55 protein-coding genes, 1 pseudogene and 1 other annotated feature (1 of these 57 running past the window's edge) are annotated in these 57,671 nt (G+C 27.6%); of the genes and pseudogenes, 12 read left to right on the top strand and 44 right to left on the bottom strand.

Translation table 11 applies throughout. The features are described from left to right. On the top strand, positions 1 to 109 hold the 3' portion of the coding sequence (gene dapD, locus CNEONATNEC86_RS08840) for a 2,3,4,5-tetrahydropyridine-2,6-dicarboxylate N-acetyltransferase (RefSeq protein ID WP_058294875.1). 602 nt of this gene lie to the left of the window's left edge; 109 of the gene's 711 nt are visible here — the last part of the coding sequence; its start codon lies beyond the left edge, outside the window; it ends in the stop codon at positions 107 to 109. A gap of 116 nt (positions 110 to 225) precedes the next feature. On the opposite strand, the gene CNEONATNEC86_RS08835 is transcribed toward dapD, so the two are convergent. Next, positions 226 to 876: a single-stranded DNA-binding protein gene (locus CNEONATNEC86_RS08835; protein ID WP_058294874.1), complete on the bottom strand. Its 651-nt coding sequence runs from the start codon at positions 874 to 876 to the stop codon at positions 226 to 228. A gap of 127 nt (positions 877 to 1,003) precedes the next feature. Continuing rightward, entirely contained in the window at positions 1,004 to 1,762 is a 759-nt protein-coding gene (locus CNEONATNEC86_RS08830; RefSeq protein ID WP_159135844.1) for a polysaccharide deacetylase family protein, read from the bottom strand. A 297-nt stretch (positions 1,763 to 2,059) separates the two neighbouring features. Between CNEONATNEC86_RS08830 and CNEONATNEC86_RS08825 the strand changes: the two genes are divergently transcribed. Further along, positions 2,060 to 2,584: a DUF4364 family protein gene (locus tag CNEONATNEC86_RS08825; protein WP_058294872.1), complete on the top strand. Its 525-nt coding sequence runs from the start codon at positions 2,060 to 2,062 to the stop codon at positions 2,582 to 2,584. Here the strand turns inward: CNEONATNEC86_RS08825 and CNEONATNEC86_RS08820 are convergent. Beyond that, complete coding sequence (locus tag CNEONATNEC86_RS08820; RefSeq protein ID WP_058294871.1) at positions 2,581 to 3,465, bottom strand: YncE family protein; 885 nt, start codon at positions 3,463 to 3,465, stop codon at positions 2,581 to 2,583. The genes CNEONATNEC86_RS08825 and CNEONATNEC86_RS08820 overlap by 4 nt on opposite strands. A gap of 153 nt (positions 3,466 to 3,618) precedes the next feature. Between CNEONATNEC86_RS08820 and CNEONATNEC86_RS08815 the strand changes: the two genes are divergently transcribed. Next, a complete protein-coding gene (locus CNEONATNEC86_RS08815) occupies positions 3,619 to 3,870 on the top strand; it encodes a TIGR03905 family TSCPD domain-containing protein (RefSeq protein ID WP_058294870.1) in 252 nt (83 codons plus the stop codon). Between the two features lie 56 nt (positions 3,871 to 3,926). Here CNEONATNEC86_RS08815 and CNEONATNEC86_RS08810 read toward each other — a convergent pair whose 3' ends face one another. The 9 genes and pseudogenes from CNEONATNEC86_RS08810 to CNEONATNEC86_RS21820 all read right to left on the bottom strand — a co-directional run bounded on the left by CNEONATNEC86_RS08810 (position 3,927) and on the right by CNEONATNEC86_RS21820 (position 15,397). Then, complete coding sequence (locus CNEONATNEC86_RS08810) at positions 3,927 to 4,922, bottom strand: HIRAN domain-containing protein (RefSeq protein WP_159135843.1); 996 nt, start codon at positions 4,920 to 4,922, stop codon at positions 3,927 to 3,929. A 37-nt stretch (positions 4,923 to 4,959) separates the two neighbouring features. Then, a complete protein-coding gene (locus tag CNEONATNEC86_RS08805) occupies positions 4,960 to 5,868 on the bottom strand; it encodes a hypothetical protein (protein WP_159135842.1) in 909 nt (302 codons plus the stop codon). A 71-nt stretch (positions 5,869 to 5,939) separates the two neighbouring features. Further along, complete coding sequence (locus CNEONATNEC86_RS08800; protein ID WP_125148428.1) at positions 5,940 to 7,244, bottom strand: bifunctional folylpolyglutamate synthase/dihydrofolate synthase; 1,305 nt, start codon at positions 7,242 to 7,244, stop codon at positions 5,940 to 5,942. A gap of 90 nt (positions 7,245 to 7,334) precedes the next feature. After that, positions 7,335 to 8,180, bottom strand: coding sequence for a TerC/Alx family metal homeostasis membrane protein (locus CNEONATNEC86_RS08795; protein ID WP_125148429.1), 846 nt, complete (start codon positions 8,178 to 8,180; stop codon positions 7,335 to 7,337). 158 nt (positions 8,181 to 8,338) lie between these two features. After that, positions 8,339 to 10,981: a valine--tRNA ligase gene (locus tag CNEONATNEC86_RS08790; protein ID WP_159135841.1), complete on the bottom strand. Its 2,643-nt coding sequence runs from the start codon at positions 10,979 to 10,981 to the stop codon at positions 8,339 to 8,341. A 139-nt stretch (positions 10,982 to 11,120) separates the two neighbouring features. Beyond that, positions 11,121 to 11,348 (bottom strand) — a binding site (T-box leader). A gap of 130 nt (positions 11,349 to 11,478) precedes the next feature. Then, positions 11,479 to 11,876: pseudogene (locus CNEONATNEC86_RS08785) on the bottom strand (VOC family protein). Between the two features lie 128 nt (positions 11,877 to 12,004). Beyond that, complete coding sequence (locus CNEONATNEC86_RS08780) at positions 12,005 to 13,195, bottom strand: MalY/PatB family protein (protein WP_159135840.1); 1,191 nt, start codon at positions 13,193 to 13,195, stop codon at positions 12,005 to 12,007. 117 nt (positions 13,196 to 13,312) lie between these two features. Continuing rightward, complete coding sequence (locus tag CNEONATNEC86_RS08775) at positions 13,313 to 14,188, bottom strand: S66 family peptidase (RefSeq protein ID WP_125148432.1); 876 nt, start codon at positions 14,186 to 14,188, stop codon at positions 13,313 to 13,315. Between the two features lie 528 nt (positions 14,189 to 14,716). Beyond that, positions 14,717 to 15,397 carry a hypothetical protein gene (locus tag CNEONATNEC86_RS21820; protein ID WP_125148433.1) on the bottom strand — a complete coding sequence of 227 codons (681 nt, stop codon included), beginning with the start codon at positions 15,395 to 15,397 and terminating at the stop codon, positions 14,717 to 14,719. A gap of 191 nt (positions 15,398 to 15,588) precedes the next feature. Between CNEONATNEC86_RS21820 and CNEONATNEC86_RS08765 the strand changes: the two genes are divergently transcribed. Continuing rightward, positions 15,589 to 15,996, top strand: a complete 408-nt coding sequence (locus CNEONATNEC86_RS08765; RefSeq protein WP_159116077.1) for a secondary thiamine-phosphate synthase enzyme YjbQ — start codon at positions 15,589 to 15,591, stop codon at positions 15,994 to 15,996. Positions 15,997 to 16,246: 250 nt separating this feature from the next. Here CNEONATNEC86_RS08765 and CNEONATNEC86_RS08760 read toward each other — a convergent pair whose 3' ends face one another. Both CNEONATNEC86_RS08760 and CNEONATNEC86_RS08755 read right to left on the bottom strand, forming a co-directional pair. Further along, entirely contained in the window at positions 16,247 to 16,450 is a 204-nt protein-coding gene (locus tag CNEONATNEC86_RS08760; RefSeq protein ID WP_058294860.1) for a heavy-metal-associated domain-containing protein, read from the bottom strand. A gap of 17 nt (positions 16,451 to 16,467) precedes the next feature. Beyond that, positions 16,468 to 17,106, bottom strand: a complete 639-nt coding sequence (locus CNEONATNEC86_RS08755) for a phage integrase SAM-like domain-containing protein (RefSeq protein WP_058294859.1) — start codon at positions 17,104 to 17,106, stop codon at positions 16,468 to 16,470. Between the two features lie 219 nt (positions 17,107 to 17,325). Here CNEONATNEC86_RS08755 and CNEONATNEC86_RS08750 point away from each other — a divergent pair, with 219 nt between their 5' ends. Beyond that, positions 17,326 to 17,997, top strand: a complete 672-nt coding sequence (locus CNEONATNEC86_RS08750) for a GTP pyrophosphokinase (protein ID WP_058294858.1) — start codon at positions 17,326 to 17,328, stop codon at positions 17,995 to 17,997. A 65-nt stretch (positions 17,998 to 18,062) separates the two neighbouring features. Here the strand turns inward: CNEONATNEC86_RS08750 and CNEONATNEC86_RS08745 are convergent, their stop codons facing one another. Continuing rightward, positions 18,063 to 18,659 (bottom strand): SH3 domain-containing protein, encoded by a 597-nt coding sequence (locus CNEONATNEC86_RS08745; RefSeq protein ID WP_058296891.1) that lies wholly within the window; start codon positions 18,657 to 18,659, stop codon positions 18,063 to 18,065. 460 nt (positions 18,660 to 19,119) lie between these two features. Next, positions 19,120 to 19,620: a 3D domain-containing protein gene (locus CNEONATNEC86_RS08740; protein WP_097919261.1), complete on the bottom strand. Its 501-nt coding sequence runs from the start codon at positions 19,618 to 19,620 to the stop codon at positions 19,120 to 19,122. A 112-nt stretch (positions 19,621 to 19,732) separates the two neighbouring features. On the opposite strand from CNEONATNEC86_RS08740, the gene lepB reads away from it, so the two are divergent. After that, the gene (lepB, locus tag CNEONATNEC86_RS08735; RefSeq protein WP_058294857.1) at positions 19,733 to 20,257 is read left to right on the top strand and encodes a signal peptidase I; all 525 of its coding nucleotides are present in this window, start codon (positions 19,733 to 19,735) and stop codon (positions 20,255 to 20,257) included. Between the two features lie 82 nt (positions 20,258 to 20,339). Here lepB and CNEONATNEC86_RS08730 read toward each other — a convergent pair whose 3' ends face one another. The 5 genes from CNEONATNEC86_RS08730 to CNEONATNEC86_RS08710 form a co-directional block, all read right to left on the bottom strand. Beyond that, complete coding sequence (locus CNEONATNEC86_RS08730; RefSeq protein WP_058294856.1) at positions 20,340 to 22,055, bottom strand: ribonuclease J; 1,716 nt, start codon at positions 22,053 to 22,055, stop codon at positions 20,340 to 20,342. A gap of 255 nt (positions 22,056 to 22,310) precedes the next feature. After that, positions 22,311 to 22,535, bottom strand: a complete 225-nt coding sequence (locus tag CNEONATNEC86_RS08725) for a hypothetical protein (protein ID WP_058294855.1) — start codon at positions 22,533 to 22,535, stop codon at positions 22,311 to 22,313. A 36-nt stretch (positions 22,536 to 22,571) separates the two neighbouring features. Further along, on the bottom strand, positions 22,572 to 23,408 hold the full coding sequence (locus tag CNEONATNEC86_RS08720; RefSeq protein WP_159136073.1) for a flagellin N-terminal helical domain-containing protein: 837 nt from the start codon (positions 23,406 to 23,408) through the stop codon (positions 22,572 to 22,574). A 140-nt stretch (positions 23,409 to 23,548) separates the two neighbouring features. Further along, positions 23,549 to 23,923: a hypothetical protein gene (locus CNEONATNEC86_RS08715; RefSeq protein ID WP_058294854.1), complete on the bottom strand. Its 375-nt coding sequence runs from the start codon at positions 23,921 to 23,923 to the stop codon at positions 23,549 to 23,551. A gap of 140 nt (positions 23,924 to 24,063) precedes the next feature. After that, a complete protein-coding gene (locus CNEONATNEC86_RS08710; protein ID WP_058294853.1) occupies positions 24,064 to 25,449 on the bottom strand; it encodes a L,D-transpeptidase family protein in 1,386 nt (461 codons plus the stop codon). 179 nt (positions 25,450 to 25,628) lie between these two features. Between CNEONATNEC86_RS08710 and CNEONATNEC86_RS08705 the strand changes: the two genes are divergently transcribed. Beyond that, positions 25,629 to 25,847 carry a ground-like protein gene (locus CNEONATNEC86_RS08705; RefSeq protein ID WP_125148436.1) on the top strand — a complete coding sequence of 73 codons (219 nt, stop codon included), beginning with the start codon at positions 25,629 to 25,631 and terminating at the stop codon, positions 25,845 to 25,847. A gap of 140 nt (positions 25,848 to 25,987) precedes the next feature. Here CNEONATNEC86_RS08705 and CNEONATNEC86_RS08700 read toward each other — a convergent pair whose 3' ends face one another. From CNEONATNEC86_RS08700 to CNEONATNEC86_RS08655, 12 genes are all read right to left on the bottom strand, one after another. Further along, positions 25,988 to 26,788 carry a tetratricopeptide repeat protein gene (locus tag CNEONATNEC86_RS08700; protein WP_058294851.1) on the bottom strand — a complete coding sequence of 267 codons (801 nt, stop codon included), beginning with the start codon at positions 26,786 to 26,788 and terminating at the stop codon, positions 25,988 to 25,990. Positions 26,789 to 26,935: 147 nt separating this feature from the next. Next, the gene (locus tag CNEONATNEC86_RS08695; RefSeq protein WP_125148438.1) at positions 26,936 to 27,145 is read right to left on the bottom strand and encodes a hypothetical protein; all 210 of its coding nucleotides are present in this window, start codon (positions 27,143 to 27,145) and stop codon (positions 26,936 to 26,938) included. A 291-nt stretch (positions 27,146 to 27,436) separates the two neighbouring features. Then, positions 27,437 to 28,654, bottom strand: a complete 1,218-nt coding sequence (locus CNEONATNEC86_RS08690; protein WP_058294849.1) for a peptidase U32 family protein — start codon at positions 28,652 to 28,654, stop codon at positions 27,437 to 27,439. A 29-nt stretch (positions 28,655 to 28,683) separates the two neighbouring features. Further along, a complete protein-coding gene (locus CNEONATNEC86_RS08685; protein WP_125148439.1) occupies positions 28,684 to 29,403 on the bottom strand; it encodes a hypothetical protein in 720 nt (239 codons plus the stop codon). A 523-nt stretch (positions 29,404 to 29,926) separates the two neighbouring features. Continuing rightward, on the bottom strand, positions 29,927 to 30,475 hold the full coding sequence (locus tag CNEONATNEC86_RS21815; RefSeq protein WP_370468881.1) for a cell wall-binding protein: 549 nt from the start codon (positions 30,473 to 30,475) through the stop codon (positions 29,927 to 29,929). Positions 30,476 to 30,574: 99 nt separating this feature from the next. Beyond that, the gene (uvsE, locus tag CNEONATNEC86_RS08675; protein ID WP_058294846.1) at positions 30,575 to 31,537 is read right to left on the bottom strand and encodes a UV DNA damage repair endonuclease UvsE; all 963 of its coding nucleotides are present in this window, start codon (positions 31,535 to 31,537) and stop codon (positions 30,575 to 30,577) included. Between the two features lie 85 nt (positions 31,538 to 31,622). Beyond that, positions 31,623 to 32,048 (bottom strand): hypothetical protein, encoded by a 426-nt coding sequence (locus tag CNEONATNEC86_RS08670; RefSeq protein ID WP_058294845.1) that lies wholly within the window; start codon positions 32,046 to 32,048, stop codon positions 31,623 to 31,625. Positions 32,049 to 32,372: 324 nt separating this feature from the next. Beyond that, positions 32,373 to 32,507, bottom strand: a complete 135-nt coding sequence (locus tag CNEONATNEC86_RS21810; RefSeq protein WP_253073998.1) for a CPC_1213 family protein — start codon at positions 32,505 to 32,507, stop codon at positions 32,373 to 32,375. Positions 32,508 to 32,534: 27 nt separating this feature from the next. Further along, complete coding sequence (locus CNEONATNEC86_RS21245) at positions 32,535 to 32,681, bottom strand: hypothetical protein (RefSeq protein ID WP_200848513.1); 147 nt, start codon at positions 32,679 to 32,681, stop codon at positions 32,535 to 32,537. 52 nt (positions 32,682 to 32,733) lie between these two features. Beyond that, a complete protein-coding gene (locus CNEONATNEC86_RS08665; protein WP_159135839.1) occupies positions 32,734 to 33,804 on the bottom strand; it encodes a hypothetical protein in 1,071 nt (356 codons plus the stop codon). 11 nt (positions 33,805 to 33,815) lie between these two features. Then, positions 33,816 to 34,823 carry a phosphodiester glycosidase family protein gene (locus tag CNEONATNEC86_RS08660; RefSeq protein WP_230132128.1) on the bottom strand — a complete coding sequence of 336 codons (1,008 nt, stop codon included), beginning with the start codon at positions 34,821 to 34,823 and terminating at the stop codon, positions 33,816 to 33,818. Positions 34,824 to 34,837: 14 nt separating this feature from the next. Next, the gene (locus tag CNEONATNEC86_RS08655; RefSeq protein WP_125148441.1) at positions 34,838 to 39,136 is read right to left on the bottom strand and encodes a 2-hydroxyacyl-CoA dehydratase; all 4,299 of its coding nucleotides are present in this window, start codon (positions 39,134 to 39,136) and stop codon (positions 34,838 to 34,840) included. Between the two features lie 152 nt (positions 39,137 to 39,288). Here CNEONATNEC86_RS08655 and CNEONATNEC86_RS08650 point away from each other — a divergent pair, with 152 nt between their 5' ends. Further along, positions 39,289 to 39,636, top strand: a complete 348-nt coding sequence (locus tag CNEONATNEC86_RS08650) for a tetratricopeptide repeat protein (protein ID WP_058294841.1) — start codon at positions 39,289 to 39,291, stop codon at positions 39,634 to 39,636. Between the two features lie 120 nt (positions 39,637 to 39,756). On the opposite strand, the gene CNEONATNEC86_RS08645 is transcribed toward CNEONATNEC86_RS08650, so the two are convergent. From CNEONATNEC86_RS08645 to CNEONATNEC86_RS08635, 3 genes are all read right to left on the bottom strand, one after another. Further along, positions 39,757 to 40,410, bottom strand: a complete 654-nt coding sequence (locus CNEONATNEC86_RS08645) for a transglutaminase-like domain-containing protein (RefSeq protein WP_125148442.1) — start codon at positions 40,408 to 40,410, stop codon at positions 39,757 to 39,759. Positions 40,411 to 40,571: 161 nt separating this feature from the next. Continuing rightward, positions 40,572 to 41,210, bottom strand: coding sequence for a recombination regulator RecX (recX, locus tag CNEONATNEC86_RS08640; protein ID WP_125148443.1), 639 nt, complete (start codon positions 41,208 to 41,210; stop codon positions 40,572 to 40,574). Positions 41,211 to 41,240: 30 nt separating this feature from the next. After that, the gene (locus CNEONATNEC86_RS08635) at positions 41,241 to 42,488 is read right to left on the bottom strand and encodes a M16 family metallopeptidase (protein ID WP_125148444.1); all 1,248 of its coding nucleotides are present in this window, start codon (positions 42,486 to 42,488) and stop codon (positions 41,241 to 41,243) included. Between the two features lie 197 nt (positions 42,489 to 42,685). On the opposite strand from CNEONATNEC86_RS08635, the gene CNEONATNEC86_RS08630 reads away from it, so the two are divergent. Continuing rightward, a complete protein-coding gene (locus CNEONATNEC86_RS08630) occupies positions 42,686 to 43,357 on the top strand; it encodes a response regulator transcription factor (protein WP_125148445.1) in 672 nt (223 codons plus the stop codon). Then, positions 43,357 to 44,880, top strand: a complete 1,524-nt coding sequence (locus CNEONATNEC86_RS08625; RefSeq protein WP_058294836.1) for a sensor histidine kinase — start codon at positions 43,357 to 43,359, stop codon at positions 44,878 to 44,880. Before CNEONATNEC86_RS08630 ends, CNEONATNEC86_RS08625 begins: the two co-directional genes overlap by 1 nt. Before the next feature lie 73 nt (positions 44,881 to 44,953). On the opposite strand, the gene CNEONATNEC86_RS08620 is transcribed toward CNEONATNEC86_RS08625, so the two are convergent. The 6 genes from CNEONATNEC86_RS08620 to CNEONATNEC86_RS08595 form a co-directional block, all read right to left on the bottom strand. After that, a complete protein-coding gene (locus CNEONATNEC86_RS08620; RefSeq protein WP_125148446.1) occupies positions 44,954 to 45,133 on the bottom strand; it encodes a hypothetical protein in 180 nt (59 codons plus the stop codon). Between the two features lie 38 nt (positions 45,134 to 45,171). Then, positions 45,172 to 45,915 (bottom strand): elongation factor P 5-aminopentanone reductase, encoded by a 744-nt coding sequence (gene ymfI / locus CNEONATNEC86_RS08615; protein ID WP_058294834.1) that lies wholly within the window; start codon positions 45,913 to 45,915, stop codon positions 45,172 to 45,174. A 115-nt stretch (positions 45,916 to 46,030) separates the two neighbouring features. After that, positions 46,031 to 46,963 carry a dipeptidase gene (locus CNEONATNEC86_RS08610; protein ID WP_125148447.1) on the bottom strand — a complete coding sequence of 311 codons (933 nt, stop codon included), beginning with the start codon at positions 46,961 to 46,963 and terminating at the stop codon, positions 46,031 to 46,033. A gap of 28 nt (positions 46,964 to 46,991) precedes the next feature. Beyond that, positions 46,992 to 47,924 (bottom strand): metallophosphoesterase, encoded by a 933-nt coding sequence (locus CNEONATNEC86_RS08605; protein ID WP_058294832.1) that lies wholly within the window; start codon positions 47,922 to 47,924, stop codon positions 46,992 to 46,994. 149 nt (positions 47,925 to 48,073) lie between these two features. Continuing rightward, positions 48,074 to 49,309 carry a serine hydroxymethyltransferase gene (gene glyA, locus CNEONATNEC86_RS08600; protein WP_058294831.1) on the bottom strand — a complete coding sequence of 412 codons (1,236 nt, stop codon included), beginning with the start codon at positions 49,307 to 49,309 and terminating at the stop codon, positions 48,074 to 48,076. A 409-nt stretch (positions 49,310 to 49,718) separates the two neighbouring features. Continuing rightward, positions 49,719 to 50,987: an N-acetylmuramoyl-L-alanine amidase gene (locus CNEONATNEC86_RS08595; RefSeq protein ID WP_125148448.1), complete on the bottom strand. Its 1,269-nt coding sequence runs from the start codon at positions 50,985 to 50,987 to the stop codon at positions 49,719 to 49,721. A 201-nt stretch (positions 50,988 to 51,188) separates the two neighbouring features. On the opposite strand from CNEONATNEC86_RS08595, the gene CNEONATNEC86_RS08590 reads away from it, so the two are divergent. Beyond that, a complete protein-coding gene (locus CNEONATNEC86_RS08590; RefSeq protein WP_058294829.1) occupies positions 51,189 to 51,944 on the top strand; it encodes a threonine/serine exporter family protein in 756 nt (251 codons plus the stop codon). Positions 51,945 to 51,974: 30 nt separating this feature from the next. Beyond that, complete coding sequence (locus CNEONATNEC86_RS08585) at positions 51,975 to 52,427, top strand: threonine/serine exporter family protein (RefSeq protein WP_058296888.1); 453 nt, start codon at positions 51,975 to 51,977, stop codon at positions 52,425 to 52,427. Between the two features lie 42 nt (positions 52,428 to 52,469). On the opposite strand, the gene CNEONATNEC86_RS08580 is transcribed toward CNEONATNEC86_RS08585, so the two are convergent. Both CNEONATNEC86_RS08580 and CNEONATNEC86_RS08575 read right to left on the bottom strand, forming a co-directional pair. Next, positions 52,470 to 52,931 (bottom strand): hypothetical protein, encoded by a 462-nt coding sequence (locus tag CNEONATNEC86_RS08580; RefSeq protein ID WP_159135838.1) that lies wholly within the window; start codon positions 52,929 to 52,931, stop codon positions 52,470 to 52,472. Positions 52,932 to 53,853: 922 nt separating this feature from the next. Then, positions 53,854 to 57,294 (bottom strand): pyruvate carboxylase, encoded by a 3,441-nt coding sequence (locus CNEONATNEC86_RS08575; RefSeq protein WP_125148451.1) that lies wholly within the window; start codon positions 57,292 to 57,294, stop codon positions 53,854 to 53,856. Positions 57,295 to 57,671: the final 377 nt, after the last annotated feature.

Here is a 57,671-nt window from a genome sequence, read left to right as displayed (position 1 = left end):
AGATGTTCCTGCTGGTGTTGTTGTTGCTGGTTCACCTGCAAAAATCATTAAAAATGTAGATGACAAGACTAAGGATAAAACTCAACTATTAGATGATTTAAGAAAATAATTTAATACATAAAAAAGAAAGTATCGTTATCGATACTTTCTTTTTTATTCAACTTATAATAAAAGTAAATTGAAGTTTATTCAGGTTATTGACCATAGTTTTTAACTTTATATACTTTAAACTGCGCCTTCTTCTCCTGAGCCTTCTTCCTTTACAACCTTTTCCATTTTAGATATAGAAACTTCATATGCAACTTTCTTTATAACATCAGTTTCTGACACCTTTTTTTGATATTCTCTGCTTTGTAGTCTTCCCCAAACTCTAATATTATCTCCAACATTTAATGTTTGACAAAATCTAGAATTTCTCCCCCATGCAATTGTTGGAATGTAATCAGATTTATTATATGCTCTATTTACTGCTAATAATACATCAGCTATTTCTCTTCCAAAAGGAGTTGTCCTATAAACAGGTTCTTTGCATATATATCCATCCAAGAAAATTTCATTTGGATTTTTACTTCTCTCGATACACGGTTCAATGTTTCTAGCAAATACTGTAAGTATAAGTTTGTTAGATCCATCTACAAACTTGTTATATGATCTTAATTGACCTTCAACAATTATATCTACTCCTATTTCTAAATTAATCTCATTTAGTAATCTTTCTGAAACAGTTATATTTAGATGATCAACTGAATCACTTAATCTCATAACTTCCAAATCAAAAGTATAAAACCCTTCGCCATACATTTCATGGCTAAATTCTAATCCAGACGCTACTTTACCTTCTAGATAAATCTTGTTATTTAGCATTAAATTATCCATTGTAATCCCTCTCTCTATCGGCAATTATTTTTTAGTGTAATATATTCATGACTAGCATATATTACCATTATAATACAAAAACTAGTTTCTTTTCAATAAATATCGAATTTAAATTATAAAAACACTGCTAATTTTTATGCTGTATACCATTTTCATCAATATAATAATCTTCTGTATATATCATTTCACCAACAGGCTTAAATTCATATCCTTGGCTTTTCAATTCTTCTATTATTCTATCTAGATTTTCCGGTGTGTACTTTGCATTATTATGAAATAGTAATATAGATCCACTTTTTGTATTCTTCATTACTTTATTATACTCAATATCCGACCCCATTTCCTTCCAATCTACTGAATCAGCATCCCACTGAATTGCAATATGATTTAAGCTTCTTACCTTCATTAATGCATTTTTATTGTAATCTCCACTTGGAAATCTAAATAATACTGGTCTTTTTCCTGTATATCTTTCTATTATATCATCTGTTTTTATTATCTCTTCTTCAATAGCATCACCAGTAATTTTACTAAAGCTTGGATGTTTATAACTATGATTTCCTATTTCATGCCCCCTTTCGGATATTTCTTTTAGTTTACTTACATTTTCTTCACTATAATTTACCCATCCTCCCATTATGAAGAATGTTCCCTTTACATTATATTTATCTAGGATATCTAATATGCTTTGCAAATTTTCTTTTTCAGCCCAATTTACATCAAAAGTTAAACTAACTACTTTTTCCTCTGTATCAACACGGTAAATTGGCTGCTTTTCTTCCGCAGTTCCTGACACTTGAACACTCCTACCTACTAATATGGATATTAAAATTATAAAAACCACTAACAATATGTTTATTGATATCTTTAATTTTCTCCAATTCAACTTTTCCTCCCATATGTCACATTAATTCTTTATTAAAATATATTCATAAAAACAACATTTATGATAACTACATAATAAAATTAATAACCCTTTATTTAAGCAGATAATATAAAGTCAACTCTTACATTTATACTGCTTTTTAATAATTAATTTCATTATAAGGTAATTATATAGTAGTTAAATAAGATGTATCTACTTACAAAATCCACATTTAAAAATTCATAGTCAATCATGTATTCCCTAAATAATAAATTATGCTATAATAAGATAAGAGTTTCATTAGTCATGGAGGTAAATATGTACGAAAATTCATTAGAATTGGCTGAAAATAAATTATTAATGTTATATATATTAAAATCTATAAAAGATCCCATATCTAATGCTCAATTTACAGAAATTATTCTTGAAAACAATTTTATGAATTACTTTATTTTTCAGCAATATTTATCTGAACTTGAAGAATCTAAATTTGTAGAATATCATGAAAACAATAATAAAAAACTATTAGTAATAACAGAAAAAGGAGATAGTGTCCTATCTTTATTTAAAGACAGATTATCTCCTTCAAAAATTACAATCATTAATGAGTACGTAAAAGAAAAATGGGAATCCATAAAAAGAGAATTAACAATACAAGCAGATTACACAATTGCAAGTAATGACAGCTTTATTGTTGACTTAAAAGCAGTTGAAAGTGAAAGTCTATTAATGGAATTGAAATTAACTGTTCCTTCCAAAGAACAAGCCACATCAATTTGTTCTAAATGGAAAAAAAATCCTTCGGAAATATATAATAATATTATTAATTTATTTATTAACTAGTTTTTAAATATGGTCATAGCATTAGGTTCTTTCCCTATTGTTATGACTTTTTTCTTATCCATTTTTAGATCTACAATATTCAATGTTCCATTTAGATAATCACCAATATATAGTGTGTCATTATATTTCACTATTCCTCTTGGCATTCCATTTATTTTACATTTATTCTCTTCAGTGAAAGTTTTTAGATTTATTATACTTATATATTCATCACAAAAATTTGATACATATAGATAATCATCATCTTCATAAAGATCAACAGGAGCAAATCCCACATCTATTCTCTCTAATATTTCTAGATTATCTAACGATAACATAACTATTTCACCTTTTGTATTATGTCCCAGCTTGCTTACTGCTACATATAAGTATTTTTTATTTTTAGATATTATAGATTTAATAGGGATATGTCCCACTTGTATTCTGGTTAATTCTCTATTATCAGTGCAGTCTATAACGGATATATTATCCTCACCCATATTACAGACAAATGCTAGCTTTTTTTCATCTATAATTTGAATATTATGAGGGAAAATGCCAGTTGGAATTTCAAAATCCAATTGATTTTTTTCTATGTCATATGTTATTAGTGAATTTAAGTCACCACATGCAACATACATTCTGTTCTCATAACAAATCAAATCATTAGGATGAGATCCTATATATATATTACCTTCTTCTTTAAATTCTTTTAAATTAATTATTGAAATTGTATTGTTATAGCTATTAGAAACTAATAATTTATTATTGTATACACATGATTCATGAGGGCCAAATGGTTTTTCTCCATTAGTAAGTTTCATTTCTTTAGTTTTCATAGTTTCACAATCGAATTTGATTATACTATCAGAACCTGTATTACACACTATAATATAACTCATTTTATACCCTCCTATAAAATAATCATGCTTGATAATATCAATATATTCCTATTTTATATTATTGGTACAACTTATTTTCTCAAATATCTTTATTTATTGACAAATTGCTACTATAATAATAATGATTGATTAGAATATGAAGGGAGCTTGTTTATGTTTACTTATAAGACTTCAGGTGTTTGTTCATCTAAAATTGATATTGAAATATCTAATGATATTATACAGTCTGTTAAATTTACTGGCGGATGCAATGGTAATCTTTCCGGCATAGGTCAGCTTGTTAAAGGTATGAAAGTTGATGATGTAATTGATAGATTAAACGGTGTTCTTTGTGGAAATAAAAGTACTTCTTGCCCTGACCAGCTATCTAAAGCTTTAGCAGCTTGGAAAAAAGAAAATTTATAATTATAGTCTACAAAAATAAACTCCAGTATGATACCAGAGTTTATTTTTTATAATTTTTATTGCAAATAGCTATTATAGTTGTTTGATAACAGAGTTAGTGTATCTGTTATTTCTTCTAATACATCTTCATAACTTAAGTATAAATCAATTCTTATATTGGTATAATCATCGTTTATACTTTTTATATATCCATATATATATTTATTATTGTCCATTAGATTTCTTAATATAAAATTATCACTCTTAGGTATATATCCTAAGACATACCCTTCATTTGTAGTGACTAAAATAGCATTTTCATCATAAACATTGGTTGACTCTCTTTTTAAGTAAACTAATTCTTCTTCAAATAATTTATTACTAACTTCACTCATATCAACATAGTTTGTTTCTGATATTTGTATTGTGTTCAAATAGATATCTTTCACATGTGGTTTTATCCTTAATTGACTAGTAATATCTATATACCTAATGATCTTTTCCTTGTTTTTAGGCAATAAAACTATTAATGATCTTTTTATTTCTTTAACTACCTCATCATCAATTAATTCTTTTATAAAATTAATATCATTTTCATCTAAAAGTTCTTTAATTATATTTAGATTACTTATAGCTTCGTATCTTGTTTCTACTATTGGAGATCTTAATGCATGTAAATTTATATCTTTATATATATCAGTAAACTCTTCATATTTTAAATAATTTATAATTATAAAGAAACAAACTTGTTCTATTTTATCATAAGGTACATTCTCTAACTTAATATTATCTGGTCCTGTAAGCAGGTCATAAATATTTAATTTATTTATGCCTTCATAAAATAAAAATTTCTTTATGGATGGACTTCCATAAGTAACAGCATATCTATATATAATTGGTGATTTATAGTTTCTATTAAATAATCGCTTAAATTCCATTTTTTTAATCTTATATTTTGTTTTCTGAGCACAACTTATTAATATTGAACCTTCAATATCAACATTATCAAATTCTTTTTTAATAACTTCATGCCATTCTTTCTTAATGTAAATATCTTTGCATCTAGAAAGCATGTTATTATATCTTTGTTTAATCGTTTTATCATTTATATTAGAATCTAAAAAAAATAGAATTTTCTATTGAATCACTTATTAGAACTATTGAATATAGTGAATAGATTCCACCAAATTTATCTTCAATGAAATTTATTATATTTAAGCATATATCAATTCCATCTTCAATCTCATCTATATCATAGTTATAAATAAGCTCAGTAAAATGCATAATTACATTTTCAAATCTTTCTTTGTCATATTCATTTTCTTTAAAATATTTTAATAAGTTACCTCCTAACAAACAGTACTCAACAAGTTCGGATATTTCAACATTATTTGTTGAGCCTTTTTCAAGAAGCCAATTTCTCATTTCTTTATTTACGCAGCTTAAATTCATTACTGAAAATATTTTCCCATATCCATAAGAATTCTTGCATATTTCAAATATTTTATCATTCTCTCCTAGGTAAGTTAAGCACTTAATAACATAAAATATATACTCATTGTGAATAGTAAAAACTTCTAATATTTCTTTTAAATTATCAGTACTACAAAGACATGAGCTTATTATTCCAAGCTTCACTATTTCTTCACATGAACTTTTTATTACAAGATTTATAATAAACTTATCGAAATTTTTCTTTAATTCATCATTATACTTTAAATAGTTTTTTAAAAGTTTTATATAATTATCATAATAAAGAATGACTGGATTAGCATTTATATAATTGATTAATTTCTTAATTTGCTTATATTCTTTTGATACATTAATAATAATTTCTATAAGTTCATTAGATAATCTATTCTTTTCATATTCTTTTAGTTGATATGACTTTTTTATACTTATTTCATATTCATTTTTACCCGACAATTCTAAATCTTGATAAGTATATAATTGACTTTTATTTTTATTATAAAATTCTTTTAAGTCATCATAGATGTATTTTTCTTTGTTAATATTCATATAGCTATTATTTCCTTCCTCTAGTAATAAATTATCTAATTCCCTTTTATATTACCACTCCAATAAAATTATTACCATTTATTTCTTATTATTTTTCTCATGTCACCTATCATATAAAGTGAACCACTTACTAAAATTAAATCATCTTTTTTCGCCTCTGTTATGACTTCTTCCAATGCATCCTCATAATTTTCAGTTGCAACAACATTTTTATTATATTTTAAAATTTCTTTTCTTAAATCTTCACTTAATTCTGCTCTTTCACTATGTGGTGTAAGTGCATATATCTTCTTTGCCATAGGTGTTATTTCTTTTATCATTTCTCCAACCTGTTTATCTGCTAATATGCCAAGAAGCAAATACATATTATTATATTTAAAGTATTTTTCAATATTTCTTCTAAGAGATTTTATGCCATCTATATTATGTGCTCCATCAATAACTACAAATGGTTCCTTATGTAATACTTCTAATCTACCTTTCCACTCAACATCTTCCAGTGATTTTTCTATTAAATTTTTAGAAGCATACTTATTTTCATTATTAAGTAATATTTCTACTGTATTCATCGCTACAGTTAAATTTAATATTTGATGTTCTCCAAGTAATGGAAGATTTATATTATATATATCATTAATTCCTCTTACCTGTACTTCTTGATATACTTTTTCTCTGTTAATCTTTATAAGCTTTCCAGAATCATTTTTTACTAAATGAAGCTCAGAATTTTTTTCTTTAGCTATCTTAGAAATAACTTCTTCCACTTTTTTTTCTTGTGGATATAATACAACTGGTATATTCTGCTTAATTATTCCACCCTTCTGCTTAGCAATCTCTTCTATTGTATCACCTAATATATTCATATGATCCATACTTATTGATGTAATAACGCTAATAACTGGTGTTAACACATTAGTTGAATCCATTGTTCCTCCAATACCAACTTCTATAACCCCATAATCAACCCTTTCATTATAGAAATATAAAAACATAAGTGCAGTTAATATTTCAAACTCTGTTGGATGATCATAGTTTTCTTCTATAACCTTATCAACAGCCTTTTTAACCTCTTCTAATAATTCTACAAAAGTATCTTTTCTAATATTAACTCCATTTATCTGTATTCTTTCTTCAAACTCTTCTAAATATGGTGAAGTATACATTCCTATCTTATATCCAAGCCCCCTAAGCATCTTAGTAATCATAGCTGTAGTAGACCCTTTACCATTTGTTCCTGCTACATGTATAAGCTTAAGCTTTTCTTGTGGGTTGCCTAGTATCTCTAGTAATCTAAAAGTCCTTCTAAGTCCATAATTAGATCCAAATCTTCCTACGCTTTCTATATACTCCATTGCTTCTTCATATGTCATACTCATTTTGTAAACCTCATCCTCATAAAAATTTATTTTTATCATTTACTAAATTTTATCCTACTTATTGCTATTCTTCAAGCAAACCATATATAACTATTTGTGCTTTGGAATATAACTTTTATCAAATATTAATGAAATTAATATACTAGATAATAAAATTATTATTATAAAAAGTACTGAATTAGTAACTGAAATTTCTATTCCAAAGAGCAATATTACAAGTTTAATTCCAGTAAAAATTAGTATGCATCCAACTCCATACTTCATAAATCTAAACATATCATTCATTTCTTCTAATATATAGTACATACTTCTAAGTCCAAGTATTGCAAAAATATTAGATGTATAAACTATAAATGTATCTGTAGTTATTGAAAATATAGCTGGTATTGAATCTATTGCAAAGATAATATCAGAAAATTCTATTATTAAAAGTACTACAAACAATGGTGTTGCATATAATATCTTATTCTTTTTTACAAAAAAATTATTATCATATAGAACATTTGTAACAGGCATTATCTTTCTAAGGATTTTCACTGAAAAATTATCATGAAAATCTATATGTTTATTATTATTAAAAAACATATTAAAACCGCTATAAAGCAATATAAAACCAAATATTGAAAGAACAAAATGAAATTTGCTTATTATTGTTACACCCACTAAAATAAAAATAAGTCTAAGTATCATTGCACCAATAACTCCATAAAGCAGAACACGTTCCTGATAATCTTTTTGTATTCCAAAGCTAGAAAATATCATTAAAAATAAAAATAAATTATCCAAACTTAATGACATTTCAACTATATACCCTCCAAAATACTCAACTGCTGCTATTTCTCCCCTGCTATAAAATATATAAATATTAAATAGTATAGATAAAGTTATCCAAAAAATTAAATTAAATAGATTTTTCTTTGTTTTACTTCGTCCCATGATTTCCCCCTCAGTAATAAACCTGATTAATATATTATAATTTAATATATTATTTATACTTAACCTTTATTACCATTAGTTAATCACATAATAGGCTTAAAATATAAAAATCTTATGCAGTTAAACTACATAAGATTTTTATATTTGTCATTTAATTATTAATTTAAAGCATCTATTCTCACTTTAACAGCTTCAAGCATTTCTACATACTTACTTCTCTTTTCTTTTTCTGCATTAACAACAGCTTCAGGTGCTTTAGCCACAAAGCCAGCATTTCCCAATTTCTTATCTATTCTTTCTATTTCGCCTTCAAGCTTTTTAACTTCTTTATTTAATCTTTCAAGTTCTTTTTCTTTATCTACAAGGTCAAGAAGCGGCATAAATAATTCTCCACCCTTAACAACAAGTGATACAGCATTAGCTGGTACATTAGATTTATCAGCTATAAATTCAACTTCTGATGCTGAAGCTAATTTTTCAATATAAGATGTACCTACATTAAAGGCTTCTTTAGCTTCATCTGAAATATAGCATATAACTTTAGCCTTTCTTGATGGTGGTACATTCATTTCAGCTCTTACATTTCTTAATCCTTTAATTGCTTCAATTATATATCCCATATCACTTTCAGCTTTTTCATCTAATAAAGCTTCATCATATTCAGGCCAGCTCGATGTTGTTATTGTTTCTTCATCAGTTAAGTGAGTGAATATTTCTTCTGTTATAAATGGCATTGCTGGATGTAATAATTTAAGTCCTGTAACTAAAACAGTGCTTAAAACATTGTAAACTACGCCCTTAGCTTTTTCGTCCTCACCATAAAATACTGATTTAACAAGTTCTATATACCAGTCACAGAATTCAGTCCACATAAAGTCGTTAACCTTTTGCATAGCAATTCCAAGTTCGAATTTTTCCATGTTTTCAGTAACTTCTTTAACTACTGTATTCATCTTTGAAAGTATATATTTATCTGCTAATGAATAATCCTTGCAGTCTTTATATTTATTCATTATATCCTTATCAAGATTCATCATAACAAATCTTGATGCATTCCAGATCTTATTAGCAAAGTTTCTTGATGCTTCAACTCTTTCTGGATAGTATCTCATATCATTTCCTGGAGCATTACCAGTTGCAATCATAAATCTTAATGCATCAGCACCATATTCTTCAATAACTTCAAGTGGATCTACACCATTACCTAAAGACTTACTCATCTTTCTACCTTGAGAATCTCTTATAAGTCCATGTATAAGAACTGTGTTAAATGGAGTTTCACCCATACAGTGAAGTCCTGAAAATATCATTCTTGCTACCCAGAAAAATATAATATCATGGCCTGTAACTAATACGCTATTTGGATAGAAATATTCTAGATCTTCTGTTTTATTTGGCCAGCCAAGTGTTGAAAATGGCCATAATGCAGATGAGAACCAAGTATCAAGCACATCTTCATCCTGTTTTATATTAGTACTTCCACATTTAGAACATTTAGTTGGTGTTTCTTCAACAACCATCATTTCACCACAGTCCTGACAATAGTAAACAGGTATTCTGTGGCCCCACCATAATTGTCTTGAAATACACCAGTCTTGAATATTTTCCATCCAATTAAAATAAGTTTTATCAAATCTTTCTGGAACAAATTTTGTTTTTCCTTCTTTAACTACATCAATTGCTGGCTTTGCAAGATCTGCCATCTTAACATACCATTGTTTTGATATTATAGGCTCTACTGTAGTTCCACATCTATCATGTGTTCCAACATTATGTGTATGATCTTTAACTTTAACTAAAAGTCCTGCTTCTTCTAAATCTTTAACAATTGCTTTTCTAGCTTCATATCTGTCTAAGCCTTTGTATTTTCCACCTTTTTCATTGATAATTCCCTTATCATCCATAACTCTTATGATTTCAAGATTATGTCTCTTGCCTACTTCAAAATCGTTAGGATCATGAGCTGGAGTCATCTTAACTGCACCAGTACCAAATTCTAAATCAACATAGTCATCACCAACTATAGGAATTTCTCTATTTACAAGTGGTAATATTACAGTCTTTCCTATAAGATGTTTATATCTTTCATCATTAGGATTAACAGCTACGCCACTATCTCCAAGTAATGTTTCTGGTCTAGTTGTTGCAATTTCTAAGAATCCAGAACCATCAGCAAGTGGATAATTTATATGCCAGAAATGTCCCGCTTGTTCTTCATATTCAATTTCTGCATCTGAAAGTGCAGTTTGACAATGAGTACACCAATTAGTTATTCTATTTCCTTGATAAATAAGTCCTTCATTATAAAGCTTAACGAATACATGCTTTACAGCTGCACTTAAATTTTCATCCATTGTAAATGCTTCTCTTGTAAAGTCGGCAGATACTCCAAGCTTTTTAACTTGATTTCTTATTGTAGCTCTATACTTATCGCTCCACTCCCAAACTTTTTCAAGGAACGCTTCTCTTCCCATTTCTTTTTTATCATAGCCTTCTTCAGCTAACTTATTTGCAACCTTAACTTCTGTTGCAATAGATGCATGGTCTTCACCTGGAAGCCATAATGTACAATACCCTTGCATTCTCTTAAATCTTATAAGCATATCTTGAAGAGTATCATCAAATGCGTGGCCTAAATGAAGCTGACCTGTTATATTTGGAGGCGGCATTACAATAGTAAATGGCTTTTTGCTTTTATCTATTACAGGTGTAAAATATCCTTTATCCTCCCAATTCTTATAAATTCTTTCTTCAAATTCTTTTGGATCATATGTAGTTGATATGTTCTTGATCTCTGACATTTTTATTCCTCCATTTATTTTAGTTGACAGTTAACATCTGACAATTGACAGTTATAAATTATTTTTTTAATAAAAGTCTCTTGTTGATTGTTAAATTTCTAAAAATATTAGCTATAAATAAAAAAAGCTTTCAATCCTATAAAAGGACGAAAACTCGCGGTACCACCTTTATTTCCACGTAAGCAGATAAAATCATGCTCTAATGGACTCTTAATTTAAATAACGATTTAGAAAAACCGTCTTTAGCTACTGTTATTTTCACTAAAGAAGCTCAAAAGCTACCTTCAAAATCTTCCACATAAGGGCTTTCACCTAATCCCTCTCTCTGAATATTTTATGAATTATATAACTCATAAAAAACAGTACTACTCACATTATTATCTGCAAGATTCCTACCATGTTTCCAATTTTTACTCCTCTTTTTCAATGCTTTTATATAATTTTTAAATTATCTTTATAATATATTAATGACTTTATTTTGTCAATATGTACTTTTATTATATATCTATTTTTTCAGCTTCTATATTATTGTATGTATTAATAGGAAATGTTGCTTCTATATTATTTCCTTCACTATCAACAAACTCCAAAACATAATTAGAACCTATCTTAGTTATTGGAAATACTATTTCACTTTTAAAATTTTAAGTTTTTCAGTAAATTCATTTAAATCACTTACTTCAATACTTGGTAAACAATTATTGCCAAAAGTATGCCTTTCATTCATCTTTTTATAATTAAATAAGCCGTATCTAAACCCATTTATATCAAATACACTATAAATTTCATCTCTTACTGTAACCTTTTGATCAAATAATTCTTCATAAAAATTAATTGCACGCGTCATATCATCTACACAAATATATAATGATGATATCCTAAAATCAATTCCCATTGTACTATCCCCTTTACTATAAATACACAATTTAAAAGGAGATGCTTTTTATACTCACCATCTCCCTTACATATTTTATATAATTTATTATAATTATTCAATAAATTGATCCTTAATATAAAATATCTTTATTTTTTATATACTCTATTTACAGCTTCCAAAAGCCTATTTAATGCCTTTTCTAAAATATGTTTTGGACATGCTATGTTTATTCTTTCAAATCCTTGACCTTCTTTTCCGAAAATATAACCTTCATCTAAAAAGAGTTTTGCTTCATTTTCCATAAAATCTTGCAATTTAACATAATCACTTTCTAATTTTCTAAAATCAAGCCATTGAAGATATGTTCCCTCAAGTGGTATTACTTGAACTTCTGGAATGTTTTTATTCAAAAATTCTTTTACAAATTTCCTATTTTCATTTAATACTTTTAGAAGCTCATCTAGCCAATTTTCACACTTTGTATACGCTAATTCACATGCTTTAAATCCAAATGTATTTAATCTAGGGAATCCAGATTTTTCACGCTCTTTTTTAACTATTTCTCTTATGTTTTTATTTGCGATTATTATATTAGATACTTGAAGTCCTGCCAAATTGAAAGTTTTACTTGGCGCTGTACAGATAATTGAGTTTTCCTCAAATTCCTTAGAAATTGTACTAAATACAGTATGTTTATATTCTTCCATAATAAGATCAAAATGTATTTCATCAGATATAACCAATACATTATTTCTTATACATATTTCTCCTACTTTTTTTAGTTCATCTATTGTCCATACTCTACCTACAGGATTATGAGGATTACATAATATAATAAGCTTAGTATCTTCCCTACTTGCTTTTTCTTCAAGATCCTTAAAATCTATAGCATACTTACCTTTATCATATATAAGTTGATTTTTTATGATCTTTCTACCATGTATATTTATTACTTTGTAGAAAGGGTAATATACTGGAGTCATTACTATAACACCATCATTTATATTTGTAAGAGCTTGTACTATTATATGTAGTGCTGGAACTCCCCCTGGAAATTCAACTATCCATTCTGGTTCGATTTTGTAGTCGTGTCTTTTTTCCATCCAACTGCATACTGAATCATAATATTTTTTAGTAGCCTCAGTATATCCGTATATAGCAGAATCCACATATTCTTTTAAGCCTTCAATTATTTCTGGTGCATTTTTAAATTCCATATCTGCAACTGAAAATGGTATTACTTCCTCCTCGCCATCCTCTTTCAATCCCTCTATTATATTCCATTTAGCTGATCCAAGACCTTTTCTTGATACCAATGTTTGAAAATCATATTCCATATAAATCTCTCCTTTCAAAAATTATGATTACAACTACACGATTGCGCTTTTTTAATGCCTATCGTATTAAACACATGTAATAAAAATTTATTTAAAAATTATTTTTTCATCATCTTTTTAATTTCTTTTATTTTTAAACCTTACCTTTTCACCTATAATAATGCATTTAGAATTTCCTTTATGACCTATTTCCTCAGTTTTAATTATAGGAATATTTGCATTATTTATAGTACCTTTTATTAGCTCAGCAATATTGGGTGAATAATTATTATCTTCCATCTCAGTAAAATTTCCAAGTATTATTCCTTTTATATTATCAAAAGCACCAATCTGCTTGTATTGATTTATATATGTACTCATTTTAGCTACATTACCACTTAAACTTTCTAAAAACAATATTTTATTATTGAAATCTGGCATATACTCCGTGCCTACCAACTTTAAAAAGCATCTTATATTTCCACCAATCACAATACCCTCCATTTCTTCTCCTTGGATCCATCTATAATTAAATGTTAATAAAGAATTATCTTTCTTCTCAATAAATGTATTTTTAAAATTTTTTATTTGATTTTCTGAATCATTACCTATTAAGTTTCTTATTTGATATAAATAAGAACATACATTAGATTTTGAATATAATGAATTTAACACTACCGAAAGATCACTGTATCCAAAAAACGGTTTAGGGTTGTTTTTGATATCTTCAAAATTTAAATATTCTAAAATACCATTGGCTAAATCCCCACCTGAAACATCAAATATAACTTTTATATCCTTATCTTTAAAAAATCTCATAAGTACTTGTGCTTTTTCAATATTTGTTCCATTAAATATATCTTTCTCTTTAAATAATTTTTCACTAAAGACTACTTTTAATCCTAACCCATTTAGTATTTTTTTAAGATTATTTAAATATACCTTTGATTCTAAACTTAATCCATTTGAACATGCAATAATTCCAACTGCATCTCCACATTTTAGCAAACTCAATATAATTCTCCTCTCAACACTAAATATATATTATTATATCTCATTTTCATAGTTCTTACTAAAATTAATTTCTTCTACATAGTTTTTATGATTTTTTATTAATATTTTTGTATATTTGTACATCTTATTATAGGATATTTGTAATATTTTAAATAAAGGCGAATAAATATTAATTACAACTTACGTAAAATTGATTATTATGATTACATATACAATTATATAGGTGCAAATTCCAGGCATGAGAATTTAAACCTTAGAAGAAGTTGCACTTGTTTGTTTTAAATCAAATGAGGTAGATAATGACTCCTGTAATAAAATTATTTATAAAAAATTTAATGATTTAAATTATTATAATAATGTCTCTCAAAAAAAATAATTACTAATAAATAAGTATCAATTCAATTACCAATGAAGATAAAGAACTGCCTGTAACTTTATTTTAACATATAAAATCACCTAAATTACTTTATATTTCATTGATAATCGATTATTAAAAAATAGTAATTTAATTATTTATAAATATTATAATTATGAATAATATTTATATTCTTGTACTTTTTTATTGTTGCTTATAACATAAACTGAATTTCCGACATTTCCACTAGTTCTATATACTTTCTTGCTTTTTGCTCCTACAAAGATCACAGATTCTACATATTCAGAATTCTCTATATAAAATGAATATACAGTTTCATTAATACCATAATTTTCGATTAGTGTTTCATTTTTTCCCTTACTTCCAGCAATAACAGTATAACCTTTATTAATCATCCATGCTAGATAATCTTTATCTTCCTTATACATTATTTTTTGGGCTTCTTCTAGGGTAATTTCTTTATCTTTTTTATTATCCTTGCCACTTCCACTATCCCACCCGTCTTGAATCCACTTTCCATTAGGTCCTATATAGAATTGTCCAATGTACACATTTGTTACCATTACCCCAGAATTATTCAAATAATACCATGCTCCATTATCTTGTATCCATCCTGTCTGCATTTGCCCTGAATTTGGCGATAAATAATACCATAAACCATCACTTTTTATCCATCCAGTAGATTTATGTCCACCATTATAATAATACCAGTCATTATTCTTCTTTACCCATCCAGTAGATGGTGATGCCTGCACACTGCATTCAGATACAGTAGTTAAAATAACGCCAATACATAATATTTGTGATATTTTTTTTAGTTTATTACTTTTCATCCTTCAACACCTTCCTTTATATTAATTATGTATATTTCGTTATATATAAATTTATTAACATAATTTAAAATATATAAATAAAGTATAAATTCATTTATACTTAAAAATTAAATAAAAAAGTTGTTTCTTAGAAAAAATATGCTCTATACTTTATACTATGTATAGATAATTAATTTATGGAGGTTGTTTGTATGTCAAATTTATTTAAACATTCACTAACAATATCTAATAGGCAGGATTTTATAAATATTACTTCTTATATAAAAGATGATATAAAGCAAAGTAAAATACTTAATGGAATTGTTATATTATACTGTCCGCATACTACTGCTGGCATTACAATAAATGAAAATGTAGATCCTGATGTAGTACATGATTGCATTTATGGATTTGAAAAAGTTTATCCAACATTTGATAAAAATTATAAACATTTCGAGGGAAATTCACATGCACATTTAAAATCATCTACAGTAGGTGTTTCTCAGATTCTAATTCTACATAATGGCAGTTTAATACTTGGAACATGGCAAGATGTTTATTTTTGTGAATTTGACGGTCCACGAAATAGAACCTTTTATGTAAAAATATTAGAAGGATAATCTTTCTTTATTAGCAGTATTTTATTGTTCCTATATATGATATAGATTATAAATTTTATTGTTCTAAATTTATTCTATAATTTCGTGAATAAATAATAATCACCGCATAGCAAGTGGTTTTATGTTTCGCATTCGCTCAACAGAGTAAAGTCCATAATAAAAACTCCTAAAAACATTAATGATGTTTTTAGGAGTCTCTATTTCCTTGTTACTTAATACAGATTGAGAGTTTTTCACTTATCCCCGCGAATTATTCCACCTCATGCCCGGTATTTTCAATGCATTTTTTTATTTCTTGACTAGTTGCAGGATTATTGTAAGCAACCTCTACGGTTCCTCGAGCTAAATCAACGCAAACATTATTAACCCCTTCAATTTTATCAAGTGCATTTTTGACTTGAGTTTTCATTTCTTCATTTGCTAGGCCATTAACATTATAATGTTCTTTTTTCATTTTTATTTCTCCCTTCTTTATTCAAGTTCATCTAATAGTTTTTCCATTTTTTTTATTTCTTTTATTTGATTCTTTTTAGAATCTTTATAAAGTTTAACTATTCCCTTATCTTCATTATATTTTTCTATATTATCTAACATCTTTACAGTAAATTTACCATGACAAATAATATTCTTTAAGAACACCCTATCAACAATATCTTCTTTACAATCATTTTCCATCTCTTCAATCATTTCATTATATATCTCAAGGTATTCTTTTAAATATTTTTCTTCTTTGAGCTTATCTTTTGTTAAATTATTTTTTATGCAATCTAATATTGGTTCAGCATTACTAATGTTTTCAAGAGAATTACGTATACATTTTTTAGCTTCATTTCTTACTTCTTTACTGTCACCATACTTAATTAAGTTTTCACTTAACCCAATCTTTATCTTATTTGCATAAATAAATTGATTTAAAAAATCAACAGTAATATCTTCTGTATGTATATCACATACTTTTTCACATTCTTTTAAGCTTTTAATTATTTCTTTATGTGAATCCATATACTCTTGTTTTTTTTCTTTACTTTCAGCAAATATACTAATACTAGAAGATAAACTTACAATAACCCCTAAAACAAATATCATTAAATTCCTTACGATTTTTTTCATATGCTTACTACAATATAATATGTAGTATTCACCTCCTTAAGTAGTAATAAATCCTCATTTTATTATTTAGTATTTTTTTATGTTATATACTAGAATATATTGTTAATATTTTATTATCTTTTAAATTATCTATTTAGATATTAAAGAAAATATTATATAATTATTATATAATGAAATGTTTACATAGTAATTAGAGCTAGATTGAAAGGAGAATTATTTATGGATGATGTAACAGTTGAGCAAAAAATTTTTTTATCTAGCAAAGATGGTAATAATGATGTAGAAGAAAAATTTGATGAAATGGCTGGTTTTTTATTGCTTTATCATTCAGCAGTAAAAGAGGTAAAAACAAAACTTGAAATTTTAGATGAAGAATTTAAAATAAAAAGGAAACGTAATCCTATTGAATATATGAAATCTAGAATTAAAACTCCAAAAAGTATAATGTCCAAACTTGAGAGAAAAGGATTTGAAATAAGTATAGCATCTGCTAAGAATAACTTGCATGATATTGCAGGTGTCCGTGTCATATGCTCATTTGTTGATGATATTTATGAAGTTGCAAATACACTTATTAAACAAGATGATATTATATTAATAGAAGAAAAAGACTACATAAAAAATCCAAAACCTAATGGTTATAGAAGCCTACACTTAGTTGTACAAGTTCCTGTATTTTTTTCTGAACATGTAGAACTAGTAAGAGTTGAAGTTCAAATCAGAACCATTGCTATGGATTTTTGGGCAAGTCTTGAACATAAGTTATATTATAAAACAGAAAAAAATGCTTCTTTAGATATTAAACATGATTTAAAGGAATGTGCAGATGTTATATCTTCTACAGATCTTAAAATGCAGCAAATACAAAGACAAGTTGAATTTTTAGATTAAAAAATTTCATAAAATAAGAAGACTAGAAATCCTGAATCTTAAATTTCTAGTCTTCTTATTTTTTACTATTCCATTAAATAAATAGTAGCTTCTTTTCTTCCAAATGCGATTGCCTCTTCATATGATGGTACCCATACGTCAATAACGTATGTACCATCTTCTTTAACTTTAATTGCTCCACCTCTATCTTCCACATCGAAAATACCATCTGATTTTAAATTTGTAAGCTCTGGTATATATATTTTACTACCTAGAGGGATGTCTTTTGGAGCTGCGATAACACCAATTCTTGTATGAGTTTCCATAGCTGTTTTAGAACCCCATCCATCTGAACATCTTGGATCATCGCAATAAGCTGTTAATTCCGCCTTAATCGCTCTTTTAAATGTCGTGTTTTCTTCATAAACCTCATTAGGCGGAGTATTTTCATACTCTTCTACATAGTCTTCATGAACAAAACCTTGTATATCATTATATTTAATCTCATACCATTCATTAGTTTTACTCAATATCTCAAATGTCATACCATTCATTAAAACAGTACTTGCTCCACTGTTTATGTCAGGCGTTTCTCTTACACATAAATTTGATTCAACATCTACTACTTGACCATAAGGTAGTAATTTTTGTTTTTCTTCCTTTACTGTAAGTTGATTCATCATACTAACCGTATAATTATTATTTTGATTAGTATTTACTTTAGGCGTTTCGCTTTTAGAATATTCTATGTTTCTATTTATAGATTCACCTTTAACTCCTTTAGCAGAATATAAAGACATTCCTATAACTAGTGAGATTGCACCAAATGCACATCCCCTAAACATATATTTCTTTAAGTTCGACAAATAACCACTCCTTGTTTCTTTTTTGCAATTTTTCTAGAAATTAATCTTTAAAATAAAAAATTGCAGTGACATCGACATGGCATGAATTATTATAGTATATAATTGTTATTTATGCAAAGCAATAACATTCCTTAATTGGTCTTTTATATTTTTTATGTATTTTAAATCCAATTTATTCTTGATTTCTAGCCTTTTTTATGCATAATTTTTTCTAATGTAGGCAAAATATTTATTCTATTTTTTTATCTAAATATATTATTTTATGCTCTATTTAATATTATTCCTGTAAATATACTGTGCATTTCTTTCTTCCAAACTTTTCAACTTCATCATGATTTGAAATCCATACATCTATTATATATGTTCCATCATCTTTAATTTTTACTGCACTCCCCCTATCTTCTACAGAAAACATTCCATTAGCGGCATAATCTTTGAGAATAGGAATATATATTTTACTTCCTAATTCTATTTCTTTTGGTGCTGCAACAACCCCTACCCTTGTCCTAGTCTGCATTGCAGTAATATCTCCCCACTCTTCTGAACACTCTTTACAATTACAATAAGCTGTTAATTCCGCATCTATTTTTATAAATTTTTCATCATCAACAATAGTATTCATATCATCTTTCACTTCTTTTATCACTTCGTTTTGTATTTCTTTTCTTTTATTAATAGTTTTTTGCTCGTTAGCAAACGTTATATATGCTAAAAATCCACCTATAAACATTGAAAAAATAATACATAAACTACACAATACCTTTTTTGAATAAAACAAACTCTGATTCTCCTCGTATATTTTTTATAAGTTTTGTTTAATTACACAAAATAATGTTAATAATATCCATAGTAATATCTTTTAAATTGTTCACAGAAAGGATGTACTAATAATGAATATTAAAACTATACTCTCTTCTCTTATTAAACTTTTTGTTGCCTCTTTAATATTATTCGTATTATTTTTTAAAACCTTTGGTATAACAGTAGTTAAAGGATTTTCTATGAATAACACTATTGATAATGAAGATGTGGTACTTCTAGATATGTATACGTATCAAGATAATCTTCCTAATTATGAAGATGTTGTTATAGTAAAAAGAAATTATTCTAATATTGATTATTCATATAAAAATAAATTTCTAATTAAAAGAGTTATCGGCTTGCCTAATGATAAAATTGATATATTAAATAATAAATTATATAGAAATAATAAATTGGTCTCTGAGTCATACATAAAAGAACCTATGGAATGCGAAAACATGACCTTTTATATTCCTAAAGGTAAAATATTTGTAATGGGTGATAATAGAAACGATAGTTTAGACAGTAGAAGCAATAAAATAGGTTTTATTGATGTTGATCATCAGCTTTATGCAAAAGCTATATATGATATAAGCCAAAATAAAAGAATATGAAGAAAAAATTCTTTACTTTAAAAATAAAGAGACCAACAAGAAGATATATTAAATAAATCTTCTTGTTGGTCTCTTTTCATTTTTATACTTCAACAATAACCGGTAAAATCATAGGTTTTCTTTTAATCTTTGAATAAATATATGATCCAACATCTTTTCTTATTGTATTTTTCATTTCTGACCACTGAGTTATATTTTTTTCAAGACAATTTCCCACTATTCTCAAAGCTTCATTTCTTAATTCATTTATTAGTTCTTCACTATCTCTCACGTAAACAAATCCTCTTGTTATTACATCTGGGCCAGATATTATAAATTTATTCTTTTTATCTATAACAGTAACTATAGTTATTATGCCATCTTGCGATAGATTTTTCCTATCTCTAAGAACTATATTACCAACATCACCTATTCCCATTCCATCAATAAGAACTCTACCTGATGGAACCTTTCCTGCTATTTTACCTCTATTTTTATAAAGTTCAAAAACATCACCAATTTCTAATATAAAAATCTTATTTTCATCTACTCCCATATCTTGTGCTATTTTGCTATGAGCTCTTAACTGCTTATATTCTCCATGAACAGGTAAAAAGAATTTGGGTTTAAGAAGGGCTTGAATAAGTCTTAATTCTTGCTCACAAGCATGACCTGATACATGAATATCTTCAATCGCCTTATAAATTACATTAGCACCTTTCTCTGTTAATGAATTTATAACATTAGAAACTGATTTTTCATTTCCTGGAATCGGAGTAGCAGATATTATAACCATATCACCTTTTTGTATCTGTATATTTCTATGAGTAGCTGAGGCAATCCTTGTTAAAGCCGACATTGGTTCTCCTTGACTTCCTGTAGTTACAATAGTTATTCTTTCATCTGAATAATTATTTATTTCATCAAGACTAATTATCATTCCATCTGGAACATTTAAATATCCAAGTTCCATTGAGACTTCTGATATTTTCTCCATACTTCTTCCACTAAACGCTATTTTTCTATTGTGCTTTTCACATGCATTGACTATTTGCTGTAATCTATGAATATTAGATGCAAATGTAGCAACTATAATTCTTCCTGTTGCTTGTAAAAATAGTCTTTCTAATGTTTCACCAACTGTTTTTTCCGACATGGTATATCCTGGCTTAATAGCGTTAGTACTATCTGCCATTAATAATAGCACTCCTTTTTTCCCAAGCTGTGCATACCTAGCCAAATCCATAACTTTATTATCTATTGGTGTAAAGTCAACTTTAAAATCTCCACTATGAACAATTACACCTAATGGTGTGTGTAACGCTATTGAACAGCTATCCGCTATACTATGATTATTTCTTATAAATTCCACCTTAAAATTATCAAGTTCAACTATTTCGCCTGGCTCTACAACATTTAATGTACAATCACTTAAAATATTATGTTCAGTAAGTTTACTTTCTATCAAACCTATTGTTAGCTTTGTGCCATAAATAGGTACATTAATTTGCTTAAGAACGTAAGGCAAACCTCCAATATGATCTTCGTGTCCATGTGTTATAAAAAAACCTTTAACTTTATGACTATTATTAATAAGATATGTTACATCAGGTATAACAATATCTATACCATATAATTCTTCATCTGGGAATGATAATCCACAGTCTATTACCACTATTTCATTTTCATATTCAAATGCAGTAATATTCTTTCCTATTTCTCCAAGCCCACCTAATGGGATTATTTTTACTTTCTTTCTATTAGGTATATATTTTCGCTTCTTCTTTACTTGTTTTTTTTCAATATTATTATTTTCCAATTTTGTACTCCTTAAAATTCCATTTTCTCTACTATATTTTTCTTAATTATACATTTTACTTTATATACATGCAAGTATGCTTGTACTTTAAAAATATTATTTAAAATATTATTCAATATATAACATTACTTTTTTATTATTACTTTTTAATTTTATTTTATTCATATTTATGTAGAATAAAAAATAGACTGCACCAAATTACATACTCATTCTGATGTAGCCATTTTTATTAACTCTGATAATCATATTATATTGTCACTCACTCTCTTTTTCTGGACCATATACCCATTTTGCTTTAACATAATTATCATTTGTTGTAAATGTATCTACTTTTAATTCTTCTGATTTAGCTTTAATAGTATTTGTGCTTTCTTTTTGTTCTGTAGCCTGTTCATCTGAATCTACAGTTTCTTTATTTCCACAAGAAATCAAATTTAAAGTAAGCACTAAAATACAAAAAATATATATTATTTTTTTCATTTTTACGTCAATCCTTTTCAATAATTTCAAATTATTTTACATTGAATCTAACAATTTTAAAATAAAATTGGATTCTTGATTTGCTTGTGTCAACATACTAATTCCCACATCCATTAATAACTTAGACTTTACATATTCCATCATTTCTTTTGCTATATCTGTATCTCTAATTCTGCTTTCAGCAGATTGTAAATTTTCTGCTGTATTATCTAATGAAGAAATAGTATGCTCTAATCTATTTTGAACTGCGCCTAGAGTAGCTCTTATGCCAGATGTATAATATATGGCATTTTCTATTTTAGATAGGGCACTTTTAGCATCATCTTCTGTCTCTATACTGATATGTTGAATGCCAAGATCATTTAATGTAGCTCCTTCAATATCAACAGATATTATTTGATTCGCTTTATTTCCAACTTGTAAATTAAGACCATCTGACCCCTTCTTTTTATCAAATGATCCATCAAGAAGTGTCATTCCATTAAATTCTGTATCTTTTACAATTCTGTTTATTTCTTTTTTCAGCTCTTGTAGTTCCTTATCTATAAGTTTTCTATCACTATTTGTATAAGTTCCATTAGCAGCTTGAACTGCTAGTGTCTTCATTCTTTGAAGCATACTATGAGTCTCATTTACAGAGCCTTCGGCTGTTTGCATTAACGATATTCCATCTTGTGCATTCCTGCTTGCTTGAGTCAAACCATTAATCTGACCTCTCATTTTTTCTGATATAGCAAGCCCTGCTGCATCATCACCAGCTCTGTTTATTCTAAGACCAGAAGATAGTTTTTCTATGCTTTTACCCAAAAGATCATTATTTATACCAATATATCTAAGAGCAAACATAGCATTTAAATTATTTCTTATTGACATTCCCATCTGAATCACCCCTTTCTCACATTTGTGAATTTACCCTATATTTTTTTATCGAATAAATAATTTGGTAATTTACCATAAAATAAAAAGATGTTGTATCAAATTCACTATTTCTGATACAACATCTTTTCAACATTCTAATTAAAATAATCTAGTAATATTTTTTTATCTAATTCTTCAATATCACAGTCATCTATTCTACTTTTATTGATCCATTTTGCTTCATCATATGATTTATCTAGAATGAATTTTTCCTTTAATGTTCCTATATAAACCTTTATAGCTTCATCTTCATTTATTTTATATTCTTTAAATTCTTTATTGTCAAACACTATTGTTTTCAAAACATCCTTAGCAGCTCTTGCAAGACACTTTTCATCACTTTCTTTTCCTCTAATCTTTTGTTCTAATAAAGTCCATTTAGAAATAGTACCTCTTTTAGCCTTCCTTTTCATTATCAATACATTATTAAAATCATCCTTTATTAATTGTATACATCCTATAAACTTCATTTAAATATCCCCCTTTTTATTCAAGTAGTTTTCTAAGTATCATTTTTTCTATATTTAATATGATTATATTATACATTATCAAACACTATATTTAAACACTATATTTAAACACTATTTATAAGATATGATAAAAACTTGGTTTAATAATAGCAAATAATTGGAGTTCCTGGTTCAATATTATTAAATATTGTTTCTGCAACTGCATATGGAGCATTAACACATCCATGTGAACCATTTGTTAAATATATTTGTCCACCAAATTCATTTCTCCATGTTGCATCATGTATTCCTATATTATTGTTAAATGGCATCCAAAAATTCACTGGCGAACTATAATTTTCTCCAACTAAGGTAGCATTTCTTTCTCTATAGTTTAATCTATATGTTCCAACAGGTGTTGACCAATTATTACTTGCATTTCCTGTTACAACATCACCCTCTGTTATAAGATTTCCATTTTTATAGAACCACATGTGTTGTTTAGTCATATTTATCTCAACATATGTATCTCCAATATCATTTTTTGCTCTTGATACTGCTGTTTGTGAATATATAGGCTCCCTTTCTATTGATTTATTTTCTTTAAGATCCTTAACTAATTCATCAACCTCTTTAGGTTGATCAATAATCCATCCATAATTCCCCCCACTAACTTTAATCTTATCCCCATCTGTTGTGAGAAAATCTCTATTTCCACCAAATGTATTGTATTTACTTGCTAATTTATAAACATATTCTTTAATTTTCTCTTTATCAAAATTTATTTCAAAATCTTCTCCTACATTAAGCCAATTACTAATTATACTACCATCAACAATTTCTTTTTCGTCTCCAACATCATATGTAATTGTAAGATCTATCATTGAATTCAACTTATCTTTAGCATCAATTACTTCTTTAGAGTCTTTTGTATAATTAGGATTTTCATAACAATTCTCTTCTTCCAAATCTAATATATGTTCGCCGTTTTTTATAGCATTTATGATCTTTTCACGAAGAACTTCCTTATTTACTTTTGTTCCTACAACTTCGTTTGTAATCTCAAATTTATTATTCTTAAATTCAAAATTCGCATCTTTAGGTTCAACTATGTTTCCAACGTCAAAATATGTAAGATTATCAATATAATCATCTAATAAGCTTTCATTATAAGAAACCATGTCTATTGTCAAATTGCTATTTTTATTAAAAAATCCTAAAAACCATGTAAACGGATTTTGGCTCTTTTTTATTTTTTTTAGATCATCATTTGATTTATAAGATAATTCAATATCATTTCCTTTAATTTCATCATTAACGTTTTCTCTACCATGTAATTGCAGTGTATATTCATTTATTTCTGATGATATTGTATTATTAGCTTCTTTTACGGTCTGTCCTGACACATTAATGCAGTTGACTACAGAATTATAATAAAAATGATTACTAAAATAAATTGATATACTTAAATATATTATAGCTAAAGGTGAAAGAAAAATTATTGTTTTTTTCCATAAATCAGCCTTATTCTTTTTTTTTCTACTCATCCAAAACTTCCCCCTAACATATTATATATTATACTATAAATTTGTTAGAATAAAACTAATTATTAATACTTTATCAAATTGATTATTTGAAGCATTTTTTTAACATAATATTGTAACACATATCTATTATGTCGAATATATTATTAATATAAAAAATAATCAAAAAGGAGATTATGTATATGTCACGTTGCAATTCAGATAGAGATACTTCAAACAGAAGAAGAAGAAGATGTAGAAGAAGATGTAGAAGATGTTGTTGTTGCAATAATTCTAATCGTAGATCTAACAATAATTTTAATAATCGTTTTGGTAGATTTAACAATGGTTTTGGTTGCTGTGGCCTTGGTGGCTTTGGTGGCTTTGGCGGCCTTGGATTATGGCCACTTTTATTCCTATAATATTTAAATAATATTATCAATTATATTCTTAATAATATCATCAATAATAACAAAATAGTTATTTTCACCTCTCCAAGTTTTAAAATGTAAAATAAAAATGGACTTATAAAAATATATTGATTTTTATAAGTCCTCCATTTTTAACTAAACATTTTTTTTAATGCAATCTGAGCCTTCTCAAGACCTTGCTGAGCTGCTTTTTTATACCACGAATAAGACAAACTGTAATTTCGTTTTATCCCTTTTCCTAAATAGTGCATCCCAGCCAAATTATATTGTGCATAAGAATAGCCTTGATATGCAGCTTTTTCATACCATTTAGCTGCGATCCTAAAATCTTGTTCTACTCCAATTCCTTCTTCATACATATATCCCAAAATATTTTGTGCTTTAGAATATCCTTGCATGGCAGATTTTTCATAAAGCATAAATGCTTTACTATAATTTGTATTAACACCTTTACCGTGCATATATAAATTTCCCAAATTATATTGTGCAAAACAGTCTCCTTGCTTTTCAGCTTCCAAGTACCACTTTTCTGCCTCTTTATAATTTTGCTCAGTACCTTCACCGTCTTCAAACATGCATCCTAAATTACATTGAGCATCAACATGACCTTTAAATGCAGCTCTTTTAAAATATTTTAAAGCATTTTCATAGTCTATTTTTGTACCAAGTCCATAATAATACATATACCCTAGATTGTATTCTGCAATACTATATCCTTGGCTTGCTGATCTTTTATACCATTTTATTGCCTTCTCATAATTTTGTTCTCCTAGTTCACCGTTGTAATATCTGTCTCCAAGACTATTTTGAGCTTTTTTATTTCCCCTTTCTGCATATTTCATAAGAATCCTAAGATTACAGTCTTCAAAATTTATATCTGCATTCTTATATTCCTCAATAAATTCATTAATAGATAATAATACTCCACCCAAATTCTCATCCCCCAGTATTCATTATTATGTAAATAAATATTTTTTATTTTACTTTGTTAACCCTCATAATAAATTTATAACATATAACTTCTAACATTTCTACATATGATATTGTTTTCGTACATATATTTTTTTAAAACTTATATATTACCTTATAAAATCATCAATATATTTCGAAAATATAACATATTTAACAAAGTCCTGAACATTGCTTTTTTGACAGTTTGCTAATTTTCTAACAATATTTTTTTCTTCCGTTGTTAATCTTATACAAATAAATTCATCATTGAAAACTTCATATTTTATCTTCATTAGCACTGCCTTTTTTATATTTCTAAAAAACTTCTTAATATCCATATCGTATCCCACCTATTTTAAATATTGTTGATTTTTATAAATTTCCTTTAATATATATGATAAATTCTATTATAGTATGACTATGATTTAGTAATTACTTGTATATAAATTGGAAATTTGGTAACAATATTAATTGCATGGTTCTCTGTATCTCCTAATTGCACAAATAAAAAAGACTGTCTCAAAAAATTTGAGACAGTTTTTTCTATTTGTGCTTAAACTTTAACATTAAGTAATCCCTGTTTAAATTCTGATCATTTTATATTAATTATATTCTTTATCCAAAATTTATTATGGTAAATTCTTAATTAATATATCATCTTTTTTGAGTTCTAATTCGCACTCTATAGTAAAAATCATTTCAGGAACATTGGCAGTTTCAATCTCATCACCGTCTGCATTTTTCATATTTTTGAGTTCTATAAGTTTATCATCGCCTTCTAATGCCAATAATTCAACTGTTTCACCATTATAAACCTTATTTTTTTCCTGTATAGTTGCAACTTTGGTATTAGAATCATAATCTTTAACTATTCCAACTATTTCGTATGCTCTAATGTATGATGAACTTCCATAACTTTGTTTAACTTCCTCATCAAAATAGAAACCTGTTGTAAATTCTCTATGACTTGGTTTAACTAGGTATTCCATCCATTTTGGATTAAATTTATATTCTTTTGGATTTTCAAAATATGTATCAATAGCTTGTCTGTATGCCTTTACCACAGAGGCTACATAGTATACACTTTTCATTCTCCCTTCAATTTTAAAAGAATTTATCCCTGCTTCAATAAGACTTGGTAAGTATTCTATCATACATAAATCTCTTGAATTCATTATATATGTTCCAGAGCCTTCATCTGTTTTTTCAATTAGCTCATTTCCATCTTCTTCATATAAATGATATTTATATCTACATGGTTGAGCACAAGCTCCTCTATTAGGATCTCTTCCTGTTAAATAATTTGATAACATACATTTACCTGAATATGCCATACACATAGACCCATGTATGAATGATTCAATTTCACATGTGTCTGGTAATTTTTCTCTCATTTCTTTTAATTCTTTCAATGTCATTTCTCTTGCTGTAACAACTCTTTTCACACCAAAATTATGCCAAAATTTTGCCATTTCATAATTCAAGCAACTAGCTTGAGTACTTAAGTGTATCTCTAGATTCGGAACAACTTTCTTGGCAATTGTCATAATTCCTGGATCTGCAATAATAGCTGCATCAATTCCAAGCTCGTATAATTCCTTAAGGTACTCTTCTATTCCTTCTAAATCTGAATCATGTGGAATTATGTTCAATGTTACATGAACTTTTTTACCTCTTGAGTGTGCAAATTCAATTCCCTCTTTTAATTGTTCAGTCGTAAAATTATCTGCATATGCTCTTAAATTTAACTTACTTCCTCCAAGATATACAGCATCAGCTCCAAATTCTATAGCTGTTTTAAGCTTCTCTAGATTTCCTGCTGGTGCTAAAAGCTCTGGTTTATTCATTTGATATATACTCCTCTTAATTACTAAAATTATATTCTTTTATGTGAAATTAAATATTTACTTATTCCTATCTTCGAAAGCTCCATCATCTTTATATATAAATCTTCACTTTCTTTTGATAATCCATCTGGTATAAGATCAAATTTATACCATAAATTAACAATATCTAATACATCATTTATATAATTTCTATTATCTATATACTTTAAATCATATCCATTTTCATCAATTATACTTGTATTATCATCTAATTCATATATCGGAATATGATATGATAGATATGGATTATTATTATTTTTAAATTTGTTAATATTGCTAATATTATTTTTATCTATATATCTTATTCCATTTACAAATACAGTATAATTATAAAATGATATTCCTTGTACATTACCACTCTTATCTAAAATACTTAAAAGCTCTATATCCGTCATTATTCTCCCATGAAATCCTCCAAATTCCAATCTTAAACTGTCATCATTAAATTCTTCACGTATTGGACAAAAACCTATAATAAATGTAAGTAAATCTGGAAATAGTGCATTTAGATTACTATTATAATATACTTTTTTATTTTTAATATAAATCCAATCATTTTCTAATAAAGTATGTATTTCTTTATTTAGTATTTCCACCTGATTTATATTATTTTTAACAAAATCACCTAATATATTTTGCCGGCTTTCATAATCCAGCCCCTTTATATTGAATTTTTTTAAATTTATTTCTTCTATCTTTTTATTTTTCATACTAAATCTACCTTTATTAGATTATTATTGTATTTATTATTATAGACAATACTTTTATTAATTATATATTTAATTATAACATAAACGTATTTTATTACTAATTGTTTTCATTGATATTTATATAAATTTTACTTAAGTTTCATATTAATAGTTCAAAATATCTAATTAAACTTAACTCCACAAATTTTTTTCAACGTAATAATTTCTTAAAGAATAAAAAAATCGCCAAGGCGACTATGATATAGTCTTCTATAAAAATACAAATCCAATAGAATACAATAGCTTTTATAAAACGTAATCCTTTAAGCCGTCGATTTTTTTCAGCGCACTCTGGATTTTCTGAGCTTGCCGAAGAAAAGACCAGGCGCATATAATTTATTTTTTATTCTTTAGGAACTATGCATTTAGTTTATTGCAATATTTTTAAAAATAACTTATCCACAGATTATCCATGAATATAATTTCCTAAAGAATAAAAAAACATAGCATAATGCTATAAGCTTATGTGCTATGTTTTTCCCTACTATCTCATTACTCCATCTGATCCAAGATAATATCCATCTACATATGTGTTACTTGCCATTTTACCACTGCTGTATAAGTAATACCAATAGCCATTTACATTAACCCATCCAGTTTTCATTATTCCACTTTCATCAAGGTAATACCAAGATCCACGTACATTCTTCCAACCAATAACTGGGGTACCTTTTTCAATAAGCATCCAATTTCCATCTGTTGTCATTGCCCAATAATCATATCTACTTCCTGTGCTAGGACTAATACTAACAACTTCCGGACCTGAAGTTGCTAATATCTGATCAAATGCTACTTCTTTTTCTTCTTTATCATCGTCGTCTTCATCTTCATCCTCGATTTGTGTTGTTGAAAATCTATTTTTATCTGATTCAACCTTATATTTACTCTTATTTATATCAGAATAGCTGTATCCTGGAGTCATATTTTCTAATTCTTCTTTATCATAATCATCTTTTGAGCTAGCTGCAAAAACAATGTTACATGGTAACATCATCGCTACTAATGCTCCTATAATAATTTTATTCCTATTCACAAAGACCATCTCCCAGCTTTACTTATATTGTTGTATTTAAAATCTTTTAATTTATTATCGTTATTTTTTGTATTTTACTTTATATGATATTAATATATTTTATAAATAAAAACTACTTGCATCAACCCATCTATATTCTGGCTTAAGCTTTTTTATATCTTCTACTAATTTATATAATGCTTCATCCTTTTGTTTGCATTCTAACATTACATCAAAACTTCTATCTATTTTTTTAGCTTTTTCAATAAATTCAATAAATTCTTTTGGATTAATATAATCAGCATGTCTTCTATCTTTCTCAAAATCCTTTGGCGACGAAAAGTGAACTTTAGGCGGGAGAACTTCTTTATTCCAAGTATTAAAAATATTCTCTAACATATATTCTAAATCTTCTCCTGAATTGTTACAATTATGGTGATGAACGTCCAAAACCATAGGTATTTTTAGTTTATTACACAACTCTAAAACTTCTTTTGCTGTATATGTTTTATCATCATTTTCTATTATTAAACGTGAAGCTATTTCTATAGGCATCTTTTTAAAATTATCTATAAATCTTATTATTCCATTTTCTTTTCCATATGTAGCTCCTCCTACATGTAGCACCATTTTCCCTTCAGGATAATTAAGATCCTCAAACCATTCCACTTGACACATTAAATTTCTTTTAGTGTTTTCAACAACTGATGGGTTAATACTATTTAATACATTAAATTCATCTGGATGTGTATCTACTCTCATGTTCGATTTTCGTATTAAATTTCCTAAATATTCAAAGTCCTTTTTAAATATCTCTCTATGTCCCCAATATCCAACTTCAGGATGAGTAACTAGAGGAACTAATGCTGAAGTTATTCTATAAAAATGTATATTATTATTAATGTTATATTTTAGGATTTTCTCTAAATCATTTAGATTAGATAAAGCAACTGTTTTTAATTTTTCTAACTTCTTCTCCTTGCTTTCTTGTTTATTATAATTTGTAAAAGTAACATTACTTGAAGCTGTAACTTTTTTACCAAGCTTCATTGAGATAGAAACATACCCTAATCTAATTAACATATTTATCACACCTTTAGTTTAGTTAAGTTAATTAGATATATTTTATGCATAACCTGAGTTGTTTATTTACACAAACTAAAATAATTTATTGATTTATAAGTTCATTTATTTTTTCTGCATTTGTTTTTATTGTAAAAATAATATTTTCATCAATTCTTAATTTCGTTTCATTTTCATTTGTTTTTATCATATCTATATTTAAACCTACTTTTGAAATTTCTTTATATTTACCTGATGATATATCAACATTAAATTTTTTATCTTTCGCACCCGTTATTTTTATTAATACTCCATCTTCTTTATCTTCCTTAATTCTTATGTGAATAATATTATCTTTTTTACTACTGCATCCACTTTCACTTTCATATGGATGCTTTTCAATGGATGCTTTTCCTGTAATAGTCATCCATCCACCGCTCAAATTTGACTTGACTAATATGTTTAACTCATAATTTTTTTCTATTTCTTTTAATATTTTTCCCAATTCACAAACGTCAACTTCTAAATTCATAGTTACACCTCTTCTTCACTTGTTTTGATTGATTCTTAATATAGTTTATCATATATTAACATTACTATTCTATTAGCTTATTTATATGTCTAATAGAAGAAATTCAACTATACTTTTCCAATATATTTATTTTATAATCTATAATTAAACAACATTATGTTATATTAAAAATTTGAATATTTCTTCTACTTAGGAAGTTTTAATCAATTACTTTTTATATCAATACTGCATAGTTAAAAGATCCAATAAATTTAAAGTATTAATTTATTGGATCTTTTACTATGTATATCCTGATTTATTCTTTCTTTTTCTTATTCTATTATTTTAAATTTTAAAATCTGACCTATCATATGTCTTAGCTTTGGGTTCACCAAATACTGCTTTAACGCTTTCCGCTTGTGGATTATGATTTACATTTTTATTCTTTCGTTTATTATTTTCCTTCATCTTATTAGTCATTGTTCCACCTCATTATTAATTTTAATTTTAAAAATGATCTTTTTCTTTATGCGGAGGTGCTCCGATTTTTTTACCATCAATAATTCCTAAATCCGAATTTCCTTTTGGATGTATTTTTCCTAGCTCGGCATTAGATTTTGATCTATCATTTAATCTATTTTTATTATTGTCCATAGTACATCACCTCAGTAATTATGATGTACACTAAAATTCTTTTTATTCATTATTAATTAATTGATAGCTTTATTTCATTTATATTATTCTTAATAATGTTATTTCCTTTTTTAGTTATAAAACCATCTTTATAGGTTTGAAGAAATTCACCTTCATAATTTATAAGCCTGCCTTTTGTAATCTCTGAAATAGTCTTGTCACTTTCATTATTAATGTAAATTTTACCACTATAATCTACAAATATATTATCTTTATTTACTGAATTTTTTAAGGCAAATGAATTCCATTTATTTTCTTCATTATTTAAATTAGTATTATATATAGAAGTAATTAATCCATCCTCTTCTTTTCCAAAATAAATGTTATCATCCTTATCAATTCCTAGGAGCCTAGATACATTTACATCAGGAATATTTATATAGCCAGATTCATTTAATATTGTTGAATTATTCCCCATTTCCATAACTGCGTTTGTATTAGTTCTTGGAACAACTATATTACCAATTTCTTTATTATGTCTTACTCTATTTATTTGATTCATTACATTTGAATAATATAAATCACACAAGCCATTAGCTTTTCGAATCTTTATATAAAGACTATGCGTTGAAGTTGAAAATGCTATATTTTCAACTCTATCATCTTCATTATTAACTGGTATTCTCATTTTATTATAATTAAAATCAACAAGTTCTCTTGCTTCATTCTTTTTAATATCATAAGAAACAGGTTCGAAATAAACTCCATCATCTTCTTCCACTCGCTGTATAACTAGCATTAAATCTTCATCATTTAACCACTTATAGTTTTCAATTATACCACTTGTCTCACACTTGAATTTATTCTCTTCCTTATTAGTATTATCAAAAACTTTAAGTTCATTATTTTTTGTATAGGCTACATAATTTCCATCTGATGAAACTGAAATATTTTCTACACTTTCTGGTAATATTATTTCATTTGGCTTTTCTTCCTTTACTTCCTCAACTGGCTCTTCTTCAACTTTTTTGGCTGTTATCTCTAAATCTGTATCTAAATATATATTTTCAATATATAAAAATATTCCATGCTGTATTAACAATGCTATAAATGTCCAAATTAATATTTTAGCTATACTTTTCAATTTTAGTTCTCCTATTCTTCAACGTAAAATGCTGTAGCTACAGATCGTTCTCCATCCCAAGCATTTGGTGAATTAATTACTTCATCTTTATAATACATTGTTGAAGAATATCCACCGTCTAATGCTGCTGCATTTACTGCTCCTCTACTAGCCATAATTTCTTGTACATCATAAAGACTTGCTCCAGGATTTGAAATTTTTCTTCCATCAATAACTAAAAATATTACTGTTCCATCTTCTTTTTGTCCTATAGCAGTTCTTGGATTTAGTCCTTCTGCCATTTTATCTTTAATCTGCTTCACACCATTTATTATTATATTAGGTGGTCTAAAGCACATTCCTTCCTGAACATTCATATCAATTAATTCATCATAAGAATGACTTCCAACTACTAATTGTCCTTCTTTAGTAAATGCGATAACATTTTCTTTATCTTTTGAATTTAAATCTGTCATCTGAGGATATAGAAGCTTTCCTCCACTTATTACAAATCCTCCAGGGATTGCTCCTGTACCTGCATATAAAGTACCATCATCAGATTTATCTATAAAAGCGCCACCATTAATAGCTGCTATTGCATTATTATCTTTTGCCATTTCACTAGTTTTTTGCCCTGTTTTTCCTAAGTACTTTGTCATTGCTACTTTTATTTTAAGAGGATTTTTTATTTCTAATAGATATGCATCATATCTATCCGTATTTATATCATATCTTTCAATTTCTGTGCTTGTAGAATGTTTTATTTCAATATTTTCTATTTTCTGTGCAACTTCTTTTTCCTTTTTAGGTTCTGCTTCTATTCCCATCATTTTATTTAATGTTTCTTTAGAAAAAAAATCTGTCAAAAGGTACTCATGTCTGGTAGCAAGTAATGTTGATACAAATGCTTTTCTAGTATTTTGATAAGGTCCTAAAAATAATACTAATGGTGTAGTTATAATTAAAAAGAGAAAAATATATATTGTTCCTAATAAACATGTAATTAAATTAAAATGCTTTTTTTCAGATTTCTCAGGCATTAGTATCTCCTTCATTAAGTCAAACTAATTTTGTTATGATATTGTATTTCTTCTTGTGATTCTTCACTTTCTTTAAAGTTTATTTCATTATTTTGAAGATTTTTAACTGCTACAGAAAGCATTAATTTTATTCTATTTAATTGATTTACATGAGATGCTCCTGGATCATAATCTATTGCCACTATATTAGATTCTGGATATTTCTCTTTAAGTACTTTCATCATACCTTTTCCTGTAACATGATTAGGTAAACATGCGAACGGCTGTAAACACACTATATTCTTTGTTCCGCTTTTTATTAGTTCTATCATTTCTGCTGTTAAAAACCATCCCTCACCAGTCTGGTGACCAAGTGATAAAATTGGTGACGCCATATTGGCTAATTCCTTGATATGTTTAGGTCTGCTAAATCTGTTGCTATTCTCTAACTCTTTTTTCATTACTTTTCTATATGTTTCCATATAGAAAATAGCCAACTCGCTTACAGTTTTTGCCACTTTACTCTTTCCTAAATATTCAGCCTTAAATTTATTATCATATGCTGAATAAAAGAAAAAGTCTAATAAATCTGGAACTACTGCTTCCGCACCTTCATCTTCTAATATCTTTACAATATCATTATTGGCTGTTGGATGAAATTTAACGAGTATTTCACCAACAATTCCAACTCTCGGCTTATTTATATTAAATAAAGGTAATTCATCAAATTCTTTAATAATTTCTTTTATATTTTTATTAAATTCTGTTTTACTTCCATTAACTATATTTGCTTTTGCTCTTTCATTCCATTTGTTATAAAGTTCATTTGCAGAATCTTTTACTTTTTCATAAGGTCTTGTCCTGTATAAAACTGTCATAAATAAATCACCATATACTAAAGCCATAAGTGCCTTTTTTATAAGTTTTGGTGTAATATTAAAGCCTGGCTGTGTTTCAAGACCAGCCACATTTAGTGAAATTATAGGGACATTTTCAAATCCAGCATGCCTTAATGCTGCCTTTAAAAATCCTATATAATTAGTAGCTCTACATCCACCACCTGTTTGACTCATTATAAGAGCTGTTTTATTTAAATCATATTTACCAGATTTTAATGCACTTATCATTTGTCCTACAACAATTATTGAAGGATAACACGCATCATTATTAACATATTTAAGACCTTCTTCTATCGCTTCAGCATCATTTGATGGAAGTACTTCTATATTATATCCAGCTGCCTTTCCAGCTACTTCAATTAAATTAAAATGAATTGGAGACATTTGAGGTGCTAAAATAGTATAATCTTTTCTCATTTCTTTTGTAAATACTGGATTTTTATAACTTATTTTCTCTTCTATAGGTTTATAATTTTTTCTTTCTCTTTCTTCTATTGCAGCTTTTAAAGATCTTATCCTTATTCTAGCGGCACCTAAATTATTACCTTCATCTATTTTTAAGACAGTATATATTTTCCCTTTTGATGATATAATTTCTGAAACTTGCTCAGTAGTTACTGCATCTAAGCCACATCCAAAAGAATTTAACTGAATTATTTCAAGACAAGGTTCTCCTGCTATTAATGTAGCTGCCCTATAAAGTCGTGAATGATAAACCCATTGATCTACCACTCTAAGCTTTTCATTTAAACATTCAATATGGCTTATGCTATCTTCTGTAAGTACTGCCATACCAAAAGAATTGATAATATCTGGAATACCGTGATTTATTTCTGGATCTATATGATATGGTCTACCACATAATACTATTCCTTTTTTATTATTCTTCCTTAAATACTCTAAAGTTTCTTCACCTTTTTTTTGTATATCTCTCTTATAAGCTTCTCTTTCTAAAACTGCACTTTTTACAGCTTCTTTTGCTTCACTTAAAGTAACATCAAATTCCTTAAATTCTTCAACTATCCTTTTAGCAAGCACATTTTCATTATCCAATGAAAAGAATGGAGCTATATACTTAATTTCATTAATTTTTAATTCATCCATATTATTCTTTATTACTTCTGGATATGAAGTTACCATTGGACAGTTATAGTTGTTCTGACTGTCTTCAAATTCTTTCTTTTCATAAGAAATACATGGATAAAATATTGTTTTAATATTTTTTTGTATTAAATTCATTATGTGTCCATGTGCAAGCTTTGCTGGATAACATGCTGATTCTGACGGAATAGTCTCAATTCCAAGTTCATATATTTTTTTGCTTGATGGATTTGATAATATAACTCTAAAACCAAGTTTAGTTAAAATAGTAAACCAAAAAGGATAATTTTCATACATATTTAAAACTCTTGGTATTCCTATAGTTCCTCTTTTAGCCTCTTCCTCTTTTAGCGGCTTGTACCCAAATGTTCTTTTATATTTATAATCATATAAATTAATTTCTTTTTCTTCTTTTTTCTTTTCAATTCCAAGTCCACGTTCACATCTATTACCAGAAATAAATTCCTCATCTGTAGAAAATTTATTTACAGTAAGAAGGCAGTTATTTCCACACATTCCACATCTTCTAAATGAGCTAGTCATTTTAAATTGGTCTATTTTTTCTTTTGGCAATAGTGATGTTGTTCTGCCTTCTAAATATCTTTCTTTTGCAATAAGTGAGCATCCAAATGCCCCCATGAGACCTGCTATATCAGGTCTTACAGCCTCTCTTCCAGATATAATCTCAAAAGCTCTCAAAACAGCATCATTATAAAAAGTACCACCTTGAACAATTACCTTTTCACCAATATCATTTTCATCTCTTAATTTTATTACTTTAAATAATGCATTTTTGATTACAGAATAAGAAAGTCCAGCAGAAATATCACAAATTTGTGCACCTTCCTTTTGTACTTGCTTCACTCTTGAATTCATAAATACTGTACATCTAGAGCCTAAGTCTACAGGTGCTTTAGATAATAATGCTTCTTTTGCAAATTTATCAATTGGCATACCTAATGATTTTGAAAAGCTTTCTATAAATGATCCACATCCAGATGAACATGCTTCATTAAGCATTATACTGTCTATAGCTCCATTCTTTATCTTTAAGCATTTCATATCTTGTCCACCAATATCTAAAATAAAATCTACCCCTGGCAAGAAATAATCTGCTGCCTTATAATGAGCAATTGTTTCAATTTCCCCTATATCAACATGAAGCGCTGCTTTAATTAATGATTCTCCATATCCTGTAACAGCACTATTAACTATTTTTATGGAAGAAGGAAGTTTTGAATATAAATCTTGAAGTATTTCTACTACTTTCTTTAATGGATTTCCTTCATTACTTCCATAGTATGAATATAATAATTCTCCGGCTTCATTTATTAAAGTAACCTTTGTTGTAGTAGATCCTGCATCTATTCCTAAATAAGCTTGTCCTTTATAGCTTTCCATAGGACATCTTTTTACTACAGATTTATTGTGTCTATTTTTAAAATCTTCATAATCTTTTTCACTTTCAAAAAGTGCTTCTAGTTTATTTTCATTATCTTCCTTGAGATTAGTTATATTATTTACTTTATTAACTACATTTTTTAATGTTGTTTTCATATTATCAACAGCCAAAAGTGCTGCTCCCATAGCTACAAATAACTGTGAGTCATCTGGTATTATTATTTCATCATCTTTAAGTTTAAGAGTCTCAATAAACCTTTCTCTTAATTCTGATAAGAAAAATAATGGGCCACCAAGAAAAGCGACTTTTCCTCTTATAGGCTTACCACAAGCTAATCCTCCTATTGTTTGATTTACAACCGCTTGAAGTATTGACACCGCTATATCTTCCTTATTTGCGCCTTCATTTATTAGAGGTTGTACATCTGTCTTTGCAAAAACTCCACATCTAGATGCTATTGGATATATAACATTATAACTTTTTGCATATTCATTAAGACCTGCTGCATCTGTATTAAGAAGTGATGCCATTTGATCAATAAAAGCTCCTGTACCACCTGCGCAGCTTCCATTCATTCTCTGCTCTATTCCATTTTTAAAATATGTTATTTTTGCATCTTCACCACCAAGTTCTATTACAACATCTGTTTCTGGTATAAATGTTTCTACTGTTTTAGAACATGCTATTACTTCTTGTACAAAATCAATATTAGTCCACTTTGATACAGATAACCCTCCTGAACCTGTTATACTTATTTTACATTCAACATTTCCAATTTTGTCATAACATTCATTAACTAATTCTATAATTGTACTGCGTATATCAGAATTATGTCTTTTATATTGACTATATTCTACTATGTTTTCTTCATTTAATACTACTAATTTTACTGTTGTTGAACCTATATCTAATCCTATTTTATAAATATTCATCCTTATTATTTCACCTACTTTGTAACATTAAATTCACATTTTCTATCGTTTTATCTTTTTTGAAAATCACAACTATGTATATATTTCTTTATATGTGGATATACTTGTTAACACATAAATTATTTATTGCAAAGTACTTTTAGGAGGTTAAAATGAATCACTTTAATGAAGGTAATAAATTTTATAATACACAAGACTATCGTCGTGCAATTGAATGTTATAAAAAAGCTGCTAGCGAAAATCTAAATGAAGCATGTTCATATTATAATATCGGTGTTTGTTTAATTAAATTAAGAGAATATAATAGTGCAATAGATGTACTAAAAAAAGCTATTTCCATAACCCCGGAAAGTAAATACATATTTAACCTTGGATACTGTTACGCAATGCAAGAAATAACACCAAAAGCTCTTTATCTATTCAATTTAGCATGGTCAATAGATCCTAGCGATAAAGAATGTGAAAAAGCAGTTAATCTATTACTATCAAAAATAGTATAAATTACAACTTCCTTATACTTAGTTAGAGATTAAAGCTGTTATAGCTTTAATCTCTAACTAAGTATATATACTATTAAGTTTTCAACTAAAACTAATGACTAACATATCTTACTTATTAGTTTACCATTCCCCAATAATTTCTTTATTTATATGCTTATCAAAATTTTCCGAATCAAAATAATTACCACCATTATAAAACGTAGTATCAACATTAATCCATTTCTTTTCGTCACTTAAATATACCTGGTTCCATGCATGTGATACATATTTGCTTCCATCATAAGCTTCTCCAATCACTAATCTCACCTTAAGATCCACACTTCTAGCCATTGCAACATATAAACATGCATAATCAAAACAAATACCACTTCTATCTCTAAAAGCGTATATTGCTCCACTTTCCACTGTTTCATCATTAGAATTTAATACTTTTTCTGCTTTATTATTATCGTATTCTATATTTGAACCAATCCATACATATAAATCTCGTGCTTTTTCTCTATCATTTGTAGCACTTTCAGTGACCTTCTTTGCTTTTTTTTCTATTATACTATTTGATCTAATTCCATCTTCTACAGTCGTTCCATTATAAATTACATTTGGAGTATCTAATCTTTTATCCTCTACATAGGAAACTTTCTCATTATCTCTTGAAAAATTATTTAACAGTAACGTTACTGTATTCTTTTCATGAAAAAAGATTTTCACAATAGCTGGAATTAATAATATAACCACTAGAGCAATAAATTTCAACAATATATTTTTCTTGTTCATGAAACTTCCTCCAGTATATCATTGTATATTTTATATTATTATTTAGATATTAATCTGTTTATAGGTATATAATTCTTATTTTATAATTTATGCATGTACTTAACAAATTATTATATATATATTCCATTATATCAAATATGCTGAAAATTTTTAAGCTTATTTTATTCAAATTCATCTAATGACATTATTTCTTTTACAACATCTTTTACAATGTCATATGCATATCCTCTAGAAATTAGAAACCTATATAGCTTTCCAGATAATTTATAATTGTCACTTTCTTTTCTTCTTATAGACTCATACTTTTTCCTTCCTACATTTAATGCTACTTCTTTTTCTTCATTTTTGTCAACTTTAATTAGATTTTCTTCAATAATATCCTTAGCTATTCCTTTTTTCATTAAGTCATATTTTATCTTTTGGCTACCTTTAGACGAAAGCTTATCTTTTATAAATGCTTTTGCATATGTATTATCATTTATAAAATTATATTCTTTTAAAAAATCTATACTATTATTAATTTGTTTTTCTTCATATCCTTTTTGTTTTAACTTATCTCTTATTTCTTTTTCTGTTTTATAACTTCTTTCTATTATTTTGATAGCACTTTCTTTACATCTTATATATGATTCCTTTTCTGCTATCTCTTGAAGTTTTGATATATCTACATCATCTTTTACTTTAAGATTTTCTTTGTAAATAAGCTCAGCATTTATAGCTAATGCATATTCTCCATCCAAGTAGATATTTACTCTATCTTTATTATTTTTTTGAATTTCTATTTTTGTTATCTTTGGCATATTTTCACCTTTCTAAATATTAAATATGAATTAATTATCTTCTGATTTTAATATATGAACCGTAGGGCTTTTCAAAACCAACTTACTTACTTCTTTAATTTTTCTTTTATCTAGTTCATTTAATCTATGCATATCTTCTATAAACTCAAATATGTCTTCATCTTCAAGAGCTTGGTGTAATATATAATTACATAATTCTGAAGAGTCCTCTAATGTAGAAATAACAGCTGTTTTATGAACTTTTTTCATTATCTCTAAATCTCTATCGCCAAATTCTATTTTTCCATCAACTATATTTTTTATTGTTTCATCAATAGATTCTTTTGCTTCTTCAACATTCTCTCCACTCACAGCAGTGTAAATATATAATGTTTTAATGTTTTTAGTAATCTCTAAATGTGTGTATATATCATATGCTAATCCTCTATTTTCTCTTATTTCTCTAAATAATAAAGAATTAGAACTTTCTCCAAGTCTATGGTTTAATATTCTTAGTGGCAGCTCATATTCTTTTTTTAACCCATTAAAAGTAAATAAATAAACAATTGTACTTTGCTCAATATCTTTTTTATACCCAATTTCTATAATTTCTTTATTATCCTCTAGGATAATTTCACACTTTTCTTTTTCATCTCCTGACCATATTCCAAAATACTTTTCAATTAATTTAATAGCATCATCGTGACTTAATGGAGACACAAAACTCACTATGGAATTCTTAGGAGTATAATTTTCTTTATAATAATTAAATAATTCTTCTCTTTTAAAATTTTTTACATTTTTTTCAATACCAGTAACTTCATATTTAAGAGCACTTTTTTCAAACGCTGTTTTATTTACACACTTAAAACTTAAATCTTCTATATCATCTTTACTTGTTTTTATTTCTGATAAAATCACGCCTCTTTCTTTCTCAATTTCTTCATCATCAAATGAAGAATTTATTATCATATCACCTAATATTTCAACTGCATTATGTATCTCCTCAGCTAAACAGCTTATCGTATATACAGTAACATCATAATCAGTATATGCATTATATTCTCCACCTAAAGATTCCAAATCACTATTAAGTTTTTCGTCATTGCGTGTATCTGTTCCCTTAAATAATAAATGTTCAATAAAATGACTTATTCCCTTTTCATTCATTTTCTCATATAATGCTCCAATTTTTATTCCTACATTTATAGCTGCAATTTGTGTGTCTTTATGTATAGTTAATACTTCTAATCCATTCTTTAATTTATGTCTCTTTATATCAAAATTCAATTGTATCATATTTTTCCACCTTACATTTAAATTACTTTTCTATACTACTAATAATACTTTAAAACACAATAATATTCACTATCTTTTTATACTTATGCTAAAATACATGATAAAATATAATTGTAATATAGTTGACTTATTTTTATTGTATTATTAAATTAATATAGTATAATGTATAATTAATATTTTAAAATGGAGGAATTAAAATGAATAAATCTATTTTAATTGTAGAAGATGAATTAAGAATAAGATTTTTACTTAGAGATTATTTGATGAAAGAAAACTTTAATGTTTTTGAAGCTTCAGATGGTGAAGAAGGGCTTATTGCTTTTAGTAATCAAAAAATTGATTTAGTAATTTTAGATATCATGATGCCAAAAATGGATGGCATCACTATGCTGGAAAAGTTAAGAGAAGTTTCTACAGTCCCTGTTATACTTCTTACTGCAAAAGGCGAAGAAGAAGATAAACTTCAAGGATATGACTATGGAGCTGACGACTATATAACTAAACCATTTAGTCCAAAAGTCTTAATTGCCAAAGTTAAAGCTCTATTAAAAAGAACACGAGATAATTTAGATTCTAGTTATCAAGAATTTAATGGTCTTACAATTAATAAACTTTCGCACGAAGTAAAAGTTGATGGAACTGAGATACTATTATCCCCAAAAGAATATGAACTCCTAGTTTATCTAATAACTAACGAAGGCATTGCCCTAAGCCGTGATAACATTTTAGATAATGTATGGGGATTAGATTACTATGGTGATATACGTACTGTAGATACAAACATTAAAAGGCTAAGAGAAAAATTACTTTCTAAATCTAACTGTATTGTTACTGTTCGCGGAAGCGGATATAAATTCGAAGGTAAATAATGAGATATCGTTTATCTAAAAGATTATTTGGAATAACACTTTCCTTAATGCTTGTTTTAATGTTTTTAACCTATTTTGCTCAAGCCTTTTTATTTGAAAAATTTTATTCTTATAAGAGAACCATGAGTTTGGTTCATGAAGTTAATAAATTTAGTACTTTATATTCAATGCATATTTCTGAGCCTGCAGAAATATATCCTGTTTTAAAAAAATTTGAAAATGATAATAATGCAAAAATTCTTATATTATCATTAGATGGCTCAATAATTTATTCACCTAACCAGCTATATACTGATAAGGAATCATTTAATGAATTGACTTCTTTTTGTTCTGAGCTTATTAATAATAAATCACTTATTAATGATGTGACACGAAATTCGAATACCCGTTATACAACATTCTATAATGCCAGCAGTGACTTACAAAAAATCGGTGTTATCGCACCCATGTCATTAAATTATAAAAATGATAGTTTAATATTTTGCGTTTCTTCAATACAATCTATAAAAGAAGCATCGGAAGTTATTGATGAATTTTTAATTTATTTATTTTTAGGATTAGTTGCTATTTCAGTAATACTTTCTTCAATATATTCTAATTTAATATCTAAACCATTAGTAACATTAACATATGTAGCAAATAAAATGTCTAATATGGACTTTTCAGTCACCTGCTCAACTAATAGAGAAGATGAAATTGGAAGTCTTGCTAAATCATTAAATTTTCTTTCTAATAATCTTCAAACGGCTCTTTTAGATCTTCAAAAGAAGAATAAGAAGCTTGAGGAAGATATTGAAAAAGAACGTGAACTTGAAAATATGAGAAAAGGATTTGTAGATAATGTAAGTCATGAATTAAAAACACCAATCGGAATCATTGAAGGATATGCCGAAGGTCTTAAAGATGGTATCGTTACGGGAGAAGATGCTAAGCTTTACTTAGAAACAATTATTGATGAAGCTCAAAAAATGGGTATTTTAGTTTCAAATATGCTTGAATTATCCAAATTAGAATCTGGAGTAATAAAACTCTCACCCGAAGCCTTCAATATAAACAGATTAATAAAAAAAATATTAGCTAAACATACACCTAATTTTGAGGAACATGATTTTAAAGTTAATTTTACTTCAACTAATCCATATAGCTATGTTTATGCTGACCCCTTTAAAATGGAACAGGTAATGACTAATCTTGTTACCAATGCAATAAAATATACGCCGCCACATAATACAATTAATATAGCAATTGAAGAAGAATTACATAGATATAAAATAATAGTTCAAAATCTTGGAACTTATATTCCAGAAGATGAAATTGATAAATTATTTGATAAATTTTATCGTTTAGATAAATCAAGAGAAAGAACCCAAAAAAATAGTACTGGACTTGGTTTAGCTATTGTAAAAAACATCTTAGAACTTCATAAAAGTGAATTTAAATTTCATAATATTGATGAAGGTGTGGAATTCTATTTCTATTTAGAGAAAATAGTTTCCCCTGAAGATAATGACGAAATAGAATAATATAAAAAAGACAATTAATATTCAAATTACTTTAGAAAGCTACGAAATTAATTGTCTTTTTATATACTAATATTTAGTTTTCCTGTAATAATTTTTTTAGTTTATTTTGAACAAGCCATAATTTCTTTTGTTTTCTGTTATATGAAACCATTATGTTCTTATTATTTTTATTTGCATTCATTTTATCCATATATGTTTCATCTGCTATTTTCAAAGCTTCTTCAATTACCAAAAGTTCATCCTTAGTGAACATAAAATTTCCTCCTAATCATTACTAACTAAGTTTATTATCTAGATAAATCCACCATCTACTCGTATCACTTGTCCTGTTATATATGATGATTCTTTACTACATAAAAATACTGCAACTTTTCCTATTTCAGATGGCAATCCAAATCTCCCCATAGGTATCTCTTCTTTTAAACTTTCTCTACTTTCTTCATCCAGCATTGAATTCATTTTAGTATCAATCACCCCTGGCGCTATTGCATTTACTCTAATATTTGACATAGCCATTTCTTTTGCAAGTGCTTTTGTAAATAAATTAATTCCTCCTTTTGTTGCTGAATATAACACTTCACATGACGCACCTACTTCTCCCCACATAGAAGAAATATTTATTATATTTCCTACATTTCTTGAAATCATATGTGGAAGAGCCTCCTTGCTTAGATAAATAGCACCCATTAAATTTGTATTTATTATTTCATTAATTTCTTCTTCTGAAGAATCCATAAATAGACCCATAAGGCTTATTCCTGCATTATTTATAAGTATATCAATTTTTCCACTTTTACTTATGACTTCATTAATTATATACTTGCAGTTTTCAAATGAATTAACACTTTTTTTTATTAAAAATCCATATCCATTTACCTTATTAATTTCTTCTAAAGTTTTTTTTGCTCCATTATCATCTTTTGAATAATTTATTGCTACAATTGCGCCTTCCTTAGCAATCTCAATTGCTATATTTCTGCCAATACCTCTTGAAGCACCAGTAACTAGTGCAACTTTTCCTTCTAACTTACGTATTTTAATTACCTCTTTCTAAATTTAAAATAAATTTTTAATACAATGCATTTTAATATAATTGTTATATCGAAGATTGTAATTTATCCTTTTAAAATTATAAACTAAAACAATTATTTTATAAAGTTTCTTTAAAAACTCTTAAAACATTTTTATAAAATATTTTTTCCATTTCATTTTCACTAAATCCAGCCTTCTTTAATGCCTCATATAACTTTGGAAATTCTGATGAATCTTTTATCTCAACTTGATTTTCTATTCCATCAAAATCACTTCCAAGTCCTATTACATCAATTCCTCCTATATTTTTTATATGCTTAATATGTGTAATCATTTCTTCTATAGTTGATACAAAACTTTCACCTAAAAAATCACTTGAAAAATTTATTCCCATAACTCCACCTTTATCAGCTAATTTTTTTATCATATCATCTGTTAAGTTTCTTGGATGATATGTGATTTCTCGTGCATTAGAATGTGTAGCTATAAATGGCTTTTTACATATATCAACTAGGTCATAAAAGCCTCCATCTGATAAATGTGATGCATCTGGAATTATTCCAAGCTCTTCGCACTTTTCAACTATTTCTTTACCTCTAGGTTTTAATCCTTTCTCTTTATATTTAAAATTAATATTAGGATATCCTATTGAATTTTCAAAATTCCATGTAAGTGTTATGAGTCTTATTCCTTTATCATATACATCTCTTAGATTATCTATGCTTCCTTTTAAAACTTCACCTTCTTCAATCGAAAGAAATGCGCCTAATTTATTATTTAAATTCGCTTTTTCTAATTCATCTACATTTCTCACTATCTCTATTTCTTTTGAATTTTCTTGTATTTCTTTTATAAAATTATCATACATATTCAAAAAATATTTGTATGGATCTGAAACTTCTGATAGCTCTATAAAAAAAGCAAATACTTGTGCCATGCATTCCCCTTTTTTTAATTTTTCAATATCAATACTAAAATCATTTTTCTTTAGCTTTCCTTTTTCTTCATACATTCTCATTGCAGTATCACAATGCAAATCAATAAATTTCATAAAACGCTCTCCTTACTCATTATAGCAATTATAAGTTTCTTGCGTATTCAAAATATTTTTCTATTTTCTCAGGACCACCAATAATATTCTTTTTTACAAATAGAATATTATTATTATCAACCTCTATTCTCCATTTAACTAATGATATTAATCCATTTTTTATTTCTATTGTAGTAATTGAGGATGGAAAAACGCAACATCCATCATTAAAATATAACCCTTCAGAAACCTTTGGAAAAATATCGTTATGTGTATGTCCACAAATAATAATCTTTCTTTCTTTTTTAGCTACCTTTTCTAACATCATATCAATCTTTGTTCCTTTATCATAATTACTTGATGGACTTACAGGCTCTTTGAAACCAGCAATACCTTCCATTGGGCGCCATATATATCGTACTAAAAACCTGCTAATTCTCCATAAGTCGCAATTCATAAAATCAACTTGATGTCCATGAAAGGCAAGTATCTTTTTCCCTGCTGGAATATATTTTAATACTATTCCTTCATAAAAATCTATATTTTTATATAAATTTAATAAATCTTTCCCAAATCTTCTTCCTATTTGTTTAAAAATTTTTTCCTGCTTCAAAATAAAATCTTTATCAGCTTTTGCCATATCATGATTTCCAAATACCATATATAAATTTTTTTTCTTATTAAATTCATTAAGTATTTTAAATATATCTCTGTAATTGTATGCTATATCAACAAGGTTTTTATTCTTCCATAATTCATCTCCGTCACCAAGTTCAATTAATTTATAATCATTTCTCAAATAATAATTTATTGCCGCCTTATATATATTTCTGTTTTGCCTTAATGAATCAGAGTACCCACCATCCCCCCTATGAACATCACTTATAAATACTATTTTGGATTTTTCATCAAATTCTATATCCGCACCAAATTGTTCTATTCGCTTTATAAAGTTTTTACTTCTTGAGCAATTATTTCTCATTTTAATATATATCATCTCTTTATTAATTCTTTTTATTATTATATGAATTCTTTTTTTATATAATATAAAAGTCTTTCTAGTTAATATAAAACAATCTAAAATTAAAGGAAGCTATTATAATTAATAGCTTCCTAAACTTTTATCACTTATTATTCATATAAAGGATATTTATCACATAAAGCTTCAACTCTTGCTTTTAATGGTGATAAATCACCTTCTCTATTTTCTATTGCTTGATTTATTATATCAGCAATTTCTGCCATATCTTCTTTCTTAAATCCTCTAGTTGTAATTGCAGCAGTACCTATTCTGATTCCTGAAGTAACAAATGGACTTCTTGTTTCATTAGGAACTGTATTTTTATTAGCTGTTATTCCAACTGAGTCTAAAAGTGCTTCTGCTTCCTTACCTGTTATATCCTTATTATTTAAATCTACTAAGAATACATGATTGTCAGTTCCACCTGATACTATTTTAAATCCTTTAGAAATTAATTGATCAGCTAATTCCTTACAGTTTTCAACTACATTTTTAGCATATTCCTTAAAACTTGGATCTAATGCTTCTTTAAAGCACACAGCTTTTGCTGCTATTATATGTTCAAGTGGTCCTCCCTGTATTCCCGGGAATATATTCTTATTTAAATCTTTAGCATATTTTTCTTTACAAAGAATTAATCCACCTCTTGGTCCTCTTAATGTCTTATGAGTTGTTGTTGTTACAAAATCACAATATGGAACTGGTGATGGATGAACTCCTGCTGCAACAAGTCCTGCTATATGAGCCATATCTGTCATAAGAATTGCTCCTACTTCATCAGCTATTTCTCTAAATTTAGCAAAATCTATAATTCTAGCATATGCACTTGCACCTGCAACAATTAGCTTTGGCTTACATTCTAATGCAATTTTTCTTACATTTTCATAATCAATCATTTCTGTTTCTTTATCAACACCATAAGAAACGAAATTATATAATCTTCCTGAGAAATTTACTGGAGAACCATGAGTTAAATGACCTCCATGACTTAAATCCATTCCAAGAACTGTATCTCCTGGTTTAAGGACTGTAAAATATACTGCCATATTTGCTTGTGAACCTGAATGTGGTTGAACATTAGCATGTTCTGCACCAAATAATTCTTTAGCTCTGTCAATGGCAATTTGTTCTATTTCGTCAACTACATAACATCCACCATAATATCTTTTTCCTGGATATCCTTCTGCATATTTATTAGTTAAGTATGAACCCATAGCTTCCATAACAGCTTTACTTACTATGTTTTCAGACGCTATTAATTCTATTCCTTTTTGTTGTCTATGTAGCTCTTTTTCAATTAAGTCATATATTTCTTTATCTTCTTTTTTGATATTTTCAAAATTCATCTTTTTCACCCCAAATTCATTAATTATATTCAAATTATATGTCAGTTTTAAAAAAATAGCAAATACTTTTAAAGTAACAATCACCACAAGACATTACTATTTATAGTAATATCACTCAAGGGATGCCTCACTTACAAATTTTAATTTGAAATAGAAAAAGTAAGAATAAACGGATAAGAGTTAAGAAAAAATGTGAGCTCTACAGCTTTGATGCATTCACCATTTTTATCTATTCATATTTCTTTATTCTCTCTTCACTTAAAAGCAACATACTTCTCATATTCATTCATATGTGTAAATTCCATCTACCAAAAACAAGTTTTGTTGTGTCACTTAAGTTATAATTTGTGACATCAAAAAAGGAACTGACACAAATCATTTAATGTGACAGCCCCATAAAACATTTATATTATTTCAAATTTTCTGCTACAGCATCAGCTATTAATTTAGCAACTTCCTTTTGTTTATCTGCATCACTACATCTTTCTGCTTCTTCCTCATTTGTGATAAAACCTACTTCAATTAATATTGAAGGCATATTAGTACTCTTAATAAATAATGCTGAATCCTTTATTCCTCTATTATTTAAAGCTAATCCTTCTGCTACTTTATTATTTACAGCTAAAGCTATCTTTTTACTGATTTCAAGTTTATTTGAAACTGCTCCACCTTTAAAATCTTCACCCTGCTCAGCAGAACTATAGTATGTTTCTATTCCATTGGCCTCTTCAGCCTCTGCTGAATTATGATGTATGCTTATAAATAAACTTGCATTTGCATTATTTGCCATAATAACTCTATCTTTAAGACTTTCTGTCAATTCTACCTCTGGTTTCTCATCAGCCTTCCTTGTTAAAATAACGTTATATCCCTTTTGCTCAAGTTCATCTTTTAAGCATGAGCTTACTTGCATATTTAATTCCACTTCTGAATATACATGTCCATCTACGGTAGAAGTAGCGCCCTTATCTCCACCATAATTATGACCTGGATCTATAACTATAGTTTTCTTTGCTATAGGAGAAGTAGCCATATTCTTACTCTTATTATCACTTGTACTTATTAACTCATTATAATATTTGTTAACTTCATCTCCATATGTTTTGCTTGGTGCCCAGTTTCCACCAAGAGCTTTTACAGTAACTGCCTTTCCTTTAATCTTGCTAAAATGCCTAGGATCTGTAGTATTTGATTTTGGATATCCAACAGCACCTGCATATAATGCTAAATGATCCAAATGAGCTTTTACGCCATCATCCCAAGTTGAAAATTTTTGATGTGCTTTTGGATCATAATTATCTCCTCCAGATGATATTTTTAATCCACATGGATTCTTATAACTTTCATCTATAACTCCACCAAATTTTCCAAAATTAGTTTCCTTAGCAGCTTGTACATATGCAATTGCCGGATTAACTTGTCCACACTCATTTGAATATTTAAAATATAAATCAGCTAAACTAATAAAAGTTTGAGATGCGCCTTTATTTTTAGCCCATTGTTTAGCTTGCTCTACAGTAGCTTCACTTATAGATACTATATTATGGTCCATATTTTCAGCTTGTACTGATGTAGATGTTGTTCCATAGCTTGTATCTGCTTTTACATTGTAGGCAGTACCAAAAGTTAGTGTCATTCCCAATACCGCAATAAATTTAATAACTTTCTTTTTTAACATTTGCCTCTCTCCTCCCATAAATTATTCTACCATAAAATATATTTTTTTCCATATTAATTTTTTATTAAATTATATTTATTAATTTGAAGCATAATAAATGTATAAATAACTATTTGATATAGTCTCTTCCCTTATTTATAAATCAAAATTTTGTGATATAATGCTAGTTGTTAGATGATAATTTTAGAAAGGAAATGCAATATGAATTTAAATAAATTACTTAAAGTTTCTACTTTAGCTGGTAAAATTCTATTGGAAAGTGGCGCTGAAACATATAGAGTAGAAGAAACAATAGTTAGAATATGTTTGGCCTTTGGTGCTGAAAATGCTGAAAGCTTTGTTATCCCAACTGGAATTATTGTAACAATAACTCATAACGATGAAGTCTCTACATTAGTTAGAAGAATAACTTCTAGAGGCGTTGATTTAAATAAAATAGATAAGATTAACAACCTCTCAAGAAAAATTCAAAATTCTTCAATGTCAATTGACGATTTTAACAGAGAATTATGTATTATAAATATGAATTACAAATATAAACTTATTACAAATTTAATTTGGTCATCAATAACTGCTGGTTCATTTGCTTTATTATTTGGCGGAGATTTTTTAGATTTCTGTGGTGCTTTTATAATAGGTGCAATAATAAAAATAATAGCTTTATCATGTCAGAAATTAAATATAAATGAATTTTTCATAAACTCCCTTTGTGGTGGTATTACTGCATTAATTGCAATGCTGCTTATAAAAATTAATCTTGGTGAAAACCTAGATAAGATAATAATAGGTTCAATAATGCTTCTTGTTCCAGGGCTCACAATTACTAATGCAATACGTGATACCATAGCCGGAGACTTTTTATCCGGGATAACAAAAGGTGCTGAAGCTTTCCTAATTGCTGTATCAATAGCTGTTGGTACTGGTGCTGTCTTAAGTTTACTATTGCCTATTCTATAATAATCTTATGGAGGGAATAATATGGCTAATATGATTTATCAATCTTTTTTTGCATTTTTAGCATCATTGGGTTTTGGCGTTTTATTTAATATAAGAGGAAAGAATCTTTTTTTTGCTGCTTTAGGAGGATGCATAAGTTGGTTTGTATATTTATTCTTTAAAACTAATAACAATAGCGAGATATCCTCACTCTTCATTTCTTCTATTGCTTTTAGTGTTTATTCTGAAATTTGTGCTAGAATTTTAAAAACTCCTGTCACTACAATAATTATTTGTGCTCTTATTCCCCTTGTTCCTGGTGCTGGTATGTATTACACCATGTATGAAATAATAAGTGGTAATTCTTCGAAGGCACTTGAACTTGGTTTAAACACTATTGCAAATGCTGGCACTTTAGCTCTTGGTATAATATTTGTTTCTACAATAACAAAACAAGTAACTAATTTTAAGAAAATTAAAAAGCAATTATTTAATAGAGACTGACTTATAAAATTAAAGTCAGTCTCTATTAAAAGATAATTCTATCTATAATATATCTATTTCTTTTTTTAATTTCTGTAATTCAAACTCTAAACACTTAAGTATGTTATATAATTCATCTATTGAACTATCCTCTATATCTTCGTTATCAGATGTAACTGTAATATTTTCATTATAACATCGACTTCCTGATGCATTAAAAAATAAATCTGAATTATTACTTTCTTCTGGAGTATTTCCATTACTTGTGCAAAATGGATTAGTTACATTCTTATATATTATATTGTAGTATCTTCCTGGTCCACTCTGAAAATACATCTGTTTAGAATTATATGCTATTATAGCATCCCCAATACATTCAAGCCAATTTCCTAATGCACATTGAACATTAAAGGGCAGCTTTTGACATAATATATCTCCAAGAACTTCACTTGTCAAAGTAAATAATCTCGGATGTAATGCTTGAAATCCAGAAAAAATATTTTTACAGTTATAATTATTCACCATTATTTCATCAATTTATCTAATTGCTTCATTGTATATTCTATTCTCTTATCTATAAAACGTGAAAAAAGTGATTACATATAAAATAAATAAGGGACGTAGTAAGTTTATAGTGAAATAGCCGAAATAAAGCTCTCAAATTTGGCTCGCTTTCTACAAAAATGAAGCTAAGAATTCAAACATGCAGACTTGTTCCACAAATGTTTGCTCCAATGTAAAATTGGACAAACAATTGTGGAACAAGTCTACATGAAGAATTCTAAAGCTCAATTTTTGAATGCAAGTCTCCGCCCAATATGAGAGCTTTATTTCTTTGTTTCATCTAAACTCAGAGTATCCGTATTATTGCTGCTATACATAAATACATTTTTAAATTAAGGAATAGTTATTTATAGATGTTAAAGATTTAAAAAGTTAATATTTTATCATTTTTTAAAAGGTATCAATTTATAAGTATAAGGATATATATTCTTAAAAATTTGCTTATTTATTGGGGGATACAAGGGGATAAGTAGTCCCCTAAATTATTACAAGTGATTGAAAACTATATTTTTAGGCATTGAATAATCCTAAAAACATAAATTAGTTATCTATGATTTTAGAGAAAAACAAAGAAATTCAATATATGAATACCCGACTCATATTCATTCGCTGGGTAAGCGATTCACACCAAATCACAGATTTGGGTTCTCTGCTTAGGCGTAGTATTGTATTGGAAATTTCAGCTTTTAAATTCTTTGGCAGAGGCTGTTCCAAAATTGTTTGTCCGAACACTTGCTTTTTGGAGCAAACATTTTTGGGTACAGCCTCTGCCATTAGAATTTTTAGCTGAAATTTCCCTACAATCGAGCCTATCATATATTGAATTTCGGTTGTTATCCACTAAACCATGATTCTACGTCCTTTATTTATGTTCTGAAAAATCTTATTTCAATTTAACTACTAATTGGCCACTCTTAACTTGTTTTCCTTCTTCAGCTAAAACTTCTTCAACTTCACCATCACAAGATGCAACAATATTTGTTTCCATCTTCATAGCTTCTATTACTATTAAGCTTTCGCCTTCTTTAACTTTTTGTCCTGGCTCAACAAGCACTTTTATTACTGTACCTGGTATACTTGATCCAATTTCTAGTTTATTAGATGGATCTGCCATTGCAGATAAACTTCCTCCTGCAGATACATTTCTTTCTACTGCTTTGTTATCTTTAATTTTTATTTCTCTTCTATTTCCATTAATTTCATAAATCAGAGTTCTATTGCCTTCTTCATCTAATTTACCAATTTCAATTAATTGAACAATTAAAGTTCTACCTTCAGCAACTTCAATTTCACTTGTTTCGCCTTCATTTAAACCATGGAAGTAAACATCGCTACCCATTCTGCTTACGTCACCATATTCTAAAACAAACTTAATATAATCTTCAAATACATCTGGATATAAAGCATAACTTAACATATCTTTCCTTGATGCTTTAAATTTATATTTTTCTTCTAAATATTTAGATATTTTATCAAAATCCTCTGGTTCTAAAAGTTCACCTGGTCTTACTGTAATTGGCTCTTCACCTTTTAATACAAGTTTTTGTAATCTTTCTGGGAATCCGCCTTCTGGTTGACCCATCATTCCTTTAAAATAAGCAACCACTGAATCTGGAAATGCCATATTTGCTGCTTTATCATATATGTTCTCTGGAGTCAAATCATTTTGCACCATAAAGATTGCCATATCTCCAACCATTTTAGATGATGGAGTAACCTTTATAATATCTCCAAGCATATCATTAACTTTCTTATACATTTTTTTAACACTATTAAATTTGTGTCCAATTCCAAAACTTTCAACTTGTGGTTTTAAGTTTGAATATTGTCCACCAGGTATTTCGAACTTATAAATTTCAGCACTTCCTGATTTTAAATCTGATTCAAATTGTGAATATACTGGTCTTACAGCTCCCCAATAATCTGAAATCTTTTGAACCTTACTTAAATCAATTCCAGTATCTCTATCTGTATTTGAAAGTGCAGCAACTACCGAATTAAGTGCTGGTTGGCTTGTAAGTCCTGACATACTGTTAAATGCTGTATCAACTATGTCTACACCTGCATCAGCTGCCATAAGAACTGTTGCGACACCATTTCCTGTAGTATCATGTGTATGAAGATGTACAGGAATTGAAATTTCATTTTTAAGTGCAGTTATAAGCTTTTTAGCTGCATAAGGTTTTAATAAAGCCGACATATCCTTGATAGCTAAAATATGAGCCCCCATTTTTTCTATTTCCTTAGCTTTATCTACATAATATTTTAATGTATATTTATCTCTGCTTTCATCTAAAATATCACCAGTATAGCATAAAGCTACTTCTGCCACCTTATTACATTCAAGAACTTGCTCAAGTGCAACCTTTATACCTTCTGTCCAATTTAGTGAATCAAATATTCTAAATATATCTATTCCACTTTCTGCACTCTCTTTAATAAATTCTTGTATAACATTATCTGGATAGTTCTTATATCCAACACCATTGGCTCCTCTTATAAGCATTTGGAACATTATGTTTGGAATTCTCTTTCTTAATGAGTCAAGTCTCTTCCATGGAGATTCCTTTAAGAATCTATAAGCTGTATCAAATGTAGCTCCACCCCACATTTCAAGAGAGAATAAATCATTTGCATAAGTTGCTGTAGCTTTCGCAATATTTTTCATATCTTGAGTTCTTACTCTTGTTGCCATAAGAGATTGTTGAGCATCTCTCATAGTTGTATCAGTAAGTAAAAGCTTATTTTGGCTCTTTATCCATTCAACTACACCTTCTGGACCTTTTTCATCTAAAATTTGTTTAGTACCAACAAGTCCCTCTATTGTATCTATCTTAGGGATGTTTGGAACATCATATTCTGTTTTATTTCCTTTAGTTCCATTTACAATTTTCTCTCCAATAAATTTTAATACTCTGTATTCTTCATCAGTTGCTGGTGTAATATCAAATAATTGAGGATTACTAGCTATAAAGTTAGTATCACATTCTCCTCTTTTAAATGTTTCATCATTTAATACATTGATTAAGAAATCTACATTTGTTTTTACACCTGTTATAGTTAATTCCTTAATTGAACGTATTGCTTTTCTTCTTGCATCTTCAAATGTTCTAGAATAAGCGGTAGTTTTTACAAGCAAACTATCATAATAAGGACTTATAACTGCACCAGCAAATCCGTTACCACCATCATGTCTTATACCAAAACCAGCACCATTTCTATAAACATCAATCTTACCTGTATCTGGCATGAAATTGTTTGTAGGGTCTTCAGTTGTAATTCTACATTGAATTGCCGCACCTCTTGGTTTAATTGAATCTTGAGACGGAATTCCTATTTCCTTAGAATCTAAACTATATCCTTCTGCTATTAATATTTGGCTTTGTACTAAATCAATTCCAGTTACTAATTCTGTAACAGTATGTTCTACTTGGATTCTTGGATTCATTTCTATAAAGTAATGATTGTTATCTTTATCAACCAAGAATTCTAATGTACCTGCACTTCTGTATCCAACATGTTTAGCTATCTTTAATGCATCTTCACATATTTCGTTTCTTTTTTCTTCAGTTAATGTTAAGGCTGGACTAAATTCAATTACTTTTTGATGTCTTCTTTGAATTGAACAATCTCTTTCAAAAAGATGAACTAAATTTCCGTATTTATCCCCAAGAACTTGGATTTCAATATGTTTTGGTCCTTCGATATATTTTTCTATAAATATATCATCTATACCAAAAGCTTTTTTAGCTTCATTCTTTGCATTTCTATAAGCCTCACAAATCTCTTTTTCAGAATGAACGATTCTCATACCTCTTCCGCCACCACCAGCAGCTGCTTTAACCATAACTGGATAACCACACTCTGCTGCAATTTGTTTAGCTTCTTCTTCTGTTCCTATTGGTCTTTCTACACCCGGAATAACTGGAACATTTGCTTTTTCTGCAACAATTTTAGATTGTATCTTATCACCTAATTGCTCCATCATTTCAGCTTTAGGACCTATAAATTCAATTCCTGCTTCTTCACATCTTCTTGCAAACTCAGGATTTTCTGATAAGAAACCATATCCTGGATGAATTGCATCAACATGCTTTTTTAATGCTAAATTGATTATTTCATCTATATTTAAATATGCCTCAACAGGACCTTTGCCTTTTCCTATCAAGTATGCTTCGTGAGCTTTAGTTCTAAATAAAGAAGTCTTGTCCTCTTCTGAATATATAGCCACTGTTCTTATTCCAAGTTCATGACATGCTCTAAAAATTCTTATTGCTATTTCTCCTCTATTTGCAACAAGTACTCTTTTAAATTTTCTCCCCAATTAAATGCACTCCTTTGTGTTTAATTTCTATAATATATTTTTTAAATTTTTAAATAATGCAATTTACAAATCTAAATACTGCAAAACTAAATGCATTAATAGTGTTAATTATAACACTTTCCTTATAAATATTCACTATCTTTTTTTATTTTTGCAACCACATAATACAAATTATAGCATATTTTTTTATTAATTCTAGATAAAATATATAATTTATCATTTTACAAAAATAATTGCATTTTTTTAATAAATCATTTAATTATATGTATATTTTCGAACTATATTCTTTATATTATTATTATAGTTCGTATTTTTTACAATTTAACATTACTGTACAATCTATAATTACGCATAATTTGTAAAAATAGAAATTTATT

It is taken from the genome of Clostridium neonatale (assembly GCF_900465025.1).
GTDB classification, from domain to species: Bacteria; Bacillota; Clostridia; order Clostridiales; family Clostridiaceae; genus Clostridium; species Clostridium neonatale.
The sequence above is the reverse complement of the archived record's forward strand: the minus strand, read 5'-3'. Positions and strand labels throughout refer to the sequence as shown.

Excerpts from the sequence above, each read along its gene's own strand:
- CNEONATNEC86_RS08645 (WP_125148442.1), bottom strand. The coding sequence starts at position 40,410 with ATGAACAAGAAAAATATATTGTTGAAATTTATTGCTCTAGTGGTTATA.
- lepB (WP_058294857.1), top strand. The coding sequence starts at position 19,733 with ATGAATATTAAAACTATACTCTCTTCTCTTATTAAACTTTTTGTTGCC.
- CNEONATNEC86_RS08805 (WP_159135842.1), bottom strand. The coding sequence starts at position 5,868 with ATGAATATTAACAAAGAAAAATACATCTATGATGACTTAAAAGAATTT.
- CNEONATNEC86_RS08745 (WP_058296891.1), bottom strand. The coding sequence starts at position 18,659 with ATGATGAATCAACTTACAGTAAAGGAAGAAAAACAAAAATTACTACCT.
- uvsE (WP_058294846.1), bottom strand. The coding sequence starts at position 31,537 with ATGTTAATTAGATTAGGGTATGTTTCTATCTCAATGAAGCTTGGTAAA.
- CNEONATNEC86_RS08705 (WP_125148436.1), top strand. The coding sequence starts at position 25,629 with ATGTCACGTTGCAATTCAGATAGAGATACTTCAAACAGAAGAAGAAGA.
- CNEONATNEC86_RS08655 (WP_125148441.1), bottom strand. The coding sequence starts at position 39,136 with ATGAATATTTATAAAATAGGATTAGATATAGGTTCAACAACAGTAAAA.
- CNEONATNEC86_RS08695 (WP_125148438.1), bottom strand. The coding sequence starts at position 27,145 with ATGGATATTAAGAAGTTTTTTAGAAATATAAAAAAGGCAGTGCTAATG.
- CNEONATNEC86_RS08630 (WP_125148445.1), top strand. The coding sequence starts at position 42,686 with ATGAATAAATCTATTTTAATTGTAGAAGATGAATTAAGAATAAGATTT.
- CNEONATNEC86_RS08820 (WP_058294871.1), bottom strand. The coding sequence starts at position 3,465 with ATGAGTTATATTATAGTGTGTAATACAGGTTCTGATAGTATAATCAAA.
- CNEONATNEC86_RS08790 (WP_159135841.1), bottom strand. The coding sequence starts at position 10,981 with ATGTCAGAGATCAAGAACATATCAACTACATATGATCCAAAAGAATTT.
- CNEONATNEC86_RS08685 (WP_125148439.1), bottom strand. The coding sequence starts at position 29,403 with ATGAAAAATAAAAAGATAGAAGAAATAAATTTAAAAAAATTCAATATA.
- CNEONATNEC86_RS08605 (WP_058294832.1), bottom strand. The coding sequence starts at position 47,924 with ATGAGAAATAATTGCTCAAGAAGTAAAAACTTTATAAAGCGAATAGAA.
- recX (WP_125148443.1), bottom strand. The coding sequence starts at position 41,210 with ATGCCAAAGATAACAAAAATAGAAATTCAAAAAAATAATAAAGATAGA.
- CNEONATNEC86_RS08610 (WP_125148447.1), bottom strand. The coding sequence starts at position 46,963 with ATGAAATTTATTGATTTGCATTGTGATACTGCAATGAGAATGTATGAA.
- glyA (WP_058294831.1), bottom strand. The coding sequence starts at position 49,309 with ATGAATTTTGAAAATATCAAAAAAGAAGATAAAGAAATATATGACTTA.
- CNEONATNEC86_RS21820 (WP_125148433.1), bottom strand. The coding sequence starts at position 15,397 with ATGAAAAGTAATAAACTAAAAAAAATATCACAAATATTATGTATTGGC.
- CNEONATNEC86_RS08650 (WP_058294841.1), top strand. The coding sequence starts at position 39,289 with ATGAATCACTTTAATGAAGGTAATAAATTTTATAATACACAAGACTAT.
- CNEONATNEC86_RS08585 (WP_058296888.1), top strand. The coding sequence starts at position 51,975 with ATGATTTATCAATCTTTTTTTGCATTTTTAGCATCATTGGGTTTTGGC.
- CNEONATNEC86_RS08835 (WP_058294874.1), bottom strand. The coding sequence starts at position 876 with ATGGATAATTTAATGCTAAATAACAAGATTTATCTAGAAGGTAAAGTA.
- CNEONATNEC86_RS08780 (WP_159135840.1), bottom strand. The coding sequence starts at position 13,195 with ATGGAATATGATTTTCAAACATTGGTATCAAGAAAAGGTCTTGGATCA.
- CNEONATNEC86_RS08750 (WP_058294858.1), top strand. The coding sequence starts at position 17,326 with ATGGATGATGTAACAGTTGAGCAAAAAATTTTTTTATCTAGCAAAGAT.
- CNEONATNEC86_RS21810 (WP_253073998.1), bottom strand. The coding sequence starts at position 32,507 with ATGACTAATAAGATGAAGGAAAATAATAAACGAAAGAATAAAAATGTA.
- CNEONATNEC86_RS08715 (WP_058294854.1), bottom strand. The coding sequence starts at position 23,923 with ATGAAGTTTATAGGATGTATACAATTAATAAAGGATGATTTTAATAAT.
- CNEONATNEC86_RS08760 (WP_058294860.1), bottom strand. The coding sequence starts at position 16,450 with ATGAAAAAAGAACATTATAATGTTAATGGCCTAGCAAATGAAGAAATG.
- CNEONATNEC86_RS08765 (WP_159116077.1), top strand. The coding sequence starts at position 15,589 with ATGTCAAATTTATTTAAACATTCACTAACAATATCTAATAGGCAGGAT.
- CNEONATNEC86_RS08825 (WP_058294872.1), top strand. The coding sequence starts at position 2,060 with ATGTACGAAAATTCATTAGAATTGGCTGAAAATAAATTATTAATGTTA.
- CNEONATNEC86_RS08755 (WP_058294859.1), bottom strand. The coding sequence starts at position 17,106 with ATGAAAAAAATCGTAAGGAATTTAATGATATTTGTTTTAGGGGTTATT.
- CNEONATNEC86_RS08725 (WP_058294855.1), bottom strand. The coding sequence starts at position 22,535 with ATGAAAAAAATAATATATATTTTTTGTATTTTAGTGCTTACTTTAAAT.
- CNEONATNEC86_RS08795 (WP_125148429.1), bottom strand. The coding sequence starts at position 8,180 with ATGGGACGAAGTAAAACAAAGAAAAATCTATTTAATTTAATTTTTTGG.
- CNEONATNEC86_RS08590 (WP_058294829.1), top strand. The coding sequence starts at position 51,189 with ATGAATTTAAATAAATTACTTAAAGTTTCTACTTTAGCTGGTAAAATT.
- CNEONATNEC86_RS08580 (WP_159135838.1), bottom strand. The coding sequence starts at position 52,931 with ATGGTGAATAATTATAACTGTAAAAATATTTTTTCTGGATTTCAAGCA.
- CNEONATNEC86_RS08625 (WP_058294836.1), top strand. The coding sequence starts at position 43,357 with ATGAGATATCGTTTATCTAAAAGATTATTTGGAATAACACTTTCCTTA.
- CNEONATNEC86_RS08660 (WP_230132128.1), bottom strand. The coding sequence starts at position 34,823 with ATGCCTGAGAAATCTGAAAAAAAGCATTTTAATTTAATTACATGTTTA.
- CNEONATNEC86_RS21245 (WP_200848513.1), bottom strand. The coding sequence starts at position 32,681 with ATGGACAATAATAAAAATAGATTAAATGATAGATCAAAATCTAATGCC.
- CNEONATNEC86_RS08810 (WP_159135843.1), bottom strand. The coding sequence starts at position 4,922 with ATGCTTTCTAGATGCAAAGATATTTACATTAAGAAAGAATGGCATGAA.
- CNEONATNEC86_RS08690 (WP_058294849.1), bottom strand. The coding sequence starts at position 28,654 with ATGAATAAACCAGAGCTTTTAGCACCAGCAGGAAATCTAGAGAAGCTT.
- CNEONATNEC86_RS08595 (WP_125148448.1), bottom strand. The coding sequence starts at position 50,987 with ATGTTAAAAAAGAAAGTTATTAAATTTATTGCGGTATTGGGAATGACA.
- CNEONATNEC86_RS08800 (WP_125148428.1), bottom strand. The coding sequence starts at position 7,244 with ATGAGTATGACATATGAAGAAGCAATGGAGTATATAGAAAGCGTAGGA.
- CNEONATNEC86_RS08815 (WP_058294870.1), top strand. The coding sequence starts at position 3,619 with ATGTTTACTTATAAGACTTCAGGTGTTTGTTCATCTAAAATTGATATT.
- CNEONATNEC86_RS08620 (WP_125148446.1), bottom strand. The coding sequence starts at position 45,133 with ATGTTCACTAAGGATGAACTTTTGGTAATTGAAGAAGCTTTGAAAATA.
- CNEONATNEC86_RS08720 (WP_159136073.1), bottom strand. The coding sequence starts at position 23,408 with ATGTCAATAAGAAATAATTTAAATGCTATGTTTGCTCTTAGATATATT.
- CNEONATNEC86_RS08670 (WP_058294845.1), bottom strand. The coding sequence starts at position 32,048 with ATGAATTTAGAAGTTGACGTTTGTGAATTGGGAAAAATATTAAAAGAA.
- CNEONATNEC86_RS08635 (WP_125148444.1), bottom strand. The coding sequence starts at position 42,488 with ATGATACAATTGAATTTTGATATAAAGAGACATAAATTAAAGAATGGA.
- CNEONATNEC86_RS08710 (WP_058294853.1), bottom strand. The coding sequence starts at position 25,449 with ATGAGTAGAAAAAAAAAGAATAAGGCTGATTTATGGAAAAAAACAATA.